The sequence below is a fragment of the Colwellia sp. MB3u-8 genome (genome assembly GCF_014076985.1).
GTDB lineage: Bacteria > Pseudomonadota > Gammaproteobacteria > Enterobacterales > Alteromonadaceae > Cognaticolwellia.
This window is the reverse complement of the sequence record NZ_JACGVA010000059.1, coordinates 346,029-403,699: the sequence shown is the minus strand read 5'-3', so window position 1 is coordinate 403,699 and position 57,671 is coordinate 346,029. Positions and strand designations below refer to the sequence as shown.

Sequence of the window (57,671 nt, the reverse complement as noted above, 5' to 3'; positions counted from 1 at the left end):
TCGATTGGGAAATTTGTAAAAGTTCATCGATTTCGAGCTTAACCGTTCTCGCTTTATTTAAAATGAGTTGGCCATAACTGGTAATTAACACTTGCTTATTGTTGCGCTCAAAAATGCTGGTACCTAATTGCTTTTCAAGTTCAATAATAGCGGTACTTAATGCGGATTGTGAAACATTGCAAGCATCTGCTGCCTTCTTAAAATGTAAGGTTTTTTCAACAGCAAGCGCATAATGTAATTGTTTTAATGAGATCATAGTTTTCCATGCTAGTTACCTGCGAGAGCGCTAGGTTAAGGTTAATAGTTATTATTGAACATAAAGCCTAGTTTAATCAGTTTTTTATTACCTTGTTAAGCTTAATTTTTATTCCCGCGAATATTTACAACAAAAAAGCAATACAAGCCACTGATTTAAAATCAGTAAATTTTACATTCAAAAAATAGAACACTATCTTCCAATCAATCAATTATCAAAACCAACTATTCAGTTCTATACTCAAAAAATATTGATTTACACAAAAAATCAACAGTCAGAAAACACAGAGGAACTAAAATGCTTAAAAAAACATTATCATTAGCTGCTGCTATTTCAGTGGCACTTACAACAATAACCTTATCAACATCAGCACTGAGTGCTGATGCCGCTAAAACCAACCAATTTTGGTGGCCAGAGCAGCTAAATTTAAGCCCACTACGTCAACACGGTGCTGAATCGAATCCTTATGGCGAGGAATTTAATTATGCTAAAGAGTTTGCCACTGTAGATATAAACAAATTAAAACAAGATATTGAAACAACATTAACTGACTCAAAAACTTGGTGGCCTGCAGATTGGGGACACTATGGTCCATTGATGATTAGAATGGCATGGCACAGCGCCGGCGTTTATCGTGTACATGATGGTCGAGGCGGGGCTTCAGGTGGACAACAACGTTTTGACCCCTTAAATAGTTGGCCTGATAATGTCAACTTAGATAAAGCTCGACGCTTATTATGGCCAGTAAAGCAAAAATATGGCCGTAAAGTTTCATGGGCTGACTTAATGGTGCTTTCTGGCAATGTGGCATTAGAATCAATGGGCTTTAAAACCTTTGGTTTTGCCGGTGGCAGAAGTGACGATTGGGAGCCTGATTTAGTTTACTGGGGTCCAGAAACTGTCATGCTTGATGACAAGCGACGCGACAGTAAAGGTAAATTAAAAGGCCCACTTGCCGCAGTAGAAATGGGCTTGATTTATGTTAATCCTGTTGGGCCACATGGCAACCCAGACCCGCTATTAGCAGCCAACGATATTAGAATGTCGTTTGGTCGTATGGCGATGAATGATGAAGAAATAGTCGCGCTAAGTGCTGGTGGTCATACCTTAGGTAAAGCTCACGGTGCGAAAAAACCTGATAAGTGTGTTGGTGCAGAACCTGCAGCCGCTGCTATCGAAGAGCAAGGTTTAGGCTGGAAAAACAAATGTGGTACAGGTGTTGGCGCTGATGCAACTGGCAGTGGTTTAGAAGGTGCTTGGACAGTTACACCAACAAAATGGTCTTCTAACTACTTAGATAACTTAATGAATTTTACCTGGGTAAAAACTACCAGCCCAGCGGGTGCCATTCAGTGGACCCCTAGCGATCCAGCTGCGGCTAATTTAGTGCCTGATGCACACATAGCTAATAAACGTAATGCACCCATTATGTTCACCACTGATTTAGCTCTGAAAAAAGATCCAGAATTTCTTAAAATTGTTGAGCGCTTTAGAGCTAACCCAGAAGAATTCGATAAAGCATTTGCCAGAGCTTGGTTTAAACTAACTCACCGTGATATGGGACCACGTGCTAGATATGTCGGCTCAGAAATACCGAGTGAAATATTATCATGGCAAGACCCGATCCCTGCGGTTGAACATCCTTTAGTTTCAACCGCTGAGATCAGTGAACTAAAACAACAACTACTTGATTCGGGCCTAACCACCTCAACATTAGTCAGAACAGCATGGGCGTCAGCGGCCAGTCATCGTGTTACTGATATGCGTGGCGGAGCTAACGGAGCACGAATTCAACTTGAGCCACAGAAAAATTGGCCCGTAAACAACCCGGTTGAATTAAGTAAAGTGTTAGCTAAACTTAAGTCAATTCAAAGTGATTTTAATCAGCGTTCGCCAAGCAGCAAAGTCTCGTTGGCTGACTTAATTGTTTTAGGTGGTGCAGCGGCAATTGAACAAGCAGCAAAAGCAGCAGGACATAATATTGTTGTGCCTTTTAATGCCGGTCGTACTGATACGACTCAAGCCCAAACTGATGTGAAGTCATTTAATTATTTAAAACCCAATGCTGACGGATTCCGTAATTATTACGATGAAGAAAGTTATATGTCACCAACTGCCATGCTAGTCGACAAAGCAAATTTACTGAGCTTAAATGTACCCGAAATGACGGTATTAGTCGGTGGTATGCGCGTACTTAATGCCAATTTTGATGGCTCAGATTTAGGTGTACTAACCAAAAAACCTGGGTTATTAACGAATGACTTTTTTGTCAACTTACTTGACATGTCAACCGTATGGCGCAAAGACAACAATCAAGCTGGGGTATATCAAGGTTATGATCGCATGTCAGATGAACTAAAATGGCAAGCAACGCCTGTTGATTTAATCTTTGGCTCTAGCTCTGAATTACGCGCTATTGCGGAAGTTTATGCTTCTGACGATGCTGAAAATAAGTTTGTTACTGACTTTGTTAATGCTTGGGTTAAGGTCATGCAGCTTGATCGCTTCGACCTAAAGTAGGCCTGAAATAGGCCTAAAGTAAGCTTACTATAAGACTAATGTAAGCTAGTCAGGATATTCTAGCGAGTATTACCCAAGGGTAATACTCGCTTTTTTCTTTAACCTTACGTATTACCAGTACAACGGATTAACTCTATAATACTGATTAAGCTGTTGATAAAGCTTAGGATGCTGTTGGCTAAATTGCTTAGGCTGCTCAAAAAAAACTTCGCTGGCAACAGCGAAAAATTCTGCAGGATTTGTTGCACCATAATAATCAAACAGTGATGGTGCACCTGTATTTGCTTGTTTTTTTAAAATTTCAAACTGTGATGAAAAAATTTCTGACCAACTCTGATAACTTTGTCCTGCCGCTAATATAGGGGCACCATTGGCTCGGCCATTTTCTTGATCAAGTTGGTGAGCAAATTCATGGATCACAACATTATGGCCATCATCAGGAATTTTTGCGCCTACTAAGGTATCTTGCCACGACAATACCACTTTACCAAAATCCCAAGACTCGCCAGCCAAGACCATTTTTTGGGTAAACTGTACACCGTCACCAGTACGGGTTTGCTGCTGTTTCACAAAAGCGCTTGGGTAGACTAATATCGACTGTAGCTTTGGATAATAATTAGTTTTTCGATTGAGTAATAACAAGCATGCTTGTGCTGCTATAGTAATTTTTATTTCATCGGTAATCACTACCCCGTTACAACCGACAAACTCTTTTTCTGCCAAAAAAACCTGAATATGTTGTTTTAATTGCAACTGCAAATCTGCTGGCATTTGCCTAAAGTACGGCATTCTTTGCTGAATTATTTTTCGCCATTGTTTCTTAAAGGGTTTAGCTTTTATCAATCGACGTTTATATGCCAACCAATAAGGCTTTCCAGCCAAATAAGCCATAAGTAATAAAGCAATGAACACAGGTAAAAAGTAAGAGAACATAATAAATCATACGTAATAAGCTTTGTTATTAAGTGCGGACAAGTTATGCAAATATCAAATTATTTTCCTGATAAAAAATAAATAAATAAATTTAAACAAAATTTGAACTTACATGTAAACAACCACTCTTACTATGTGAGAGACTTACTTCCCTGAGTGTTTTATGTTTTTATAATGCGTTTACTTTTTTAGGTAAACGCTTTTTTTTGTCTGAAATTTAGTCAAAACTTAACCGCTATAACCACGACTAAATAATTATAGCCTTTGACTACGCATGATTTTCGAGCTGTTCTATCAACAGATTGGCTGTAAGCTCTAAAATACGATAACTTTTACTAACACACAGTCAGTTTATTTCTACAAGTTAGCGCTACCAAACAATCACTTTGCTACGAAAGCTGATAGTAGATAACAACAACCTAGGCCGAAAGAAATTCACCTATGTTGGAGGTCAAAGAGTAGAATCGCCCACTCGCTAGTTGCGATGAGATTAAAATTAAACTAGTATACCGACTTGATATATATTGAATTTTACCTTTTACCTTTTACCCTACGGTGACAATTTGAGTAAAGAAAAAGATCCGACATCCACTTTTAATGACATCAAAAGTGAAGTATTAGACAGTATAGATTCCTTTATTTATACAAAAGACTTGTCTGGAAAATATACTTACGCAAACCAAGCTATTTTAGACTTATTTGAAAAAAAATTGACTGATGTTATTGGCTATGATGATAGTCATTTTTTTGATTTAGCCATTTCTAGACAATTAAAAATAAATGATGACTTAGTGATGAATAAAGCCATTAGAGTAGAAAGTGAAGAAAAAAATTTCATTAAAGCTAAAAATGAAACTCGTATTTATAAAGTAGTTAAAAAACCACTGTATAAAAGTGACGGTAGTGTCGATGGTATGAGTGGGATATCTACTGACATCACCGCGGAAAAAAAGTTACAAGAGCAAGTCAGTAACCAAAGTTATTTACTTGCTACCATGTTAAATAATATCGATGCTCATATTTATATAAAAGATTGCGAACGGACCTTTTTATACGTAAATAATCGTGTTGCTGAATTATTTGGTGATAAAGCAGAGAACATCATTGGTAAAAAAGATACTGAGATTTTACCAAAAGACATTGCCGAACACTTTTATCAATCAGACAAGCAGGTTTTTGAAAAAAATCAAAAACAAGTAATAGAAGAAACTACTCATAGCAAAGATGGCAACACATCTCATTACATCAGCACTAAAATCCCCTTTAATCAGCCGAATAAGCTACCTGCGTTAATTGGCTTCTCCAGTGACGTAACTGAATTATATAAACTAAAAGAAGAATTTAAAAAACTTGCTAATACTGACCCATTAACTAATTTATATAATCGTCGTTTATTTACAGAGCAAGCGGAAAAAGAATATCACCGCGCAAAACGCTACTCATTATCTTTAACAGTCATGACCATTGATATTGACCACTTCAAAAATATAAATGATAAATTTGGTCATCCTGCTGGGGATCAAGTATTAATCGAGGTAGCGAAGCAGCTTAAAGCTAACCTAAGACAAATCGACATTTTAGCCCGTATTGGCGGTGATGAGTTTTTTATTCTTTTACCTGAAACATCTGCAACGGCGGGCATGAAACTAGCAGAACGTTTAAGATCAGAGCAAAGTAATTTGAAAATCATTGGTGACTGGCAAGGCGAAATAAAGCTTTCAGTCAGTGTTGGTGTTTCAAGTTTTCTCTCTGACGACGAGTCATTTGATACTATATTTTCTCGCGCTGACAAAGCCTTATATCAAGCAAAAAACTATAGTCGAAATAAGGTGATGTACTTATAAAAAGTGCCAATATTTTATTAATCAAACTTTAATATTTTAAAAAAACATGCATTTTATGGCACTTATTACAGTCATTATGCGCAGATATACTCCTCCTTTGTAGCTGTAAAATAAACATCAATCACAAAAAAGCCAATACCTATAGTTAGGTATTAGCTGTTAAATTTTATAAAATCAAATAAAACAATTCGCTAAAAAACTAGCAGATATTGGCTAGGGTTATTCGCTTGCCGCTTGATTTTTTCGTGCTTGATGAAGTTTTTTATAGCTGTCGATTAATCTCAAATGCTTGTCTAATCCGTCTAAGTTCATACCGGTTTTAGTCAGTCCAAAAAACTTCACTTCGCCCATCACTGAATCGATGACATTATTCATGGTATTTTCACCAAACATTCTATTGAGGTTGCCAATAAAATTTTCAAGTTCCATGTCTTCGTCTAAGGTAATTTCAAGTACCGCCTGCATCGCTTGATAAAACAAGCCACGTTCAACCGTATTGTCATTAAACTGTAAAAACGCTTCAACCAACTCCTGCGCGTCTTCCAATGCGCCTAAGGCCAAATAAATCAGTATTTTCAGTTCTAAAATTGTTAACTGACCCCAAACCGTATTTTCATCAAATTCAATACCGATTAAGGTTCTAATATCGCTATAATTATCTAGCTGGCTATCTTCTAAACGTGTGACTAAACTTTCTAGCGCGTCGTCATCTAAGCGATGAATATTAAGAATATCTTCGCGGTAACTCAGTGCTTTATTGGTATTATCCCAAACCAAGTCTTCTACTGGATAAATTTCTGAATAATCAGGGACTAAAATACGACATGCCGTAGCGCCGAGTTGATCGAATACCGCAACATAAGCTTCTTTACCTAAGTCTTGTAAAATAGAAAACAAACGGCTGTTTTCTTCCTCACTAGTACCAGAAAAATCCCATTCGCAAAATTCATAGTCATGTTTATCACTAAAGAAACGCCACGAAATTACGCCGGTTGAATCAATAAAGTGTTCGACAAAGTTTTCTGGCTCAGATACCGCAAGACTATTAAAGGTTGGCCTTGGCACATCGTTTAAACCTTCAAAACTACGACCTTGCAATAACTCAGTTAAGCTGCGCTCTAACGCTACTTCAAAACTTGGATGTGCACCAAAAGAAGCAAATACACCACCGGTTTTTGGGTTCATTAAAGTCACACACATAACAGGAAATTGACCTCCTAACGAGGCGTCTTTAATCACCACAGGAAAGCCTTGAGCTTCAAGTGCGTCAATACCCGCAAGAATGCTCGGATACTGTTCAAGCACGCTTTTAGGCACATCAGGTAAAACAATTTCTTGTTCTATTATTTGTCTTTTTACTGCCCGTTCAAAAATTTCAGACAAACACTGTACTTGCGCTTCCGCTAAGTTATTACCCGCACTCATGCCATTGCTTAAGAATAAGTTCTCAATCAAATTTGATGGGAAATATACTGTTTCGCCATCCGATTGACGTACATAAGGAATCGTACAAATACCACGTTCAAGGTTGCCTGAATTGGTATCAATAAGATTTGAGCCACCTAGTTCGTCGTCAGGATTATAAATATCAAGACAGTAATCATCTAAAATACCGCTAGGTAAATCATCACTTTCATTTAATTTAAACCACTTTTCATTGGGATAATGTACAAAGTCACTATTGGCAATGTCTTGACCCAAATACTGATCGTTATAAAAGAAGTTACAATTAAGGCGCTCAATAAACTCACCCAAGGCTGAACAAAGTGCACTTTCTTTCGTTGCGCCTTTACCATTGGTAAAACACATCGGCGATGCCGCATCACGAATATGCAGTGACCAAACATTAGGCACAATATTGCGCCATGAGGCAATTTCTATCTTCATGCCAAGACCTGCCAATATCGCGGTCATGTTGGTTATAGTTTCTTCAAGGGGTAAGTCTTTACCTAAAATAAAGGTACTGGCTTGTTCTGCCGAATCCCCCATTAACATGGCCTGCGCGTCGTCCTCAAGACTGTCAACGAGTTCCACAACAAATTCTGGCCCCGTTTGTACTACTTTTTTAACCGTACAGCGATCAATTGAACGAATAATGCCTAAGCGATGTTTTTCAGAAATACTTTCAGGAAGTTCAACTTGAATTTTGAATATTTGCTTATAGCGATCTTCAGGGTCAACAATATTATTTTGTGACAGACGAATATTTTCGGTTGGAATATCGCGAGAGTTACAATACACCCTAACAAAATAAGCCGCACACATAGCAGAAGAAGCCAAGAAGTAATCAAATGGTCCTGGCGCAGCGCCATCACCTTTATAGCGAATAGGTTGATCCGCGACGACGCTAAAGTCATCAAACTTAGCTTCTACTTTTAGGTTATCGAGAAAGTTAACTTTAATTTCCATTGAATGGGGTCCCACAATTGATTGCTGTCATAGCCAAGATTTCAGCTTGAAATGTTGCCAAAGAGTATATTGTTCTTAATGAAGTGAATTATCGTTTTTTTTGCCCAAATAGTCTTGGGTTAATTGCATAAAGTGACAAATTAACTACTTTAGGCTGACAATGAGGTCACGGAAAGAGTGAATAAGCTAAGGTCAAGGTTAGCGCGATGAAGTTTTTACTTTATCTTTAAAAACCAAGCGACAAAAAGGCCGGTTAAAATACCGACCTTACGCAAGAAAATAGCATTTTCGCGTCTATGGACAGTGAATAGTAACCTGCTCTTGCCCTGCTAACTGCGGCTCAAAGCGAATATTGCTTATCGATAGTTTAACAGCCGCTGTACTATAAAGTGCAAACGGTGAAACAATTCCATTCATTTTCACACCTTGTTCAGCAAAGCACTTTAAGCTAATGGCTATATCTTGCCATTGCCCTTGTGGCAAAGCTTGCAGCTGTTTTTGAATATCAATAGCGGCTCGGCAACTTCCCTTTGCATCCCCTATCGACTCACAATGCAGTTCAACATTAACCGGTTTATCGATATCGCCTTCACTTTTTACTGTCATCACTAACACTGAGTTTTGCTCAAGTTCAAAAGCAAGGTCTTCTCTAAAGCTGCTTGAAAATATAACGCCGGCTTTAGCATTACCATTCGTTTCAAGACGAAAAGCATCTTCTTGCACAACTTTATCGACCGTTCGATATACTACACCCGGTAAAGTGGCACTATTAGAGAGTAACTCTGTCGATTGCTGCTCCGAGGTTAAAAACATTCGCCACGGCTTTGCAACTTTACCGGAAAATATAGCGGTATTTTTAACGATACCTTCATCCGTACTTGCTTGTTCAGATAGGTTATCAGATAACAACATTTCGTCTGCTTTGCTTTGATAGGTTAAGCCATAACCATAAGGCAGTAATGGCTCATAAACTTCATCAAATCGGTTAACGATTTGTGTCGAGCTTTTTGGCCACGAAAATGAAAGCTTACCTTTAAAGTCGTGTTGTATTTTATTGTTTACATCGCTTAACAATACATCTGCAACCGCTTTACCTTCTGAACCCGGCAACCAAGCAGCGACAAATGCGTCACTGGCATTAAGCTCCGCATTTACCCAGAGTGGTCTGCCCGTTATAAAAACACTCACCACAGGAATACCTTGGCTTTTAAGTTTTTTTAATAAAGCTAAATCAGTTTGCATGCCGCGTTGGTAAGCTAAATTATCTTTATCACCATGACCTTCTGCATAAGGTTCTTCACCAAAAACCACAATAGCAACATCTGGCTGTTGTGAAAACTGACCATTTTCACTCAAGGTAATAGTCCCACCTGCAGCATTAACTTGCGCAGCTAAGCCATCAAAAATTGATGAGCCACCAGGAAAGTCTTCATTACTGTTATTAGTCCCCTGCCACGTAATGCTCCAACCACCTGATTGCTTACCGATGTTATGTGCGGCGTCACCTGCCACCAAAATATTTTGCTTTGGCGAAAGAGGTAATATATTAGCCTTGTTTTTCAATAAAACTAATGACTCTCTTACCGCTTGTTGAGCCACTTTACGATGCGCTTCACTGCCAATTAATTCAGTTTTTCCAGAAAATAGTCGATTAGCTGGGCTAGGTTTATTAAATAAGCCAGCACGTAACTTAACCCGTAAAATACGGCTAACGGCATCGTCAATTCTAGCTGGTGGAATAATACCTTGTTTGACTTGCGCTATGGTATTTTCCATTAACGGCTTCCAAGCATCGGTTGGCACCATAAAAATATCTAAGCCCGCATTCGCCGCTTGTGGACAATTTTCATTACTACAGCCAACAATTTGCCCATGGCCGTTCCAGTCACCCACAACAAAGCCGTCAAAGCCCATTTTATTTTTCAAAACGTCAGTTAACAAATAACGATTACCGTGAATTTTATCTCCATGCCAGCTATTAAATGATGCCATAACAGATTGTGCACCCGCCGTTAAACCACCAACATAGCCTTGGGCATGCAGATCATATAAGTCTTGCTCTGATGCGAGGTTATCACCTTGGTCATCACCGGCAATTGTACCGCCATCGCCAATAAAATGTTTTACGGTACTGATCACCCGATCATCGCCTAAAAAGTCATTACCAGCGTGGCCTTGTAAACCTTTAACCACTGAAGCTGCATATAACCTGACAATTTCAGGGTCTTCAGAATAGCCTTCATACGTTCTGCCCCATCGGTCATCTCTGACGGTTGCCACTGTCGGTGCAAAAACCCAATCAATGCCGGTCACCATCACTTCTGTGGCGGTAATTTTTGCTATTTTCTCAACTAACTCAGGATTATTCGCCGCACCTAAGCCAATATTATGTGGAAACAAGGTCGCACCAATAACATTGTTATGACCATGAACCGCATCAGTACCCCACATAGTGGGAATAGTTGAGCCATCTAAAGAGTCATCAATAGAGGCTTGATACATAGCTTCGGCTAATGCTATCCAATCTTGCGGAGTTGCATGCTTATTATTGTCTGGAAAAGCGCCACCACCATTAAGGTATGAACCAAAGCCATATTTGCGCATATCTTCCGGCGTAATATCGCGAATTTCAGGCTGGATCATTTGCGCTACTTTTTGCGCTAATGTCATATTAGACAATAAACGCTGCACTTGACGCTCAAGTGCAGCATCTGCTTTTACTTCTGAGGCAATAGTCGGCCAAATTGACAGGTTTTTCTTAACCAACACTGATTTTTCAACAGCGATCTGTTCCGAGACTATTTCAGTGGTATCTAAATCAGATTCAACCTTAGCACCAGAATTACAAGCCGCTAATCCCAATGCAGAAATAGTGGATACAAAGAGGTAAGTAAATTTATTCATTACGCTTGTTCCTTTAAAATAACAGCCGTTGGTTTCGAGCCAATTAAACCGTAAGAAACAATATAGATGTAACAAAATATGGGTAAAACAAAGGATAATTGCACACCAACAATGTCAGCAAGAACACCTTGTAGTAATGGCACAATAGCACCACCTACAATCGCTAAGCACAAAATACCTGCACCTTGGCTGGTATGTTTACCCAAGCTATTTAGCGCTAAGCTGAAAATAGTAGGAAACATAATCGAGTTACATAGTCCGACTAGCAGGATTGCCCACATCGCTAAACTACCACTGGTTAACATAGCAATAGTCACTAAAATCACAGCGAAGAAAGCATTAAAGGCAAGTGTTTTACCTGCATCAATTCTTTGCATTACCGCAGCACCAATAAAGCGTCCAACCATGGCTCCGCCCCAGTAATAAGTCAGGTATTTAGCCGCTTGAGACTCTTCTAAACCGCCAATATTGGCTTCGCCAAAAAAGTTAATTAAAAAACTACCAATTGACACTTCAGCGCCTACATAAACAAATATGCCCAAAGCGCCTAAAACTAAATGACGATATTGCCAAGCTGAGCCTGTCACAACTTCGTCTTCTTCGGTCTCTGCACTGGCGATATGAGGTAACTTCAGCCAAGCAAAAATAGCCGCTAATACCAGTAAAGCAGCGGTAAGTATTAAATAAGGTACTTTTACAGAGTCTGCAGAAGGTGCTGCAGCCATCGAATTAGCGGCTTCATTTAGAATAAACAAACCACCTAAATATGGTGCAACCGTTGTGCCTAAAGAATTAAACGCTTGGGTCATGGTCAATCTTGAAGAAGCTGACTCTGTTGGTCCAAGTAAAGTAACATAAGGATTCGCGGAAACTTGTAAAATCGTGATGCCACTGGCTAATACGAACAATGCTGATAAAAACATCGCATAACTATGCATTGATGCTGCAGGGTAAAACATTAAGCACCCTAACGCGGCGACAAGTAAGCCTGCAACAATACCTTTTTGATAACCCACTTTTTTCACTAACTGTCCAGCAGGTAACGAAACGATAAAGTAGGCACCGAAAAAACAAAACTGTACCAACATCGACTGAGTATAAGTTAAATCAAAGATGGCTTTTAAATGTGGAATAAGAATGTCGTTTAAGCAGGTAATAAAGCCCCACATAAAAAACAAAGAGGTTAATGAGATCAGCGCGAAGCGATTTTGGTTAGGTGCACCAATATCAGCGGTGCTATGTTGTTTGTCTAATACGACCGAAGTACTAGCCATAAGATAAATTCCTAAATTGAGAAGAACACGATGTGGGCTGCGCCAAAGTTATGCGCTAAAAAGCGGCTTAAGCAACACCAACATGGAAGTAAGAAAGAAGTGCGCTTAGGTCTTATATAAGCGCGGCTTACAACCGTCTATTAATTAAAACTATAAGGCGCAACTAGCGTGTAATGAGGGCGATATTGTTGAGTAAATATACTCTTAGTAACAACATAGCCCGCATCACTATACGCATAGAAAACTGGGTACCTTAAATGAATAGCTCGAATTTAAATGGCGGTTAATTATCCATGGTGTATCTAAAGCCAACGGTATATCTTGGGCCGTATTGAGCGGCACTCAAGAATTGGCTTTGGAAACGACTAAATGTACGCTCAGTTTCGTTGGTTAAGTTAACGCCTTCGAAGAACACAGTCATACTTTCGTTTACTTCGTAGTTAACACTTAGATCCCACTGAAGATACTCTTCGGCATATTGTGGTGGAGCACCTTGGGCATCAGGTAAGCCTTGACCAATTAAATACTCATCACGCCATGCACCAGTAATTTTGACAGACAAACCATCTTTCTCGTAAAACCCTTGCAAGTTAGCAGAATTACTTAATCCTGGAAGTACGGGTTGAGAAGCCAATTGGTAGTTATCGTATTCAACGTCACCGTCAACAAAAGTGGCATTAAAGCCAGCACCAAAGCCAGTTTCACCAAATAAATGCTGAATAGACAATTCGATACCGTTAACCTTACGTGAACCAACATTTTCTGGTGAACTTATAGTCCATTCAATTAGTGGGTCAGTTGCAGCATCAGGTAATATGCGATTGTTCTCACCGATACCAACACCATTAGCAACAATCTCATTGTATATAGCTGAATCAGTAGCTTGTTCACCACGCCCTGTTATAGCTGATACAGCACTATTCCAGCGTTGACCTAGGTATACATCATGTAAGCCATTAAAGGTTGTTTTAACTTCAGCGTTGTCAATCCAGTCATCAACATCTTTCCAAAACAGGCCTATAGCAGCATAACTTGCTTCGTCATAGTAGTACTCAAGGGTTAAGTCTATGTTAGTCGATTTAAATGGCTGTAAGTTTGGATTACCGCGACTACCACTTCTTGAATTCAGTTTTGGCGATGACGTTAAGCTCAGGTTACCGAGCATATCACCAAGTGTAGGTCTGGTGATGGTTTGTCCCCATGACGCCCTAGCAACTAAATCATCACTCAGGTCGACTTTTATATCTAACATAGGAAGTAATAAGTCGTATTTACCTTCAAAGTCAACTTCCACCAACTCACCACCACTGGCAAACTGAGTGATCCATTCTGAACCACCGGCCCAATATACTTGCTCAGCAACTCGACTTTTGGCCGGGCTAACAATGTCAGTTTCTTCATAACGAACGCCAAGGTTTACTTGAACGTCATAGCTACTCACTTCAAAATCCCAAGCGGTTGAAAGGTATAAACTGATGGTTTCTTCTTCTACTTTGTTAACTGGAAAACCATCAAAACTACCTATTTCGTATACGTCACTGCCAACCACATCTGCGGTCAAAAATGCACTTTGCCTAGCAAAAGCTTCATCAAGGTCAAATGTATAGGCATAACCTGGCGCAACACCGTTAGAACCAAAAGAAAATTCATCAAGGAAATTACTCAGGTCAACTCTTTCAAACATGCTATCTGGGAATATTTCAGCAAAGGTGCCATTATTGAATCCAGGCGCATTAGCATTGTTAGAGCCTCCAGAGCCACTCAACGTCTGTTTAGTGTAAGCTACACCAAATCTTAGCGTTTCTAGGCCAAAATTGGTGTCTATTAACAACTTACCATCTAATTGAACTTGTGATACTTCCGACTCTCCTGGTGTTCTACTAAATATACTGAAATTAGAACCAATTTGATTTGGGTTAATCTCTTGAGAGCCATTGTTCCAGTTAATATTAAAACCTGGTACATCACCTTCACGGAAAAAGTATTCTTTAGAAGCAAGGTCAGCCGATCCTAAAATTATTCTTGCATTAGCATTAAGACCTGAGTCTTTGCCATTGTCTGTGGTAGTTTTAGAATTGTGAGCATCAAAAGTAAAGCTCAAGTCATTGGTTGCATACCATTCAACGTTAATCCCCGTAGCTTTTGAATCGACTTCACTGGTTTCGCGAAACGAAGTAAAAGAGGCATCATCACCTGCAGAGTTGTAATAAATAGCCGTACCATTTTCATCTAGTTCATAGGCATTAGCATTGCCACCAAATGAGCCATTCCAAATTCCCCAAGAAAGCGAATTGTTGCCTGTTACCGCATTTGAAACTGTGTGATCAAGGGTAAAAATTAAATCATTCGTAGGAGCAAATTGAAAAGTTACCTGAGCATTAGTACGTTCGCGTTGTACATCATCTTTTCCAAAACTAACTTCTTGTGGAAAGAAAGAAGCAGATACATATTCGCCATTTTCTCCCTCGTTTGGATCAAAAAACTGTCTGGCAACATTTCCTTCGGCATCGACAGGACGGTTGTCAATAATATTTTCATCATCGACGGTTAAGCTTGGGTTGACTAACCAAGAACGTACATTAGCGGCTTGTCGTTGAAAGTCTCTGCGATGATAAGAGAAGTTTGCCGATAGACCAAATCGTTCATCATCAAAGGTATTACTATAAATACCGGCAATTTCTGGTGTGACATCATCACCTTCTTTTACCGATGTGTCGTGGATTCCTTTGGCCATAAAAGAGAATTTTTGACCTGGATTTTGTAATGGCTTCGCCGTGACAATATTTACCGTCGCACCCAACCCACCTGTTGGCGCTTCTGCACGAGCGGTTTTCATGATCTCTAGCGAGCTTACTCCCTCAGATGATAGATTTTCAAAGTTAAATGAACGCGTAAAACCTGTCCCTGCCATTTGACGACCATTTAAGGTTACTAAGTTAAAGTTTGGCCCAAAACCACGCACGGTAATTTGGCTACCTTCACCGTTAGCACGACTAACCGAAACACCGGTAATACGTTGTAAAGATTCTGCTAAGTTAGTATCAGGGAACTTACCCATTTCTTCTGAAGAAATCGCATCTACGACCCCTGACATATCACGTTTAATATTCATCGAGCGAACTAAACTCCCGCGAATACCTGATACCGTAATAACTTCTACATTAGCTTCTTTTTCTGCTAATGCGTCTTTGTCTGCTTCTTCAGCAAACGCGTGTTGGCTAAAGCCAGAACTGATAATCGCTGATATACACACAGCTAAGTGTTTTTTAGAAAATGTTAAATGTTTCATATTAACCCTACTTAGTTAAAATTAGTCTCAGCTGGCGACATTAAGTCGCACGAGCTTTTTAATTACGTGTTTATGGTGCAGTTATCGCGACATTATCTAGTCGATATACTGCTCCATCACCCGTTCCCCAAGCAGGGAAAACCATAATTACATCAATTTCACTGGTATCTAAACCTGCATCAAATAAGTCTACAAGATTAAAAGTATAGGTTTGCCATTGACCCACAACCGGCGCAGCTCCTTCTAAACTATCTGTTAAGTTCATTTCAACGGCAGAGGTTGTAGCTCCAGCTTCAATTTTAAACTTCCATACCGCTGACGCGTCATTAGGAGCACTAACCATTTTCATATCAAACTTAACAACACCATTTTGTTGTATACCGCTAGCATCATAGAAAACACCTTCATTGGCTAAAAATCCCATAACAGTTGGTGTGGCACCGATAGCAAATTCTGCAACCATACCCTGGTCAGCATCATCATTTTCTTCCGTTGGCGTTGAACCCGCACAACAATCCCAAATAGGCCAATCAGGGTTTTGAGCATTGTCATACAAGGTTAGTCCTTGTGGTGCAGGAACACTGGTAGGATCATAGATCATGACGTTATCTAAGCGATACACTGCGCCTTCACCTGTGCCCCATTCTGGGAACACCATGAGCACGTCAATCGCACTTAAATCTAAACCGCCATCAAATAGGCTTTGTAGTGAATAAGTATAGGTTTGCCATTGACCAACCACTGGAGCTTGCCCTTCATTGCTTGCGCTTAAATCAAACTCAACAGCAGAGGTAGTATCACCGGCTTCGACTTTAAATTTCCACACAGCACTTGCATCATTTGGTGCAGTAAGTACTTTCATTTCAAATTGCACAACGCCATTACTTAGTAAACTTGAAGCATCTAAATAAACATCGTCGTCAGCAAGTAAGCCCATAACGGTAGGAGCAGCGCCAATAACAAATTCAGCGGTCATACCATGTTCGGTATCGTCATTTTCAAGGGTTGGTGTCGAACCACCACAACAATCCCAAATGCTCCATTGCTCTTTAGCAGCGTCAGCAAATAATACGTGGCCATTAAAACCTGTTGAAGCACTCGGATCATAAATTTTGGCATTATCAACACGGTATACCGCACCTTCACCAGTGCTCCAAGCAGGGAATATCATAATGACATCGATAGCACTAACATCTAAATCAGCATTAGCTAAATCAGCTATGTTAAAGGTATAAGTTTGCCATTGACCAGCAACAGGAGTTACCCCTTCAACGCTGCTCGATAAAGGTAATTCAACCGCTGAAGTATTGTTATCAGATTCAACTTTGAATATCCAAGAAGCACTTGCATCGTTTGGCATAGCCACAACTTTCATATCGAATTGAATAACACCATTAGAAATAATGGCAGACGCGTCAAATGGCGCCGGAGTTTCAGTGTTGTCTATGCGAGAAATAAAGCCCATTACCGTTGGTTCAGCACCGATTGAAAATTCAGCTACGTTACCGTGAGCGTCATCATCTAATTCAACTGTTGGGATAGAACCACCACAACAATCCCACATTGGCCAGCTTGGGTTTTCGTTATCAGTAAAAATAACAAGCTCAGGAGAAGCACCCACATCACCTTCAATTTTCATATTTGTAATTAAATACTCAGCACCTTCACCAGTTTGCCAAGCAGGGAAAACCATCAAAACATCAATCGCACTCAGGTCTAAGCCTTTTTCTTGCAGCGTAGCTAATGAGAAAGTATAAGTTTGCCATTGGCCAACAATTGGGTCTAAACCTTCAATACTGGTATTAAGCGCAACATCACCTGTGTTTGGTCCGCCGTCACCAGTTTCTGCTTTAAATAACCATGTAGTAGCAGATGTAGGAGCAGTCACGACTTTCATTTCAAATGACAATTTGCCGTTTAAGTCGAGTAGAGGAGATGCATCGAATGGGGCTGAAACACCGGTAAAGTCAGTAGGGAAATGTCCATCTCTGGTTGAAAATCCTAACACTGTACCGTTATTGTCATTGATATTAAATTGAACTACGTCGCCTTTGTCTGCATCAGCAATAATTGCAGGTGTTGTACCGCCACAACAATCCCATGCGGTCCAGTTAGCCTCTAAAGAGCCATCAAAAATAGCGATATTTTTAGCAACACCGTCACTTGGTGGTAATGGCACTGGTGCTTTACCTTCAACAAGAGCATCTTCCTTGTTATCGTATCCTGGTCTCACGGTTTCACAACCTTTACCAGTTTCAAGGTCAGACTGACATTGATAAACTCTTACATAATCGACTACATATTTGTTTTCAGCATGAAAAGCGCTTGTATCAATACCTGTATCGTTGACGCTTTCAGGCCAGCTACCACCAACGGCAAAATTAAGAATTAAATAAAATTCTTTATCAAATGGTGCAGTGTCCCAATGGGTTTTAAGTTCACCAGAGACTTGGTCGAAGTATTCGGTGAACCAACCTCTGTGCGCTAGGCCAACCGCTTCATCTTTACTGTTGTAACGCACTTTTGATTGGCGCTGTGTCGCATATAAGTAACCATCCATATACCAACGAATTTCACCTTCTTGCCACTCTATGGCATAAGTATGAAAGTCATCTGCTGGGTTTACACCATCAGCTAAGCTATAGGCTTTACCTGAAGATGAATTGTCTGGCCAGCTCTTACCATAATGAACAGTACCGTAAATATGATTTTCTGTGGTGCCATCTTCTCTAGCAGCACCTAAATTAACCGATTCAAAAATATCAATTTCACCCGAACGTGGCCATTCGCCATATTCTTCATCACTAGGCATCATCCAAAAGGCAGGCCAACTACCTTGCCCTGAAGGAACTTTCGCTCGCATTTCAACTCGACCATATTTAAAGTCTGTTTTATAACGAGTGCTCATTCGCGCTGAAGTATAAGGTAGTGCAGCGCCATCTTCGGCAGGCAAAGCAACAAGGTTTAACATGCCATCTTGTATGAATGAATTGTCTGCGCTATCGGTGTAACATTGCTTTTCTTGGTTACCACCACCGGCACAGTTAACTTCATGTGTCCAGTTTTGCGCATTGATAGTTTCGCTATCAAATTCGTCACTCCAAATCAAAGCCCAATCACTGACGGGTTGTTGTGGATCAACTTTATTTATTTCAGTTTTAGTTTCAGCACTACTACCACCACACCCTATTAAGGTGATGGTTGAAAGTAAAGCAAGCAAATGTGTAATGTTTTTTGCAGCTTTTCTCATAATTTAATTTCCAATTACCCAACTATTTTTGTTGTACTAAGCAAACTCGCATGGTTCTAATTATGTTATTTAATGCGAATTAATTAGCAGCATAGCTCGGCAGTCATAATTGCTATTTACCACACAACTAAGACTACCCCCTGTAATCATACTGATTCAAATTACAAATAGTTACAAACAAAATGCGCTATGGTGGTTATAGCGTGCGGCATGGAAAGATCTAGACGCAAACAAGGGGTAAGGCGTTACAAAAATACGACAAATGGTTAAATTTGTTTGGCTTCTACAATTTTTTTTATGGTTGAACTGTAATTACGACTGACCTTTAATTGTACGTCATCACCTAACTCAAGAATACTTTCACTGTTGCGTAATGGTTTAATACTTTTAATGCAATTAACGTTAACTAATGTAGATTTGTGTATGCGAGTAAATATTTTAGGGTCGAGCTGACTGACCAGTTTTTTCATGGTTATTCGCACTATATGAGTCTCACTGGGTGTGTGAACACACATATAATCACCTGCCGCGTCAATCCAGCGAATATCTTTTATCGGTAAAAATATTTTTTCTTGATCGTTATTTTTAATCACTAATTCCTGATTAAAAAGTGTTGGTAGAGGTAAGTCAGTTGCTAGCCAATTTTCTAGCTCAGTGACCGCAATACCTGAAGTTTCTCCCAAGGCACGTAAAAGTTTGAATTTTTCTTTACTTGAGTCTACCGGTTTGACCCGTTGCATTATGCGCTCTACCGTTTTTTGTAAGCGCCCTAAGTTAGCTGGTTTTAACACATAATCAATAGCATTAAGTTCAAAGGCTTCTAAAGCATATTCACCATAAGCACTAACAAAAACAACCATAGGCAACACATCGGCCTGTAATGCTTGTACCACTTCAATACCATTTAGCCCTGGTAAGCGTAAGTCTAAAAACAGCACGTCTGGCGATAAGGTTTGACACAAGTGAATGGCTTGGTCGCCATCGCTAGCTTCTGCGATAACTTCAATTTCTGGTAATTTTTCCAACCTTAGTCGTAAACCTTCCAAGGCAAGAGGCTCATCGTCAACAATAATTGCAGTTAGCGGTAAATTGATCATATGTTAAACCTTTTTCTCAAAAGGAATAGAAATAGAAACCATGGTACCGCCCTCTTCAGTATCTGTAATATTGACTTCATAATCACCGTTAAACATAGCACTTAATCTTGCTTTGGTATTACTTAAACCAATACCAAAACCATCGCTGACTTTACCTTGACTTTCTTGGCCGTTGTCGACAACTTGTATCAATAAACGATCAGTCGATTTTTTAGCACTGATTCTAATTTTACCACCCGATTTTCTTAATTCAATCGCATACTTAATGGCATTTTCCACTAAAGGTTGTAACAACATACAAGGTACTTGGCAAGCCAATGCTGTTTTGCAAACATCTATTTCTACGTTTAGGCGATCGGCAAACCTGACCTTTTCAATGGATAGATAAAGCTCAATGAGTTCAAGCTCTTTTTGTAAACTTGTTTTACTTTTGTCATTTTTATCTAATGAATAGCGGAAAAACTCACACAATTTATCAAGCATTTCATTAGCGGTTTCATTCTCGTTTTTATAAATTAGAGTTGATATGGCGTTCATGGTATTGAACATAAAATGTGGATTAAGTTGATAACGCAACATTTGTAACTGAGCGTCTTTAGTCGCTGTTTGCGCGCGCAGCAGCATTTCATGCTCACCTTGCAACTTAGTGTTATACAGCATAATAAAATAGATGGAGGTCCAGACAAACATAGTGGTTAATGAAAACATTAACCAACCACCAAACTCTAATGTATTCCACGCCTCATTCCATTGTTGCTGATAAACCACCATTTTATAAAAACTTAGCTTAATAACATTAAATAACAACCCTAATGAGGCGGCCGAAAGAAAGCTTAAAAATAAGGTTTTTCTAAGTGGTAAATGAACAATTTTACGGATTAACTGCCACTGTAAATAAGATAAAATAAAACCACTGAGGGTTTCTAGCACCAAATTTATCATCTGCCCTGAAAAATTAAAATCTTGTAGCGCCATTTGTGGGCGAATAATAGCTAAAAATACCACCACAGCGTAGCCTAACCAGCCCGTAATTTGTAAGGTCCAAAATTGGTGACTTTGCTTAGAAAAAGCCTGTGGCCCTAATCCCAGTGTACTTTCTTCATGATTTACTGCTGTTATTTCCATTCTAATTAAGTCACTTAATTGGCCACTCTATACAGCAACGATATAACAAATTCCATCAAACGAGCAACAATTGCGACAAAGCGAGTCAAATTTGCGACAACACAGCAAAATACAATAATAAGATAGCCTTATTTATAAAAACATTAACCGCTTAAAAAGCGCAGAAATTTTTTATACCTTGCATTTAAATAGACGATCGGTCTAATATAGGTTTATGAACAAAAATGATGCAGTAACTAAGCGTGGCAGACCGGCAAAATCAGGTCGAGATAGCAGTCAAACAAAACAAGCGCTAGTACAAAGTGGCGTTGAATATTTTACTGAATTTGGTTTTGCCTCTTCTGGTATAGATCAAATTTTAAAGAAAGTGTCGGTACCCAAAGGTTCTTTTTATCATTACTTTGCAAGTAAGGAAGCTTTTGGTATAGCGGTTATTGAAGAATATAGTCACTATTTTGCTAAAAAATTAGATTTACACCTGCTCAATGAAACCAATAAACCGCTAGTCCGTATTGTCAATTTTGCTAACGACGCTAAAGAAGGCATGGCAAGATATAATTTTAAACGCGGTTGTTTAATTGGTAATCTCGAACAAGAAGTTGGCCTATTACCAGAAAGTCACCGGCTACAACTATTAAATACTTTTGAAGTTTGGCAACAGAAAATGACCTGTTGTCTACAATTAGCACAACAAGAAAATACCATTCCAGCGTCACTTGATTGCACAGCCTTAGCGAGTTTTTTTTGGATGGGATGGGAGGGCTCTATCGCTAAAAGTAAATTGACCAAAAACTTAACGCCCATCGATACTTTTATCGATGTATTTTTGCAGTTAATTGCAAAGTGATTTTTTAACTATATATAGACCCCCTGGTCTATTTTGGAGAAAGTAATGTTTAACAGTTTAGTGATCAATAAAGATGATAGCCAAGGCTACCACGCCGACATTAAAGCACTAAGTGAAGCAGACCTAACTGATGGCGATGTGCTCATTAAGGTGCTTTACAGCACAATTAATTATAAAGATGCCTTAGCCATTTCAGGCAAAGCCCCAGTAATAAGACGTTTCCCTATGATACCTGGTATCGATTTAGTGGGTGTGGTTGAGCAATGTGATAATGACAAATTTAACGTTGGCGATCATGTGCTACTTAATGGCTATGGTGTTGGTGAAAAGTACTTGGGCGGTTTATCGCAAAAAGCCCGTATTAATAGTGAATTTCTCATTCCATTACCTAAAGGCATACCGCCATTTAATGCCATGGCAATAGGTACAGCAGGTTACACCGCAATGCTATGTGTCATCGCGTTAGAAAAACAAGGTATTACACCAAAAAGCGGTAATATTTTAGTGACTGGCGCAACCGGTGGCGTTGGCAGTTTTGCCATTCGCATTTTAGCAGAACTTGGCTACACAGTAACCGCATCAACAGGAAGTGATAAACAAGCGGCGTATTTAAAAGAGTTAGGTGCGGATGAAATTATTGACCGTACAGAGTTATCTGCCCCAGGTAAGCCACTAATGAAAGAGCGTTGGGCTGCAGCTATTGATTCTGTAGGCAGTACAACACTGGCCAATGTTTGTGCCAGCATCAACTACGGTGGTTGTGTCGCCGCCTGTGGTTTAGCACAAGGTATGGATTTTCCATCAACGGTAGCACCTTTTATCTTAAGAGGTGTCTCTTTACTCGGTATCGACAGTGTTATGCGCCCAGAGCAAGACAGATTAGACGCCTGGCATCGACTTGAGCAAACGCAGTTGGCTGATAAAATATCACAAATTTCAACCACAGTTGGCTTACATGACGCTATTGCTGTGGCCAACAAGTTACTTGATGGTGAAGTTACCGGTCGGGTTGTTGTTGATGTAAACGCTTAAATGACTAAGCGCTAGAGATGAATAATCATCTCTAGCGCATTTCATCGAAAAATTTTTTAATGATTTTTTTATCAGTTTTTTGATCAATTGTCGATAATCACTAAGCCGTATTAATTATTAGCCTGATGTTAGGTCACTTTACTTAGACCGACTTAGGCTTAGTTCAACTTGAGCTTAACGTCCCTTTACTCAGCTAAACGACACTAGACTAGATATTAATGGCTCTAATAAGAAAGTAGCTTGGCCAAATTTCTCGCACTTGCCGCTCCCAATTTGGATCCACTTTGCCATTAGGTAATTCTAGCAGCCAAAATTTTGCCCACCTTTGAACATTTTTACCTGATTTACTGAGCTTTAGTGGCGAAAATCGGCGCTTATATTGTTTGCCTTGATATTCAAAAACCGCATTGCTTCTAGCTCTTTTATGCAAAAGGTCTAACTCTGCAGTAATAAGTTCGACCTCTGACAAGGGTAAGATCTGTTGATTTTTTAAGCAAGCCAATATCTCAGCTTTTTTTATGCTCACCTGCATATAAACATCGATATGTGGGGTGTACACCATTCCGGTTAAACCATAAATAGAGGCTAATTCTCTATCGGCTAATGCCTTCAAAGGCAATAACTCTTGGTTAATATCACTTAGTTCACTCATTACATGCAGCTTTTTCTTCAATTTTGGCAATTACAATTCCCCGTAACCTTATATTACATGACTTTATTTTTTACATTATCTTGGCGGATCAATATTATTAGCGATACTGGTATTTAATCTAAACCATCCTGCAATAGCATAACGATCGCGTAAAGCAGGTAACACTTCATGAGGAAACTCTTCACTTAAAAATACAACAATAGTGCCAGCATTTGGTATTACCGTTATTTTATTGCCGGCAATAACACCAGAGTCAAGGTCTTGCTCAGGGTAAATGATCAATTCACCGCCATCTTCAAGCGACCAATGCTGATTAAGATACACCACCACAGACAACACACGATTATCTTCGCCTTTAAAAGCATCTTTGTGTAGCTTGTAAAAGTCGCCTTTACCGTAATGGGAAAAATGACTTTCAAAAGAAAACAAACCTAAAAATAAATGCTTGTTTAAATAATTTTGCAGTGACCCTGCCCAATTAATCCAAGCACCACTAGCTTCGGTATTACCCGTTATCCAACAAACTTCATCCGTGCGAATAGCATCATTAATAACATGATCTTTAGCTCGGCCAATACCCGCGCGTTTAAAATTTTCATCCGCTAATTCATCGATCTGTTGCAATAGCAAGGTGGTCAAATTTTTAGGTAAGGCATCAAGGCTTATACTGTAACCTTTATCGACAAGATTATTCGCGATTGATTCAAATAGTGACAAGTCATCATCGAGTAAACTCGATTGAACTAAGCTCAACGACATTCTGTCATTGGAGGGCAAACTAACATTATGCTGTTATTCTAATAAAATGAAATATGCCTCATAATAACACTATGCGTTTGCATTAGCGTAGGCTTTCATGGTCACAAGACAATTAAAAAAAATTGGATAGGCAATAACGTTAAGCTGCTAGGTAACTTGTTGAGGTAGTTTTTAAGAACTTGATTCGACTAGTAGCAATAATAACGCTGACCGCGGGCTAACAAAAATTCATTGATTAATTGCCCCGTATTAAAACTAAAAAGCAAGGTACATTCGCTGTACCTTGCTTTCTTCAACTGGCTGTTAATGCAGTCTTTTAACTTACACTCGCTAAGTTTTTATTACTAAGCGATTTTTTTCACTTGCACTTGGCTATCAAGATATTCGTCTAACGAGCCTTGAAAATCAATTAACTTTTTATCTTTAATATCAATAATTCGTGTAGCTAAGCTTGAAACAAATTCGCGGTCATGGCTGACAAAAATCAAGGTACCTTCGAAATCTTTCAAGGCATTATTTAACGCGTCAATCGCTTCAATATCCATGTGGTTCGTTGGCTCATCCATGATCAATACATTGATATCAGCCATCATTAACATGCCGAATAACAAGCGGTTCTTTTCACCACCTGAACAATTACGGGCTTTTTTATTGGCATCGTCGTCAGTAAATAGCATACGACCTAACATGCCACGAACACTTAAATCGTTGTGACAAGGTCTACGCCATTGTGACATCCATTCCATTAGCGTTAAGTCGTTATCGAAAAATGAACCACTGTCTTGTGGGCAATAACCCACTGATGCATTTTCAGACCACTTAACCACACCTTCAACGTGCTCTAACTCGCTCATTAGACAGCGTAACAAGGTAGTTTTACCTGCGCCGTTTTCACCAATAATAGCTAACTTAGCGCCGGCTTCTAGTAATAAGTCACCTTTTTCAAATAATACCTCGCCATCAAAACCGTGGCTTAAGTTTTCAAGCTCTAAGGCTTGACGGTGCATTTTTTTACCTGGAGCAAAAGCAATCTTAGGCGTGATACGACTTGATGATTTAACATCATCCAGTTTAATTTTGTCCATTTTCTTTGCACGAGAACTGGCTTGTTTCGCTTTTGAAGCATTAGCACCAAAACGGTTAACAAAGTCTTGTAGTTCAGCGATTTCAGCCACTTTTTTGTCATTACCCGCTAATAACTGTTCACGTAATAAGCCAGATTGTGCCAAATAAAACTCGTAGTTACCTGGATAGACACGAAGTTCGCCATAGTCAATATCAGCCATATGCGTACAAACAGAGTTAAGAAAATGTCTATCATGCGAAATAATAATCATGGTGCATTTACGCTTGTTCAACTCACCTTCTAACCAACTAATAGTATGAATATCCAAGTTGTTGGTCGGCTCATCAAGTAATAAAATGTCTGGGTTAGCAAATAGGGCTTGTGCAAGTAGCACACGTAATTTCCAACCTGGCGCAACTTGCTGCATTGAACCGTAATGAAAAGACTCATCAATACCGGCTTCTAATAAGATTTCACCGGCGCGACTTTCTGCCGTGTAGCCATCCATTTCTGCAAATTGGCTTTCTAAGTCACCAACACGCATACCATCGTCTTCGCTCATCTCAGCTTGTGCGTAAATAGCATCTCTTTCTTGCTTAACTTTCCATAACGGCATATCACCCATGATCACAGTATCGATAACATTATGTTTTTCAAAAGCAAACTGATCTTGGCCCAAGGTACTGACTTTATTACCTGTACTTACCGATACGTTACCTGAGCTAGGCACTAAGTCGCCACTAAGTATCTTCATAAATGTAGACTTGCCACAGCCATTTGCGCCGATCAGACCGTAGCGGTGACCGTTGCCAAATTTAGCCGAAATGTTTTCAAATAACGGCTCTGCGCCAAATTGCATTGTAATGTTCGATGTAGTGATCAAAAGATATTCCTATTTTCCGTTAACTAAGCTCATTAACTAGTAAGTGCTAACAGATGGTTTTAAAGTGATAGTTAATACTGTAATTTTGGATAACCAAGCTAGATGTATCAATAGACAAATGCTTAGCCACCATAATAAAGCCGCGCATTATACAGGATTAATGCTCAGACCCCCATCGAAATCTCACTTTTAAGTGATTATTTTATAAACAATGCGTGATCCTTTAGTTTTATAGCGATTGGCTCAGTGTGATCTTAGTTTGGTAAAAGTTAACAACATAAAACATCTGCCATATAAGTAGCTTAAAATCTACGTTTGAATGTTATAAATTTACGCTGATAAATAGCAACAAAGTCCTTAAGCAATAGTTTGTCGTTTTCACTTTAACCAACCAATTAACAGAGTATTAGCTTTCTTACTCAGCTAGGCTATTACTTTGTTAATTGGTTGGTTAGTTGGTTGAAATGTATTAAGAACTGATAACCTGAGATAAATTTTTAGCAAAAAATTATGCCTACAATCAGGTCTAAAAATTCTCGCTTAAAAGCAGCACTAAACAATACAGCGTACCGCTTATATATTTGCTAGCCGTGTCATATAACTGACATTCGTACATTTCATTTGTTATTATAATGAGGCCATCAGATTGGCTTAGTTAAAATTAATTCTGGGTTATTTTAACCTTGGATTGATACTAAGTGACTTTATCTACTAAAATTATTTACCAAAGCTAACTTACAAAATTATCTGCAAATGCCATCTATGCAGGAGGTCAGTGTGAATTATAAAGATTATTATAAAATTATGGGCGTTGATAAAACAGCGTCCCAAGACGAAATTAAAACATCATATCGCAAATTAGCGCGCAAATTTCATCCTGATGTCAGTAAAGAAAAAAATGCTGAGACTCGTTTTAAAGACATCAATGAAGCTTATGAAGTATTACGCGATAAAGAAAAACGCGCCGCGTATGATCAACTGGGCAGTAATTGGAAGGCTGGCCAATCAGGCTTTGCACCACCACCTAGTTGGCAAGATCAATATCATCAGGGCCAGGGCAATACTGGCGAACAAGGTGATTTTAGCGACTTTTTTGAATCCTTATTTGGTGGCGGCTTTGGTGCGGGTCAACGTGGCTCGCGTGGCCGTCAATCTATGCAAGGCCAAGATAGCAATGCAAAAATATTGATTGATTTGCAAGATGCTTACACCGGCGCAACCCGAAATTTCACACTACAAGATCAAGTTGTTAATCAACATGGAAGGATGCAAAACAAAGATCGAACCTTAAAAGTTAGCATTCCAAAAGGCATCAAACCGGGTCAAAAAATTCGTTTGCAAAAGCAAGGTCAAGCAGGTGCTGGCGGTGCAAGAAATGGTGATTTGTATCTTGAAATCGGCTTTAATCCAAACCCTTTATATGTGGTTGAAGGCGCTGATATAACCACTGAGCTTACTATTAGCCCATGGCAGGCAGCTTTAGGTGAAAAAGTGAAAGTGCCAACACCTAGCGGCCCTATTGATTTAACCTTACCTAAACTGATCAGTAGCGGCAGTAAAATGCGCTTAAAAGGTCGTGGCTTACCTAGTAAAATTGCTGGAGACTTTTTTGTGAAGCTAAAAATTGTTTTTCCAAAAAGCTTGTCAGCAGAAGAAGAAACGCTTTATCAATCTTTAAAAGCGCTAGCGACTAATGACAATGAGAAGGTTAAACAAAATGTGGATGCTTAATTAGCCTACTGAGTGGGTTGATTAATTATCGCCTCACTTTTAAGGACTAACATGAAAAAAACAGGGTGATAAAATTTATAAATAGAATGACCTGGTCTAATTAATACGACTACCCCCGGTTAAGGCATAATTGACTTAACTGGGGATACAAATGAACATGATGTGGTTTCATAGATTCGACTACCCCAATTAAGAGATAATGAACGTAACTAGAGATCGAAAATGACAAAACGTAAACAATATTCAAAATAATTTAAATTAGATGCCATTGCTTTGGTCAATGAGCAAGGTTACAACCAAGCAGAAGTAGCAAGAAATTTAGGACTTAATCCTAATATGCTTGGTCGCTGGCTCAAAGAACCAGAAAGTGATGACGGTCAAACTGTCCGTGGTAATAGCAAGTTAACCCCTGAACAGTTAGAACTTCGTCAATGACGAGAAAAAATAAGCGCCTTAAAATGGCGCGCGATATATTAAAAAATCGACGGTGCATTCAAAGGGTCAGTGCATCAAAAGTGAACGTTGAAAGTGAAAACTGTTTTTTCAGCTGAGTAAGAGTTAAGCCTGATAAGCTAAGGCTAATGCGTTTAAATCGATAAATATTAGTTGAGTAGGTTGTTATCAATAGTGATGACTTTACCCCGTACTGTCATTGTTGATTTGTTACTTGTCTGGGAAACTCCTGATCCACGCGAAGATTTCATTGTCTTATTATTTCATGCCTATGCCCTTGGCTCAGGTAACACTGACATTATGGGAAGTCACAACAAATTAACGCAATATTTCAACATTTTATATAGTTTTCCATTATTGAAATTGTAGGTTTACAGTCTTTTTTTGGTGTTCTCATGACACTACCTGAGTAAGCTACATAGGCATGTATTATTTTAAAATTTAGCTAAGTCTCTTACTAAGCTACTGACTAAAGCATACTGATGTTGTTCTGCTGTAGCGCTGATATAAAGCTTAACTTTATTCATCTGCTCTAAAATAATCAACATCAGAATAGCAGGGTATTTTTATGTTATTTAATTAATTCAATCTGTTACTAACAAGTATTCAAACCTGAAGCAATACTTTTCAACGAATCAGTTCGTCGACTTATGCCTAAGATTGAGGAGAAATTTATTTTTCTTGTACCATTTTTTCTGCTTTGGGTTTTTCTGTGCTGAGTTTTTCTGTGCTAAGCTTTTCTGTACTAAGTTTTTCACCCGGTTTTACGTTTTTTTTGGCCATGGCTAGCTCAGTGACATTTTCGCTCATATGATTGATGTTACCTTCGATGACAGCGCCAGCTTCTATACTGATAACTTCATGTTGAATATTACCGCGCACTTCTGCCGTTTTCTCTAGTATCACTTTTTGCGCCTTGATAGATCCGGTAACACTACCCTTAATAATGGCTTCTTCAGCAAAAATAGCGCCTTCAACTAGGCCATGAATACCCACCGTTAAATGCCTCACATGTATCTCGCCTTCGATTCTACCGTCAAGTTGGATCACTCCTTCGCTAGATACGTTACCGACAATATTAACGTCAGGGCTAATAATCGAGGGGATTTTGTTACTACTTTTACTGAGTTTATTTTCTACCGCTACGTCTTTACCTTTGTTTTTAGAGAACATTTTTCAAAGCCTTAATGAGTGAAAGAGGGTTGATCTGTTTTTTATTAAAAAGAACTTCATAATGCAAATGGGTGCTGGTGCTGCGCCCACTACTGCCCATTAAACCTATAACATCATCCTTGCTGATTTTTTGCCCTTTCTTTACTTTTATTTTATGTAGATGACCAAAGCGGGTCATAAAACCATTGTGGTGATCAATTTCGATAAAACGGCCATAACTACCGTTTCTTCCTGCCCGACGCACAGTGCCGTCAGCCGCAGCAAATATTTCAGTTTTTATCCAACCTGCCATATCAATGCCTTTATGCATTGCAGGGTGTTTAAGCATAGGGTCTTTGCGAATACCAAAAAGACTGGAAATATAATAATCTTTTGCCGGAAAAATTACCGGTATATTACTCAGTGCCGCTTCTAGCTCGGTTAAACTGAGTAATTTCTCTATCAAGTTTTTATTGTCAATATCAAGTTCTTCGGCTAACACTTGGTTGAGTGGACCGCCCTGCCCCAAAGCAGGAGCTGACCATTGCTTAAGCACAGCTGCACTAGACACGCCCGCCAGTGTCATTGCTTGCTCAAGTACCTGCTTGCGTTTGTTTATTTGCTGTTCTAATTGGTGATAACTAAATTGCTGCTTTTGCTTCAATTGGGCAAGGTCAGTCTGGCTTTGCTGCATAACCGACCATATGGGATCATCAGTTTTACTTGTGGTCTCTGAGCTAAGGTCAATATCAGCAGGAGTTGCATCACTAGTTTGCCCAATAATTTCATGCTTGGTATCAACTATAGCTGCAGGTAATGAGTCCAATACATTTTGCAGTAATTCTTGTTGCTCTTGTACTTGTAATAACTGCTGCTGCAACTGGCTCTGTTTGTCTTGGTATTTCAACACTAACAGGTCCAAAGATGTTTGTGACTGGTACAATTGATCTTGGCTTTGTGACACTTGATCGTTCAATGAAAAATATTCTAAGCTACTAAACGACAGCCAAGCAAAGGTTAAAACAATCAATAGAACAAGGCTAAGTTGCACTTTAGACGAGGCTTTAATGTATCTTATTTCACCATTTTGACGAACAATAAACTGCCGCTTTGGAAACAAGTATTGATAGATTCGATTTATAGTTTTTATAATTTTTCTCAGTGCTTGTTATATTCTTTGCTAGCTGAAATAGTAAAACTCGAAAAAAGCGAGATAATGACTAAGGTATTGAGAACAGCGGCATGAAAAAATTTTGCCACATTACTTACACAACAGTACTAATACAAGAGTTGTCAAAAAGTCATTTATCCTCAGCTGCGCCTAGACGCTATAATAATTCCTTTTAATTAGTGGCATGTCGAAAAATGATATATCGCGAGGCGTTTTCGAAGCGTCTAGTCCCTGCTTACGTGTAAACTATTGACTATCTTTGTTAACTCTACTAACCAATGTGATCGCTAGGTCAAACATTTGTTCAGTTATACGTATTTAGTTCTATGTTTAGTTCTATATTTAGTCATACATTAAACCATACACTTAGTTACATGTATAACTATAAAAGTTACATGATTAAATCGCTTTTTCTCTTCAGTATCAAAAATTTTTAACCTTAGGGTTATCACCCTGCCATATTCTTTTGCACTTAAGGCTTAATCCAAGCGACCTAGTTAATCAAAAATATTCACTGCTTGGAGTGTATCAGTAAATTAACACTGTTTCTTAAAAATAAAAAAGAGCTTGATAAAGCGAATAAACACACTTGCCAATAAGGAAAAACTACAGTATAACAATTAGTTAAATAAAAATTGAGTGTACAGTCTTTAACGATATTTCTATAGTTCAACACTCAACTGAGCTATTTACAACAGGTCATAGTGCTTGTCGTCATCAACAGTAAAATAAAAACTTAGCATCAGTGGTAAAAGCGGACCGTGGCTAATGACAAGTAATGGCTATTTATATCTTCCAACTCGCATCAGGATTCCAACTTTCCTCGGGCTTCCAATTAGCGACCCAGGCTGGAACATCACGGGTTAGCATAGGTTTGGCAATACTATTACCTTGTGCTATTTCACAACCTAATTGTAATAGAGCCATGCCCTGTTCAATCGTTTCGACACCTTTTGCAACCACACCACGTTTGAATGGTTTAGCTAGGGCTATTATGCCTTCAACAATGGCCAAATCATCGGCATCATCCAACATGTTTCGCACAAATCTCGGGTCTATATTAATGACGTTGGCTGGTAATCGTCTAAGGTAAGTGAGGGACGAATAGCCTGTGCCAAAATCATCTAAGGCAAATTTTACGCCCAAGGCCATACAGGCTTGCATGATTGTTGATACATGATGAATATCATCTAAAGCATTTTTTTCCAATATCTCTAGCTCTAAATAGCTTGGTTCAACATCGGGGTGGGCTGCTAACAGTGCCGTTAGCCTCTCAGTAAAGTCAGGTTGGCGTAATTGTGCTGCTGCAATGTTTACGCTTGTGCTGATAGGGAGATTAAGCCCTGTTTTTTGCCACTGGCTAATTTGTCTTAGTGCGGTACCAATAACCCATTCAACAAACTCGATACTCAGGGCGTTATTTTCCATGGCAGGCAAAAAATCAGTCGGGTTTAATAGCCCTCTGGTCGGATGTTGCCAGCGCATAAGCGCCTCAACCCCTATTACCGCGCCTGTTTTCATATTTACCTTAGGCTGATAGTAGAGCACAAATTGATGATTATTTAATGCACTTTGAATCGTCTCTAGGCTTTCTCTTTGCACTTTCACAGCCTTATCTTGAGCCATATCGAGTAAGTGATAACAATTTTTACCTGATTTTTTAGCCACGTACATAGCTTGATCAGCATAGCGCATGAGCTGGTCGGCATCGACACCATCGTTAGGGTAAAAACTGACGCCAATACTGGCTGATATATTTAAGACTAACTGACCAATTAAAACAGGCTCAGACACTACCAATAACAAACGTTCTAATACAGGTTTACAATCTTCAACTCTGACTAGATCCGCTAATACGGCGACAAATTCATCACCGCCAATACGAGCTAAGGTATCACATTCACGTAATACCTCTTTCATACGAAGTGAGAGTGCTGTCAATAGTTGATCACCTATATCATGTCCATAAGTGTCGTTAACGGCTTTAAAACCGTCTAAATCTATAAATGCGACAGCGAGTGACAGCTGATGACGGTCGCACTGCAACATAGCTTGAGATAATCGGTCGGCAAGTAGCGTTCGGTTGGGTAGCTGCGTAAGGACATCGTAATGGGCAATATGCTCTAATTGGCTCTGGTATTCTTTCATCGGGGTGATATCTGTAAATAAGGTAACATAGTGACTTACTTGACCAGCAATATCTTTGACCGAACTAATGTTGATCATTTCAGGATAAACTTCACCATTTTTACGACAGCTCCATATATCACCAGACCAAAAGCCTTCATTTAATACGGTTTGCCACATATCGGCGTAGAACTCCGGTGATTGTCGTCCGGTTTCAAGCATACGTAAGTTCTGTCCAATAGCTTCTTCACGGCTATAACCCGTTATCGTCGTGAAAGTAGCATTGACATCAATGATAGTGCCTGTGGCATCTGTGATGGCAATACCTTCACGGGCATGGGTGAATACACTGGCGGTAATAGCTAACTCATCGGCTAGCTTGTCTTTCTCTTGGTTGGCAAGCATTAACTCATTTGCTCGCCTATCTTTTTCCTTATTTTGAAAAGCAAGTTCTTGGTTGGCAAGCACTAACTCATCGGCGCGCTTATCTTTCTCTTGATTAGCAATAGCTAACTCATCAGCGCGCTTATCTTTCTCTTGATTAGCAATAGCTAACTCATCAGCGCGCTTATCTTTCTCTTGATTAGCAATAGCTAGCTCATTTGCTCGCTTATCTTTCTCTTTATTGGCAAGAACTAACTCATCCGCGCGCTTATCTTTCTCTTGGTTGGCAAGAACTAACTCATCCGCGCGCTTATCTTTATCTAGGTTTTGAAAGGCAAGTTCTTTATTGGCAAGGACTAACTCATCCGCGCGTTTATCTTTCTCTTTATTGGCAAGGACTAACTCATCGGCACGCTTATCTTTATCTAGGTTTTGAAAGGCAAGTTCTTTATTGGCAAGGACTAACTCATCCGCGCGTTTATCTTTCTCTTTATTAGCAAGGACTAACTCATCGGCGCGCTTATCTTTCTCTTTATTGGCAAGGACTAACTCATCGGCGCGCTTATCTTTCTCTTTATTGGCAAGAATTAACTCATCCGCGCGCTTATCTTTCTCTTTATTGGCAAGAATTAACTCATCCGCGCGCTTATCTTTCTCTTTATTGGCAAGAATTAACTCATCCGCGCGCTTATCTTTCTCTTTATTCGCAAGAATTAACTCATCCGCGCGCTTATCTTTCTCTTTATTCGCAAGAATTAACTCATCCGCGCGCTTATCTTTATTTTTTATCCAACCAAACATTTTTAACTCCTTAATATCAACAAATATGTGCTACAGCTTGTGTAACCATTGAAGTAAATATTAATTTTAGGATCTCGGCCTACTGGTTTTTATAAGCAACTTGAACACTTTGTTCATCATTTTGAGTCTAGTCAATGACAATTTTTTCTATGAGTCTACTTTAAGTTAATTGAGAATCAACTTATATATCAGTGCATGACTGTTCAAAGTAACCATTGTTATCCATCTAGTTATTCTTTTAGTTATTCGTCTAGTGTTATCAAGAACATTCACCTTAATAAAGATCACAAACTTTAATCTACTAAAAATTAGCCTAGACTTAGCATAGGAAAAATCATAACAATAACCAGTTAAAAACCTCCCGTTCCATATTAACGTGATAATGGCTTGGTTAAGTCATTAGCTGTTATCGCGATTAGCGTTTAGCGTTTAATAGACGGCGCATTAGTTAAATCTTGGCTGTATTTAGCCGCTTTTTCTAATGCTTCTAAATCTTTAACAATCAGTTGATTACGTTTTTTATCAATGGTACCGGCTTTTTTCCAGTGTTGTAATTGTTTATTGATTACTTGCCTGACTGAGCCAGTCATTCGCGCCAAGGTTTCGTCGTTTAAGCCATTAACTAAATGGTGCTGATGTTCTTCTGTTTTAGCGCCGGTATAAAACTTAATTTTATTAATGTGTTCTAAAATAATACGGCTTAAACGCGTAGTAACATCGTGTAAAACTAGGCTACTAGCTTGCTGCTCTTTTTCACGCATTTTTTTCGCTAAATAAGGCATAAACTGTTGGTTAAATTCAGGATAAGTCCACAGCCAATGTCGCATTGTTGTCAGTTTTACTGACAGTAATTTTACTGTCGTTAAAGGTGAAACCATAACCTCATGCGGTTGATCATCTAATAACACCATTAAATCAAAGCAATCGCCGGCATAAAGCATATCTAACGTAGCTTCTCGGCCGGTTTCAGGGTTACTTTGTTTAATTTCTAAACTGCCATCAATCACCACAAAAAAGCGCTGGGTTAATAAGTCTGAATTAAAGTAATCGCCTTTGCGCCATTCATCAAGCTGAAATTCTTGTTGAAAGTCTTCAATTAACTTTATAGGTAAGTCGGCAAAAATATTAGCTTGCCTGACGAGTACCGGACTGGCTTTTTGAGGTAAATGAGTGACATTTTTATACATAAATAAATAGCTTTAGTTGTTGCAATAGCAAGTGTTTTTATTCTAACGAGTTATCACTATATAGCAAAAGCTAATATTGCTTGGCAAACATTTTATCTTCGCTATTTACCGGGTTAATTTGCTGATTTTTATCTTTAAAAAAAGTAAAAGAATAAAAGAATAAAAAAACATCGCTACTGTCATATTTGTGACAGAAGCATTTTATTAGCTTGCGTAATATAGCGCCACTAACCAAACACCTTGCGTTAATCCTTTAGAGTCATTGGGTTTATTCAAGCTTGTTTATACGGTCAAACTGCTTACTGGTCATAGCCATAAAGCATCAGACCTTTTTTATTAAGTGCTTTTAAAAAGAATAGGTGATTATTATGTCTAAGACTATTGGTATTGATTTAGGTACAACAAACTCATGTGTCGCCGTTATGGAAGGCGGCGTAGCAAAAATAATTGAAAATGCAGAAGGTAGCCGTACCACACCATCAATTGTTGCTTATGCCAACAATGAAACATTAGCCGGCCAACCCGCAAAAAGACAAGCGGTGACAAACTCAAGCAATACATTATTTGCAATTAAGCGCTTAATTGGTCGTAAGTTTGATGATAAAGAGGTGCAAAAAGATATTAAATTAGCGCCTTATAAAATTATAAAAGCAAGTAACGGTGATGCTTGGGTTGAAGTTAATGGTAAAGCCTTATCGCCACAAGAAGTGTCAGCACAAATTTTACGTAAATTGAAAAAAGATGCTGAAACTTATTTAGGTGAAGCAGTCACAGACGCGGTTATTACTGTGCCGGCCTACTTTAATGATTCACAACGCCAAGCAACTAAAGACGCAGGTAAAATTGCAGGGCTTAATGTTAAGCGTATTATTAACGAACCTACCGCCGCTGCATTAGCTTACGGTGTAGACAAAAACAGTAAAGCTGACCAAAAAGTGGCGGTTTACGATTTAGGTGGTGGTACTTTTGATGTCTCTATTATTGAAATATCTAATGTTGACGGTGAAAAACAATTTGAAGTATTAGCCACTAATGGCGATACCTTTCTAGGCGGCGAAGATTTTGATTTACGCTTAATCAATTACCTTGCTGATGAGTTTAAAAAAGAAAGCGGTATTGATATTAAACAAGACCCTTTAGCGTTACAGCGTATTAAAGAAGCGGCGGAAAAAGCAAAAATTGAATTGTCGTCCGCATTACAAACTGACATAAATTTACCTTACGTTACCGCTGATGCTAGCGGCCCTAAACACTTAAAAATACAAGTGACTCGAGCTAAACTAGAGTCATTAGTTGATGAGTTAGTAAAAAGCACCATAGCCCCATGTGCACAAGCATTGAAGGATGCAGGTTTAAGCAAAGCGGATATTAGCCAAGTCATTTTGGTCGGTGGTCAATCACGCATGCCAAAAGTACAAGCAGCAGTGAAAGACTTTTTTGGTAAAGAGCCACGTAAAGATGTTAATCCAGATGAAGCCGTTGCCATGGGTGCTGCCATACAAGCGGGTGTGTTGTCAGGCACAGTGGGTGATGTGTTGTTACTTGATGTTACGCCATTGTCACTGGGTATTGAAACCTTAGGCGGGGTAATGACCAAGCTTATTGAGAAAAATACCACCATACCAACACGGGCTTCTGAAACCTTTGCAACGGCAGAAGATAATCAAGCCGCCGTAACGGTACATGTGTTACAGGGCCAACGTGAAATGGCAACAGACAACAAATCGTTAGGTCAATTTAACTTAACCGATATTAATCCTGGTCCACGCGGTTCAGTGCAAGTTGAAGTTACCTTTGATATTGATGCGGACGGTATTTTAAATGTCACCGCAAAAGACAAAGCAACCGGTAAGGAGCAAAGCATTAAAATTACCGCATCAAGTGGCTTAACAGAAGATGAAGTTAATCGCATGGTAAACGATGCACTGAGTCACGCCACTGAAGATAAGCAAAAGCGTGAGTTAGTTGAGCAACGTAACCAAGCGGATCAATTAATTCATACGGTGCAAACATCAATGGCAAGTTTGAGTGATGATCAGCAAACTGAGCTTAAAACGTTAATTGAGCAACTAAAAATGGCCGTTAATGGTGATGACAAAGCCGCGATTGAAATGCGACAAAAGACCTTGCAAGAAGCCTACAGTAAAATTATGCAAGCACAAAAGGCGCAAGAAGCACAACATCAAGGTGAAGCGGCCAACGATGAAGCTAAAAGTGAAGATGTTATTGATGCTGACTTTGAAGATGTAAGCAATGGTTAATCGCTAAAGGCTAATTCATTATCCGCTACAGGTTAATTCACTCACTAGCTAAAGTCTAAAAACAAACCCCTAATATTTATTATTAGGGGTTTTTTATTGCCCGCTATACTGTCGATTCTATTGCCGACTCTATTGCCGACTCTATTACCGATGCTTTTGCCGATAAAATAGATGACCAAGCTGACTAATTCCCTGAACATTTTACCTGCTAAAACAAGCGACTACTGGGGTGTTTATGTCTGTATTTCACCTGGATATAAAGCAGATCCGCTTATTAATAAAACGGCTATAAGCCACTTTCATGCGATGATTATTTTTTTCTTTTTGCCTTTCGATTAAAATTCAAACGCCATCAAGGTCTGCGTCGAGTGAAGTTACGTGAAGTGAATTAACCTCTGAAATGAAACAATAGCTATTATTAGGCTTGCAAAGCACAAAGTGCTAGAAAATAATAGCGCATACAGTTTTAAACAAAGTTGGTTATCTTGAATAAATTTGATATTAAAAGTTATTGTCATACAAAATTAATGATCGAGAGTTGGCCTATTGGACAATCTAAAACTTGGTGTGTAATGGGCACTAATGATTCAGGAAAACAACAGCTGGCTCAATTATTATCGGGTGAATTAACGCCACATTCTGTCGAGGTAATCTTGTTACCTGCACCAAATGAAATCGCTATTATTTCTTTTGAGCAACAACAAAAGATTTATGAACACGAGTTAAAAATCGATACCAGCGACTTTAAAGATCAGCAGGATATTGGCACACCTGTACAAGATTTTTTACCTCAAGATAAACTAAACCATCCACTAATCAAGCAAGTAGGCTTAGCGCATTTATTAACCTCAGGTTACCGGCAATTAAGCTCAGGCGAAGGGCGTAAACTGCTGTTACTTTCAGCGCTGTTAGATGAAAAAAAGCTGATTATTTGTGAAGACCCTTTTGACAGTTTAGATCAAGAAAGTAGCGAAACCTTATCGATATTGTTTAAAAATATTATCCAAAATAGTGATATAACCGTCATTATTTTATTAGGAAATCGTCGCGACATTCCCAAATGGTGTGAGCAATTAGCGATAATTAAACAGGGTGACCTTAGTGTTATTGGCGCTCAGCATTGCGCTGATACACAAGCTAAGCTCGATGATTTTTTTAAAAATGATGATGAGAAAATAACCCTGCCCGAACAGTTTTATAACACAGCGTTAAATCCGCATGATTATTTGATCAAATTAGTTAATGGCACAGTGCGCTATCAAAATAAAACCGTTTTTCAGGGGCTAAATTTAACCGTTAAACCACAACAACATACCTTAATTACCGGTCCAAATGGTAGCGGTAAATCAACGTTATTGCACTTAATAACCGGCGATTGTACACAATGCTATAGTAATGATTTAACCCTATTTGGCCATCAACGAGGTAGTGGAGAAAGCATTTGGCAACTAAAAAAAGATATGGGTATAGTCACGCCTGAATTACATCGTCAATATCGAGTCAACTCAAATCTACTGACAGTGGTACTGTCCGGATTTTTTGATTCTATCGGCTTGTACCAACAGCCTGAAAAATTTCAAACAACATACGCTCAGCAATGGCTAAAAAAGGTTGGCTTAAATAATAAAGAAAAAATATTATTTAACGAGTTAAGTTTTGGTGAACAAAGATTAGCCCTTATTGTTAGAGCCTTAATTAAGGCGCCATTGTTATTGATCCTTGATGAAATAACACAAGGTTTAGATGAGTTTAATCGCCATCGCATATTGAAAATTATTAAAATGATCATGAAAGAGAGTAACTCCACCCTACTCTTTGTCACGCATAGAAAAGACGAATTGCTCGACACATTTACACAACACATTAAACTCTAAATGCTAAATGCTAAACTTTTGGGCTTTATCACTTTTATAAAGCCCAAACAGCCGTGTGTAGATAGAATAGCGTGACGACTTTTACTTTTGCTTTCGCTGTTAACTTGTTGAGACACAAAAGTACCCATCACTTTATTCAACGCTACTTTTCTCCCGCTGGCATCAAAGGCGCAGGAAAATTTTAGCCCAGTCAGTTCTAGTGATAGCCATTGGATTAAGTGTGCTACTTTTTTGTCTGGAAAAATGGCTAAATACTAGAGATAAAATGTAGTCTGTAGTTATTCATCTTATAAATTATATAAGGTCGTATTTTTTCATTTTAACCCTTAAAAATGAGCCAATAATTAATCAACTGGCTATTACATAGTCCAAACCACCTTAAGTAAAAATAACAACATCTAGGCCAATTCAGCAAAAAATTATCATTAGACCCCTAAGCTTTAACGCTACTTATACCATATATTTTATAGCCATCATTACTCAGCTATAGCACAGTAAAAACACCAAAAACCGCACATTTCAGTACCTGCCGCTATTTTTATTATTGCAAGCAAGTTTGATAACTTCATCAAAAACCGTTAGTATAGATATTAATTGAACGTTCAATCAATAAAAAATAAAGAAGCCTATGCCTAAAGTTGGAGTGAAACCCTTACGTAAACAACAACTCATTAATGCCACAATAGAATCGATTGGCGAGTATGGTTTACAAAATACCACCATCATTACCATTAGTCGTATTGCCGGCCTATCTTCCGGCATTATCAGTCATTATTTTGGTGGCAAACAGGGCCTAATTGAAGCCACCATAATGCACCTTTTAGAACAGTTAAGGTTAGCCTTGGTTGAGCGCATTCCTAGGCAACAACTTGATGCAACCGAGCGACTTAAAATGGTGATAGAGGCCAACTTCACCTCATTTCAACGCTCTACTCCCACGATAAAAACGTGGCTGAGCTTTTGGGCCGAGTCAATGCATGATCCAAAGCTTAAAAGATTACAAAATATCAATAGTAAGCGCTTATATAGCAATCTGCTGTTTTCATATCGTCAATTACTAGCAGAAGATGTAGCAAAAATAGCGGCGATGAAAACCGCAGCAATGATTGATGGCTTATGGCTGCGCTGTGCATTAAGTCCGAGGCCTGATGCAGAATTTATCCAAGCTGAACAATTATGTAAAAACTTTATCAATGAACAAATTAACCAATATGGAGATATGACTTGTCAGTAATACGTTATAAAAATTATGTCGATGGTACTTATATAGATAATGCCAGTGGTGAAACATTTGATGTGATTAACCCGGCAACGGGCAAAGTTATTTATCAAGTTGAAGTTGCCGACGAACAGGTTAAAGAAAAAGCGATAGCCAGTGCAAAACTGGGTTTTGCGACTTGGTCTGCCATGAGTGCTACGCAACGTAGCCGAATTTTACTTAAAGCCGTAGCCTTATTACACGAGCGTAATGACGAATTAGCCAAAGTTGAAGTACTTGATACTGGCAAGCCATGGCAAGAAGCATCAGAAGTTGATGTCTTGTCTGGCGCTGACTCTATCGAGTTTTTTGCTGGGCTAGCGCCTGGCATAGAAGGAACCCAACAAGCTGTTGATGGTGACTTTTACTATACACGCCGTGAACCATTAGGTATTTGCGCCGGTATTGGTGCTTGGAACTACCCATTACAAATTGCTTGCTGGAAAGCAGCGCCCGCATTAGCTTGCGGTAATGTGATGATTTTTAAACCTTCGGAAGAAACCCCGTTGGGCGCATTAAAGCTGGCAGAAATATTTACCGAAGCAGGATTACCCAACGGCGTATTTAACGTGGTTCAAGGCGCCGGAGAAGTAGGCGCTTGGTTAACCCATCATCCAGAGATTGCTAAAGTTTCTTTTACTGGTGAAGTCGGTACAGGTAAAAAAGTGATGGCCGCTGCTGCGAGTACACTAAAAGATGTCACTATGGAGTTAGGGGGTAAATCACCTCTGATCATTTTTGATGATGCTGACATCGACAATGCTGTTTCTGCTGCTATGTTAGGTAATTTTTATACCCAAGGCGAAGTGTGCACAAACGGAACGCGCGTATTCGTACAAGAATCTCTGTATCCAGTTTTTATAGAAAAGCTACTCGAACGCACTAAAAATAATATTGTTATTGGCGACCCGATGGACCCTGAGACTAACTTTGGTGCCCTAATTTCAGCTAAACATATGAAATTAGTACAAGCGTACATCGATATTGGTATTAAAGAAGGGGCAACACTTGTGCATGGTGGCACATCACTTAAGCCAGATAATGCACCTGATGGCTATTTTGTTGCACCGACTATTTTTGGTGATTGTACCGACGAGATGACCATTTGCCGTGAAGAAATTTTTGGCCCTGTTATGAGCGTATTACCCTTTACCGATGAAGACGAAGTGATCCGCCGAGCCAATGCCACAGAATTTGGCTTAGCCGCGGGCGTATTTACCCAAGATATTACGCGTGCGCATCGAGTCGTTCATCAAATAGAAGCCGGTATTTGTTGGGTAAACAGCTTTGGCGCCTCACCTGCACAGATGCCGGTTGGTGGTTACAAAAGTTCAGGTGTCGGTCGAGAAAATGGCCTTTCTACGCTGAATTATTTCACCCAAATTAAAGCGGTGTATATCGGATTACAGCCACTCGATAGTCCTTTTTAACGCACAGAACAACACGAATATTGTTCGATAGTTAAATCGTATAAAGGTCTTCATGCAGTAAATTATTAAAAAGGTTTAAAATGAAAAGCGAAAAATTTGATTACATTATTGTCGGTGCAGGTTCTGCTGGCTGCGTCTTAGCAAATCGTCTCAGTGAAGACAGTGATAACAATGTCTTGCTCATTGAGACCGGCGGCAGCGATAAAAGTATTTTTATTCAAATGCCCACCGCATTGTCTATTCCGATGAATTCAAAAAAATACGCTTGGCAATTTGAAAGCCAGCCAGAGCCGTTTCTTGATGATCGACGTATGCATTGCCCTAGAGGTAAAGTTTTAGGCGGTTCGTCTTCAATCAACGGCATGGTTTACGTCCGTGGACACGCCAAAGATTTTGATGAATGGCAACAACATGGCGCACATGAGTGGGATTACGCTCATTGTTTACCTTATTTCAAAAAGTCAGAAGACTGGGCATTTAGTGCCAATGAATATCGTGCTAAAGATGGCCCGCTAGGTGTAAACAACGGCAATGAAATGAAAAACCCGCTCTACAGAGCTTTTATTGATGCCGGAGTAGAAGCCGGATACTTTGAAACTCAAGATTATAATGCCGGTCAACAAGAGGGTTTTGGCCCGATGCACATGACGGTTAAAAACGGCGTGCGTGCATCAACGGCAAACGCTTATTTACGACCAGCCATGGTGCGTAACAACTTAACGGTTATTACCCATGCACTAGTACATAAAGTGCTACTTGTGGGTAAAAAAGCCGTTGGTGTTAGGTACGAGCACAAAGGTAAAGTGGTTGATATTTCAGCACATAAAGAAGTTATTTTATCGGCTGGTTCCATTGGTTCACCCCACATTTTACAACTGTCGGGTATCGGCCCTAAAGCCGCGCTTGAAGCCGCTAATATTGAAGTAAAACACGATTTACCGGGTGTTGGCGAAAACTTGCAAGATCACCTAGAGTTTTATTTTCAATTTAAGTGCAAACAGCCTATTACCCTTAATGGCAAGTTAGATTGGTGGAGTAAACTGCTGATCGGTACGCGCTGGATATTAAGTAAAAAAGGCTTAGGTTCAACCAACCATTTTGAGTCTTGTGGTTTTATTCGCTCTAAAGCCAGTGTTGAATGGCCGGATTTACAATATCATTTTTTACCTGCAGCCATGCGTTATGACGGTAAAGAAGCTTTTGCAGGTCACGGATTTCAAGTGCATGTGGGCCATAATAAGCCTAAAAGTCGTGGGCAAATCAAGGCGATATCAAACGATCCTAAGGTACACCCAGAAATTCGTTTTAATTACCTTGAACACGAAGCAGACCGTGAAGGATTTCGTGCCTGTGTTCGCCTAACCCGTGAAATTATCAACCAGCAAGCGCTTGATAACTATCGCGGCGAAGAAATTCAGCCGGGCCTTAATGTGCAAACTGATGAAGAAATTGACAGTTTTGTGCGCCAGTCGGTTGAAAGTGCCTACCACCCTTCTTGCTCATGCAAAATGGGTACAGATGCAATGGCTGTGGTTGACCCACAAACGCGCGTACATGGTATTGAAGGATTGAGAGTGGTTGATTCGTCAATATTCCCAACAATTCCTAACGGTAATCTTAATTCACCCACCATTATGGTTGCTGAACGTGCCGCCGATATGATTCGCTCTCGAACACTGTTAGCGCCATCTAACGCCGCAGTTACCATAGCGGGTAACTGGCAAGAGCAACAACGTTCAACTGCAGCAAAACGCACTACCAACTAAAGTGTAATCATCAGTGTTCTAAGCAAAATTAATTATCATCGCCATGAGATATACCTAGGTATATCTCATGGCAAGATAATGGATCTTTCAAACCTAAAAGTTTGATATTGAACACTATAACTAGAAGAAAAAATGGGAGTTAATTATCTTAATATTGATTAAAAACATCATAAGGACACTATCATGACCACATGGTTATCAGCCGGAATGTTATTTACCTTTTCCGCAATTGCATTTATATTATATCGATGGGGCAATATTCGCTGTGTTGGTGTAACGCCCGTTAAAACCTTCACCTTTATTGCCATTTTATTTACCTCAGGACTCGATGTGGGACTTATTATGTTCCCATTAACTGAATTTGCGGGTTACGCCGATTTAGCCACCAGTCCTGAATATGGTTTCACCAATCCTTTAGCTATTGAGTTTGGTTTTTGGGCCTTTCTTATTTGGAGCTTTTACTTTCTTACCTGTTTTTACTTTTGTGTTATTGAGCCGCGCGTACGATTTTTTGAAATTCCGCTGGTTAAATTCATTAATAACGTTGTAATTATCGGCACCTGTGCATTTACCGCTTATTTATTACTGACTAACTTACCTTGGTATATGCCAGAACTTGGTGATGGTGAGTCTGTGGTTGGCAGTTTTTACTTAATTGTATTACTGGTGATCACCTTTGCGGTGTATTCAAGTACCAACATACGTTATGTGCGCATTTTGAGCCTATCGACCACTTGGCTTTTTATCGCGTTGATTGCCGTGATGTGGGGCGGCGCATTCTTTGGTGAAAACTCTAGCATTGGCGAATTTGCTAATACCTTTTCCATGTTGGGCGGCTACTTTGGCAGCATCCACGAATTTGTGCTGCCAATGAATGCTTATCATGAGTTCTACCTTTACTGGTGGTTTGCATGGAGTATTATGATTGGCCAATTTACCGCCCGTTTTGTCAGTGGTTTACGCACTTATCAAGTACTACTGGCGATGTTGATCTTTCCGTCTATTCCGATCGCCGTATGGTTTAGCGTCTTGTATTACTACAGCATGAACGGCATAGATACTTCTGGCTTTTATAATCTTGCCATGGCATTTGTCGGTATTACTTTTGTCATTAACTCTCTCGATTCATTGATCCGCTTATACACAGACAATTTGAAGATAGGCGTAACGCGTATAGGTAGAGTTAAATACTTCTTTGGTAATATTATTGCCTTGAGTTTACTGACCTTGCTATTCAAATTAGATTTCTTGCAAATCCAATGGGTAGGCGCTGTAGTTATCGGACTATTCTTCACTTGCTTTGGTTATATTCTGTTAAGAAAATTTGACGAAGTAGCGGCAATAGATAGTTCACCAGAAGAAAATAAAATCGACTTTACCAAACTAGAACAAGTAACCTAATTAAATGAGTATACAAATAATGAATAAAAGTATTATTGCCTTAGCAACAAGTTTTTTACTAGCCACTTCTTCAGCAGCATTAGCTGATGTATCGGCAACAGTTAATTTAACGTCTGACTATACCTTTAATGGTGTGAGCCAAACAGGCAATGATCCTGCGTTACAAGCAAGTTTAGATTACGCAGGCGCTGACGGTTTTTATACTGGCGCTTGGGCATCAACAGTAGATTTTGGCAGCGCTGAGGACACCAATGCTGAGTTGGATTTTTACGTAGGAAATTACTTCCAACTTGACGAAAAAATAGGCCTTGATGCCGGTATTGCTTACTATACCTACCACGGTGATTCTGCTTCAGATACTTATAATTATCCAGAGGCTTATGCCAAGTTTAACTACAATTCATCGCTAGGTAATACCGAATTAAACTTTTGGTACAGCTGGGACTATTTTGGTCTTGATGCTGGACATTATATCACCATGGTTGCTCATACCTTTGAAGTAGCTCCAGGTCATAATGTTAGAGCCAGCTTCGATCGTTCAACGTCAAGCGATGTTAATGAATGGTCTTGGAATGGTAATGAATCGTACAATCATGCTCGTCTTGAATATATGACCAGTTATGAAGGCTTTGATTTTAACCTGGCACTTGAAGATACCAATATGGATATGGATAGTGCAGATTCACGCATTGTTTTATCTGTGTCTCGTACTTTCGGTTTATAGTAGAGAAGTTTACAAAACTTAGCTTGATCATTTTAGCGAACAAAGATTAATTTTATAATAGCTGTTCGCTAATTAAAAAGCCCTTACCTGTGATAGGTAAAGGCTTTTTTTATGCACTTATTTTGCTGTTCATACTAAAGCGCCGCTTTGGTTAATTGGCTAATTGGTTAACGGTTTAAAGTGCAGTAAGGAATTTAGCTGAAATTTTCACTGATCACTTGAGCTGCAAACTTTGGCTAAGACTTTGGCTAAGAAAAAGTAACCTTCAGTCTTATGTCTCGAAAAAGTGTAACTAGCGCTTCCTGACTTGGCACTATCCCTGTATTATCTCGAGCATTAAATTTATAGTCCAAATATTGAAATAAATCAGTTTGATTGGAACCTCTTATGACCAAAAAAAACAAACCCAATAGTACCCAAATGCTCAAAAGAGCCCACACCAATATGCCGTTAGGTGTTGCCGATAGCTACCGTTATTGGGGAGAAGAAAATACCGTATTTTTGAGTAGCATGAAAGGCTGCACAGTGACCGATTGCGACGAGCAAACCTTTGTTGATTTTCGTTTAGCCTACGGCCCTATTATTTTAGGCTATCGTGATGAACGTGTTGATAACGCCGTTATTAATGCCATTACTGAGGTTGGTACTATTTCTGGCTTTTCAACCGGGCTTGACTCTGACGTGGTTGAGTTAGTGAAATCACTTTGTCCTAACATAGACAAAATGCGTTTTGCCAATTCAGGTACTGAAGCAGTTATTGGTGCTGTGCGCACCGCTAGGGGTTATACCCAGCGCAATAAAATTGTCGTGGTTGAAGGCGGTTTTCATGGGCTACATGATGAAGTTATGTGGAAATCTGACGTGGATAACTGGGATGCTGACGATATAAACTCGCCTGAAATTATTCCTTTTGGCGCCGGCATTCCACAAAGCACCCGCGAACATCAAGTGAGTGTGCCGCTCAACGATTTTAATGCCCTTGACGCTGTATTTGCCGAACATGGTGATGACATAGCCGCCATTTTAATTGAACCTATTATGGGCAATTGTGGCTCTATTGCATCAACGCAAGGGTACATGCAAAAACTACGTGATATCTGTGACGCCAACGGCGCTTTACTGATTATGGACGAAGTAAAAACGGGTTTTCGTGTCGCTAAAGGTGGCGTTCAAGCCTTATATAATATCCACGCCGATATTACCACTTACGCTAAAGCCATGGGCAATGGTTATCCTGTCGCTGCTTTTGGTGGCAAAACCGAGGTAATGGGCGCTATTTCTTTTGACAAAAATGGGGTAACTCATGGCGGAACTTATACCGCTAACATGGTGGCATTAAGTGCGGCAAAAGCAACATTAACGATACTCAAAGAAACCGATGCGCTTGAAACTATTGACCATGTAGGGCAAAAAATTCAAACCTTACTTTCTCGTGTTTTTAGCAAGTTTGATATTGAACATTGTTTTGCCGGCCCAAATGCTATGTTTGGTGTCCATTTTGGCGCCAAAGTACCGCAAAACTATCGTGACTGGAAAAAAACTAACAGCGATTTATATACGCAATTCGCGCTTAATTTAATCGACAATGGTGTGATGTTAGAGCCTGATTCACGCGAACCTTGGTTTATTTGTGAAGCTCACCAAACAATAGACTTTGTTTGGTTAGAACAAGTAGCAGAGCAATCTATGCAAGCCGCTATTAACGCGCAGTAAATGCCTTTTAACGACCTAGCAAAAAAGCGCTAAGGTAGATAATGGCCCTGTAATAAAGCACAAGAAGTAAATCCTTGCTCAACTGTATTTAAGCTAATTAATTTACCTTAAATACAGTTAATACCAATTTCATTAATTAGGTGGTCTACTTTATACGCAGGAAAAATGGCCAAATATAAGGAATTTATTTAATAACTAGTTGTTCTAATTATTAAATAAATAACGCAGTAGTGGGTTATTTTAACCAGTAAAAATGATCAGTTAATTAGTGAGATTGGTATAACTTAACCTCTTAATACTTGAGGTTAATAAGCACTAGGCTTATTCTGCTAGTGCTATAGCGGCCATTTTCATCACACTTTCAAGCGATTGTGCACCGGCAATAAATAAACCATTATGACAAAACATAGCGTCATCAATACCGCTGACGTCTTGTAGTGCTTGATCCGCTAAACCCGCCCATGCTTTAGGCAATGGCTTGCGATCTTCAAATGAGCCTAGCTCAACCGGTACCGTTTGAATTCTAAAGGGTCCAGAGCCCGACGGATAAATCACATACAAGGCTTCTTTAGATAGCGTGTGAACAGTTGTTTTCCAAGGCGTGTATTTTTCTAATACGATAACCCTTGGGTCTGCTGCCTTCTCAACAGCTTTCGCCACAATTGATTTAGCATTAATGCCGCCGCTTGCAGAAGCAATAAAACGGGCTAAAACTCGCGAGGCAAACTCTACCGCTTCATCAAAACAAAGATCAAAATGACTTTCTTCTTGCCACGTTGGGTTAAACATTGAAATAGTTTGGCTCAGGCTAATACCGGTTGCAACCCCTTGAACATGGCCACAATCAATCGCGTCTATGGTTGATACCAAACCTGTATCAAGCGACTTAGCAACATCTGCATCGCCTTGGCATATTTCTAGACCATATTTTTGCCAAATCAAACCAAATGAAGAATAAGGAATACCATTTTCACGTTCACCTGCGCCGCCACGTTGATGATGATCAAAGCGGCCTGCATCTGGATTATATTCACCACCTACATCAATCACAATGTCAGCCTTGGCAATAACGGCTAAATCTCGTGTGCGTATAAGAGTAAAAGCAGGAAGAATGCTTTTAAGTGCAGCGATACTGAAAACATCATCCGCATGAAAATTACCGTTATGAGTTACTATTGTTTTATCATTCATTGTTTGTTTCATGCCGTTTTAGAAGAAATAGGAAGTTGCTGAGCGTTAACGCTTACTTTTTTGCAAGTCGCTAAAAAGTAAGGGCCGAATTCTATCTGAATACCACTGATAACAACAGCTAACTTTCACGCCATTAGTAGTGCATGACGGCGAGTAAATTAAAAGTTACCCGTTAAGCTCTGACCTTAAGTGCCTACTGAACTCACACTGCACTCGCACTGAACTCGCACTGAATTAGCACTGAATTAGCACTGAACAGCTAAGGGTATTTTTTAAAATATCAGCCGTTCGACTTTAAGTTAAGGGTATTAATAAATAACCTGGGATCGTCAATTTTATCCAGCATTAAGCTATCAGGCAAACAATCGTCATCAACATAATCTGCAAAATCTCCTGCTGAATCAAACACTAAAATATCTAACGCTAATCGCTCTAATCCGTATAAACCACGGTGGATCATATCAGCCGAAAAAACTAACAAATCACCCGCCGCTAGCTTAATTTTTTCACCACTAGCAAGGTCGTCACTACTAACACTGCCTTTTTCTTCTTGGCGGACATTAAATTCTTCATCATTATCCCAGCGCTTATGAGTACCCGGCACGAGTTCCATGCCAAGTTCATCAAATAATGGCACACGAAGATGTAATACTTGTGTCTGCTCTATAGCAAGCTTTTGCCCTGCAACATCATGATCATATTGACAATCTCGATGCCAAAAATCTTTTTGCTTGGGATTAACTGGATTAAAAAATAATTGCGTATTCATAAAGGCAGGATTATTCGCGACAATCGCCTCGACAACCTTCATGATTTTTTTTGAACTGATAAAATTAAACAGCTGCACCCTATCATCAAAGGCTAAATACTCACTGCCAGTAATTAACGAAGAGTTGAAAGCCTCCTCCTGATAAAATTTTGCATTGTCTTGTTGCCATAACTGATGAAACTTTAATACCACGGCTCTAAGCTCTGCAATTTCAGCCACCGTGAAATAATTTCTAATAACAAAATAACCTTGCTGATCATAATTGCGCTGCAATTGACTCCTATTTTCTACCATGAACTGACATTGCCTTTAGATTAAGATTAGAACTGTATTTCCCAGCCTGATATACCACAAGGCTATATCAAGCTATATCAGATAATTTGTGGCTAACATTACTAGCCTTATGCAGGGAGAAATGACTCAGGGTGAAATTATACCAATTCTATTAAATTAATGCCCTATTCTGTCAATAATATAAAGCACCCTTCTTAACTCACTTAGCTTGCCCATTTGAGCTTTATTTTATTGTTTGGCGTCAGAGTGCCGCAACTAACAAAGGCCGTTAAACGCCCTTTATTTTAGCCTAGTTATTTGGGCTCACCGGCGTGCTTAAGTGAATTTCTTTACTTTTATTTTTATTTTTTCAATCTAACGATGGTATTATATTTTTCAGTTTCGTTTTCAACTTTACTTTGAGCTAAGGCAGCTTCATTCATGAACTCATCAAACCCTTTTGTTAAACAAAGTGTTAATTTTTTTAGTTATCAAAAATTAATCATCATCTGTCTACTTTTCCCTATGCTAGCCAATGCCACGATTGCCGATGAAAATTTTCTCCAGTGTAAAGTTAATTTAGCGCAACGTGCTGAAAAAGCAGGATTTTCTACTTATATTACTGAAACGGTTATTGATAATATCTCCCCCATTAAGCGCGTTATTGCGTTAGATAAAAAACAACCTGAGTTTACACAAACCTTTGAGCAATATATTAAGGCCAGAGTGAGTGCTTATCATCTTAGTGTCGGTAAAGAAAAGTTAAAAAATAACAAAGCGTTATTTGATCAGTTAGAAAAAGAATACGGTATTCCTCGCCAATATTTAGTGTCTTTTTGGGGCTTAGAAACTGTTTTTGGCAAGCACAAAGGTAAAATGTCGGTATTGAATGCCTTGGCAACCTTAGCTTGTGATCAACGCCGTAGTGAGTTTTTCACCCTAGAATTATTAAACTTATTCACCTTAATAGAGCGTAAGCAGGTCTCTGTTGAGCAACTAAAAGGCTCTTGGGCCGGTGCTATGGGTCATATGCAGTTTATGCCAACCGCATTGTTAAAATATGCGGTGGATGGTGACAATGACGGCAAAGTAGATATTTGGCAAAGTGAGGTTGACGCTTTAACCACAGCGGCTAATTACTTAAATAAAATAGGTTGGCAATCGAAAGAGCGTTGGGGCAGAGAAGTTAAATTACCGAAAAACTTTGCCTTTGATAAAGTCGCTTTTGATCAATATTACCCGCTTAATTATTTTCAGCAGTTAGGTGTTCAACAAACTAACCAGCAAGCCTTACCCGCTTATGATATTCAGGCTGAGCTTTATCTGCCCTCAGGCCATAAAGGGCCGGCATTTTTACTCTACCCTAATTTCAATGTCATTATGACGTGGAATCTTTCAAAAAGTTATGCGTTATCCGTTGGCATATTAGCTAATAAATTAGTTGGCGCTAAAGGCATAGAATTTTTTAACAAAGCACAAACGCAGATCAAACCCTTTAGTGTTGTCCAAATGAAAAACCTCCAAAGCCAACTCAATAGCTTAGGGTTTAAAACAGGTAAACCAGATGGTATTTGGGGGCCTAAAAGTAGAGATGCCATTCGCTCATTTCAACTACAACATCAACTGATTGCTGATGGATATCCAAATCAGGAGCTTTTTTCAACTATTGAGTTAGTGATCAGTAAAACTGAGCCGGTAACGCCAAGTATTAATCAAGAGAGTTAATTCGTGTCATAAACACACATCAGAAAAATAAGGCTTGCGATTGCCTTTGTATATCGCAAGCTCTGGCCAAACGAGCTTGCCGACTTAGTTGTTGGCTTAACGCAAGCACTAGCCAAACTTATATTAAGCAGTAAAATTCGATTAAAATGCCCATTGGCTTCTCAGCTGAATTATATCAGGATGAACAGATTCAAGAGGGCCGCCATTGACCTGTAAAACATTAATATAGTTAGCTGAAAATCTTATGGTCGAAGTGGCAAACCAATTAACACCTAAAGTTAAACTCTTGGCTGCACCACCCATAATATTTTGGTCATTTAAATTAATAGTACTGTAACGTAAGCCAAGTTCCCAAGCACCTATACCACCATTACCCACACTAGAGTTAGGTGTTATCTTGCCAAACTTACCTTGTCTATATTGACGTGATTCACCGGTTAATAGATAGCCGGTTTGAATATACCAACTATTAAAAGCCAAACTGGGAGCACTATAGCGGCTAACCGATGCAGTGACATATTCTGATTGAACAGAGAGTGGCCCTGATACCATCGCAACTTCCAAGCCATATTTTGAATGAAAATCTACCTTGGCTATATTGCCAGTATCGACGATATTAATACCCGACACATTACTTTCAGGCTGTTGCTTAAAACGCAATATAGCGACCTCGCCTGCATCACGATAATTTGCTGATACTGCCAAATGCAGTAAGGAACCTTTACTATTAATCGGTGCATAGGTAACTCGGCTACCCAATCCCCAGCCTTCGTCCTTTTCTTTGCCTACTGTTTGTACGGCTTCTCCAAATAATCCAGCGGATGCTGTCCAATTTTTTCTATTGGTAAATACCATAGCTCCTATATGACGCCCAGTGTTAAGACCGTTGGTTAGTGAGCGCTCCATAAATAAGTTATAGTTTGCATTCATTTGAAATTGTAGACTGAAGGGGTCTTTCATATTACCGACTCTGACTGACATTGCATCTAGGCCTTGATATTCAACAAATGCATCAGCAATACCTTTAATTTCACCCGTTGCAAAGTCATATTCAAACTTATAAGCCCAGTCATGATACATCTTTCCTTGCAATGACATACGAGCCCGCCTGATTTTAGTACCATCACCCATGGTGTTATTGTCATTTTTATAAGCGGTGGCATCGGCCATAACACGTGCACCAATTTTTGTTGTAAAAGCACCATCAGGTGTTTTAACGCTTACAGCGCCCTTTACTGACACCTCAACATCAGACGATTTTTTCGCTTGTAGCCGTTGTTTATCTAAGCTTATGACTTGTTGGTTATTTTTTATCTTACGCTCTCCTAGCTCAGCTTGTAAGCGAGCGTACTGAGCATCACTGATAGTGCCATTTTGATGCAGCATATCTATCAGTGTTTCAATTTCTGAACTGGCCTGAGCCGCTGGCCCAGTTAATAGGAACAACATACTAATAAGTCTTAATATATTTAGTTTCATCATAAGACCTTATCTAGCTTAGCGTGATTCATGATTATATTAGGCAGCCAAAGCGTTACAATTGTGCCTTGTCCAATGGTACTTGTTATTTCAAATCGTCCTTTGTGCATATTTATCAGGTCTTTAACTAAGCTTATGCCCAATCCTGTGCCCGGTATATTTCCAGAGGTATCAACTCTGTAGAACCGCTCACCTACATGGGATAATTGTTCTGCTGTCATTCCTATGCCGTTATCTTCAATTATCACCCCAAATTCTGATGTTTCTTCTGTTACTTTCATTGTGGTGGAAACTTTCACTACCGAGCTGTTTGGAGAATATCGGTATGAATTATTCAATATGTTAGAGATAATCTGACGTATTTTAGATGAGTCAAATGCAACAAGGGGCCAGTATTTGGGCTGCTGTAAGTCGATAGTATGAAAGTTATCACTGCCAGAAAATTCGTCACAGAGTTCAGTTAGCGTGATCTTTAAGGTGTCTTGCACCATATCAAGCATACCCGGCGTTTTATTTTCTATACTGGCAACATCGATTAAATCATCCACTATCTGTTTGAGACGCTTTGATTGTTTATTGATACTTCCGGCCATTTCTTTGGTTTTTTCTGGGCCATAATTGCAAATAGTTAACAGTTCACTAAAACCCATGACACTGGCTAAAGGAGTGCGAAGTTCATGGGCCGCAGACGTTAAAAACTCACTTTTCATTTTATCTACTATGGTTTCATGCGTAATATCAACAAAAAATAATATCTCTGAAGAGTCGACATCAGTTTTATCTATTTTTTGTCGAGAGACACGTAATATTTTTTCTACCGGTAATTTTAAATACAAAATATTTTCAGTGTATAACTCGTCTAATAGTTTCATATCTTTATGCTGTTCATGGTCCATTGATTTAGCTATTACGCCCTTAAAACATTCCCAGTCATGATCATTTAAACACTCTGTTACTAACGAAAACATGGAGTAGAAGGCTGGATTCACATATGAAATAGACAGATCTTTAGCAAGAATTAAAAAACCATTGGGACTTAAGTTAAATACCGCTTCTAGTTCAACTTTGAGCTGATTTATAGTCGTTAGATCCCGTATTACACCAACAATATAGTCTTGATTATTGAACTCCATGCCACTTGAATGAATTTCTAAGGGGATTTTTTTCCCCTTAGAGGTAACGCCATTAACACGCTGTACATGTCTAACTGTCGATGATTCTATGTCACATAAATGCAGTTCAGGAATAAAATCGAACATACTCTGGCCAATAATATCTTGTTCTTGATAACCAAAAAGAACATAAGTCGTTCTATTCATAGAGTGAACTACACCGTCTAAACTGATCATGAAAATAGCATCTGTCGCGGTATTCATGATGGCATCCATGCGAGCATTATCAGATTTCAACGTCTGAGTGACTGCTGAAATTTTAGTCGACATCAAATTAAAAGCCCGCGATGCATCTGTTAGCTCATCATTACCTGCAAGAGGAATTTGCAAACCTGTTTCACCTTGAGACATCTTGACCGCCGCCTCTTGTAATAATATAAGGCGTTTGGTTAGTGTTATGCCAAGCAGCAATGAAAACAGCCCGACAAATATCAGTTCTATTAGCGCTATGGTCGTTAAGCTCTGTGTTGCTGCTTTAATTATGGCCTTCTGCTCTGCTAAAGAAAGTCCAACTTCCACACGGCCAAATCGATAACCTTCAACAAATATCTCTGAAAAGGCATCAAAACTTTGGTCTATTTCACTTTCAGCGATAGAGTTATCAGCCTTGAATTTACGGTCTAAAAAAGCTTGCTCACCTCGCTCGGCTAATACTCCATCTAAACCTCGTATCTTAATATAAAGAATATTTGAGGTTATCATTGCTGAGTCTACAATGGATTCTAGTGTGGCAATATCTTCAGAAACAACCGCGTCTACTGATGCTGTCGCTAATAATGTAGAAATGTTGTTTGCACGTTCTTTGATGTTAAATTCAATGGTTTCATATAAAATTGAGCGACTTTGTAATACCAATATCAATAGAAAAAACGTTTCGATAAGTGCGATACCCATAATGGTTTTTGTTTTGAATGATAATTTAAACATGGTATGAGTTTCTTTTATTGTTTTATTATCTTGATGTTGAGTGCCCTAACATCATCCCAATCACTATCAGTACTTTTAACAATACCGGTATTAAAACCTAACTTGCTAAGTATATTTTTGCCTTCTTCTTGCTCATTTAACGACACTAAAGCGTTTTGAATCTTGACTGCAGTTTCAGGACTTATTGTTGAGCTTACAGCGAAAGCATGCGGTGTATAGCCCTCTGAGCGCCATATTATCTTTAATTTATTTGACAGCGCTTTAGGCAAAGTAGATAAGGTGCGAACAATACCGCCCCCGGCCACAAATAAACCTTTAGCAACAGCGGCATAGACAGAGTCATGAGAAGACACATACCTTGGCGTGAAAGCTACATTACGCAGGGTTAAGTTGGCTTGTGGCAGCACGGTTGCGGCGAATGCAGCAGGAGCAGGAAAGGCAATTTCTGCTTTCTCTAACATAGCTAGATTTGATATTTCACTGTCACTGGCTACAACAATAATGCCCTGAATACGCTTATCTTTTTGTCTTGCAATCGCTCGCAAACCTATAGATTTGCTGAATAGCGTATAGTGATATGGATTTAAGTAAACAATGTCATACCTGCCCGCCGCTACGCGTTTTTCAAATTCTGGAATAGTAGGTGCGGTGGCAAAACGAATATTTTCACCTGTTTTTGTGGACAAAAACATTGCCAATGGCACCCATACTTTAGCCAAACTTGAAGCCGATTGTTGCGGTACTACGCCTAAGCTGAATACTTTTTCCGCTTGGGCCATAGGGGTAGCAAAAACGATTGTTAATAATATTATGATCTTTTTCATATCAAAAAACCTTGATTTTTAAAGGATGAGTATCTTTTAGGATAGTGGCATAACGCTTTAAGTTTATGACTTGTCTCTGTTCATCAGTAAAGCCATATCGCGAGCATATAGTTGTGATTGGCGTATATCGAAATCATTACTCGACGATTTCTCACCACCGGTCGGCAATTCAATATGAAATTGTACGGCATTTTTTATATTGACATTTTTTATATTGCCGCCATGATTTTTAATAATGGTTTTAGCTAAGCTTAATCCAATACCTAGACCTTGATTGCTAGATTCCTCTTTATCACCGCCACCTATGAAAGGTTCAAATAATGTGTTTTTTACTTTTGGGGAAATTCCTCGTCCAAAATCACGAATAGTTATATGGGCAAAATGACTAGTTTGCTTAAGCTGCAAATGAATTTCACTGCCCTTATGACTATGTTCAATACTGTTTTGCACACATTCTGTAATGGCACGTTTTAGCCAGCCAAAACTACCGTATAAATTACCAATAATCTCGCCTTTTTGCTTGAGTCTAATAACAATATTTTTACTGGCGCTCATTTCGCTAAGTGAGTTAATGGCGCTACGAGTCACTTCAACCAGGCTTATACGTTCTTTGTTACGCATGGGGTCATCACCATAAGTTTCGGACAACTCAAGCAGCTTTTCCATTTTGGTTGTGACTTCTTTAGCACTGTTAATGGTTAATTCAATCAGAGCATCAAGATTTTTTTCCTTGATTTCGTCTGTATTAAGCCGCTCAGAAAGAAAAAATGCTCCCTCTGTAAAGGCTTGCATAGGGGTACGTAATTCATGATCAATCAGTTTAAACATGTTATCTTGTAGTCCCTTATACTTTACTCTTTCAAGCTCCTTTCTAATATATAGACAAAACATATTTTCATCATGAAAGATAAACGTATGGTTGTTGTTTTCAACCTGCCCAATGCCATTTAACTTTATGTCTTTTACTTGCTCTATTTCACTCGTGTGCATTTCAGCTACGGCTTCCATAACACTGTTATCGGCTATTTGATTACCAACCACAACACCTTCAAAACCTAATTTTTTTAAATTACTAAAAAATACCTTACCTGTTATATCAAACATCACAATGCCATCGCTAAGTTGGGATAAAAGTTTAACAAATAATTTATTCATAGTGATTAGCTACTTAACAGTGTTTTACATTGCTGACTGATGATTTTTTCAATTTCATCAAATGGAATGGGTTTAGTAAAAATAGGTATCCCTGCCGGTAAGCCACCTTTTTGAGTAATCTCTGCTTTTGATAATCCTGATACCGCCATAACCACCATGTCGTTAAATTCTTCCATTTTCGCTAGGCTTTTTAACATATGAATACCATTTACATTGGGCATTTGAATATCGGTAATAATAATATCAGGCTTCCATGCGCCTATTTGTATTAAGCCCTGAAAACCATCGATAGCTGTTTGTAAAATAATAGGTAAATTCCAACCTTCAATAGTCATTTTATACAACATAATTAAATCAGGCTCATCTTCTATCACTAAAACACGAACTAACTTGTGATCGACAGCAGGGTTAGTCTCTTGCTTAAGTTCAGCCTTAAGCGCTTCAATATCCTCTAGATTAAAGCGCCTGTGCCCACCTACTGTCTTCCAAGCCTTTAATATCCCTGAGTCTGACCAAAGCTGAATCGTACGTGTTGTTACCTCTAACAAACTAGCGGCTTGCTTTGAGGTACAGTGTTTCAATT

37 protein-coding genes and 2 pseudogenes (2 of these 39 cut by a window edge) are annotated in these 57,671 nt (G+C 39.1%); 16 read left to right on the top strand and 23 right to left on the bottom strand.

All coding sequences use genetic code 11. The features are described 5' to 3' along the window. Positions 1-256, bottom strand: partial view of a hydrogen peroxide-inducible genes activator gene (locus tag H4J54_RS08395; RefSeq protein ID WP_182190425.1) — the start only. The gene continues 644 nt to the left of window position 1, outside the view; the window shows 256 of its 900 coding nt (coding positions 1-256); it begins with the start codon at positions 254-256; its stop codon lies beyond the left edge, outside the window. A gap of 297 nt (positions 257-553) precedes the next feature. Between H4J54_RS08395 and katG the strand changes: the two genes are divergently transcribed. After that, positions 554-2,776, top strand: coding sequence for a catalase/peroxidase HPI (katG, locus tag H4J54_RS08390; RefSeq protein WP_182190424.1), 2,223 nt, complete (start codon positions 554-556; stop codon positions 2,774-2,776). Between the two features lie 111 nt (positions 2,777-2,887). Here katG and H4J54_RS08385 read toward each other — a convergent pair whose 3' ends face one another. Beyond that, positions 2,888-3,709, bottom strand: coding sequence for a M90 family metallopeptidase (locus tag H4J54_RS08385; RefSeq protein ID WP_182190423.1), 822 nt, complete (start codon positions 3,707-3,709; stop codon positions 2,888-2,890). Positions 3,710-4,272: 563 nt separating this feature from the next. On the opposite strand from H4J54_RS08385, the gene H4J54_RS08380 reads away from it, so the two are divergent. Further along, entirely contained in the window at positions 4,273-5,553 is a 1,281-nt protein-coding gene (locus H4J54_RS08380) for a sensor domain-containing diguanylate cyclase (RefSeq protein WP_259366936.1), read from the top strand. Positions 5,554-5,772: 219 nt separating this feature from the next. On the opposite strand, the gene H4J54_RS08375 is transcribed toward H4J54_RS08380, so the two are convergent. The 7 genes and pseudogenes from H4J54_RS08375 to H4J54_RS08345 all read right to left on the bottom strand — a co-directional run bounded on the left by H4J54_RS08375 (position 5,773) and on the right by H4J54_RS08345 (position 20,901). Then, on the bottom strand, positions 5,773-7,962 hold the full coding sequence (locus H4J54_RS08375; RefSeq protein WP_182190422.1) for an OsmC domain/YcaO domain-containing protein: 2,190 nt from the start codon (positions 7,960-7,962) through the stop codon (positions 5,773-5,775). Between the two features lie 294 nt (positions 7,963-8,256). Beyond that, entirely contained in the window at positions 8,257-10,866 is a 2,610-nt protein-coding gene (locus tag H4J54_RS08370) for an exo 1,3/1,4-beta-D-glucan glucohydrolase (protein WP_182190421.1), read from the bottom strand. Next, positions 10,866-12,140, bottom strand: a complete 1,275-nt coding sequence (locus H4J54_RS08365; RefSeq protein WP_182190420.1) for a sugar MFS transporter — start codon at positions 12,138-12,140, stop codon at positions 10,866-10,868. Before H4J54_RS08365 ends, H4J54_RS08370 begins: the two co-directional genes overlap by 1 nt. A gap of 283 nt (positions 12,141-12,423) precedes the next feature. Next, positions 12,424-15,429, bottom strand: a complete 3,006-nt coding sequence (locus H4J54_RS08360) for a TonB-dependent receptor (RefSeq protein WP_182190419.1) — start codon at positions 15,427-15,429, stop codon at positions 12,424-12,426. A 586-nt stretch (positions 15,430-16,015) separates the two neighbouring features. Next, positions 16,016-18,679 (bottom strand): annotated as a pseudogene (locus tag H4J54_RS08355) (family 16 glycosylhydrolase); the annotation flags it as partial. 266 nt (positions 18,680-18,945) lie between these two features. After that, the gene (locus H4J54_RS08350) at positions 18,946-19,776 is read right to left on the bottom strand and encodes a LytTR family DNA-binding domain-containing protein (RefSeq protein WP_182190418.1); all 831 of its coding nucleotides are present in this window, start codon (positions 19,774-19,776) and stop codon (positions 18,946-18,948) included. Between the two features lie 3 nt (positions 19,777-19,779). Next, the gene (locus H4J54_RS08345) at positions 19,780-20,901 is read right to left on the bottom strand and encodes a sensor histidine kinase (RefSeq protein ID WP_182190417.1); all 1,122 of its coding nucleotides are present in this window, start codon (positions 20,899-20,901) and stop codon (positions 19,780-19,782) included. A gap of 214 nt (positions 20,902-21,115) precedes the next feature. Here H4J54_RS08345 and H4J54_RS08340 point away from each other — a divergent pair, with 214 nt between their 5' ends. After that, entirely contained in the window at positions 21,116-21,748 is a 633-nt protein-coding gene (locus tag H4J54_RS08340) for a TetR family transcriptional regulator C-terminal domain-containing protein (RefSeq protein WP_182190416.1), read from the top strand. 45 nt (positions 21,749-21,793) lie between these two features. Then, positions 21,794-22,780: an MDR family oxidoreductase gene (locus tag H4J54_RS08335; RefSeq protein WP_182190415.1), complete on the top strand. Its 987-nt coding sequence runs from the start codon at positions 21,794-21,796 to the stop codon at positions 22,778-22,780. 208 nt (positions 22,781-22,988) lie between these two features. Here H4J54_RS08335 and H4J54_RS08330 read toward each other — a convergent pair whose 3' ends face one another. The 3 genes from H4J54_RS08330 to H4J54_RS08320 form a co-directional block, all read right to left on the bottom strand. After that, entirely contained in the window at positions 22,989-23,432 is a 444-nt protein-coding gene (locus H4J54_RS08330) for a hypothetical protein (RefSeq protein ID WP_182190414.1), read from the bottom strand. Between the two features lie 75 nt (positions 23,433-23,507). Then, entirely contained in the window at positions 23,508-24,191 is a 684-nt protein-coding gene (locus tag H4J54_RS08325) for a 2OG-Fe(II) oxygenase (protein ID WP_182190413.1), read from the bottom strand. A 344-nt stretch (positions 24,192-24,535) separates the two neighbouring features. After that, a complete protein-coding gene (locus H4J54_RS08320; protein ID WP_182190412.1) occupies positions 24,536-26,140 on the bottom strand; it encodes an ABC-F family ATPase in 1,605 nt (534 codons plus the stop codon). A gap of 777 nt (positions 26,141-26,917) precedes the next feature. On the opposite strand from H4J54_RS08320, the gene H4J54_RS08315 reads away from it, so the two are divergent. The 3 genes and pseudogenes from H4J54_RS08315 to H4J54_RS08305 all read left to right on the top strand — a co-directional run bounded on the left by H4J54_RS08315 (position 26,918) and on the right by H4J54_RS08305 (position 28,693). Next, positions 26,918-27,871: a DnaJ C-terminal domain-containing protein gene (locus H4J54_RS08315; RefSeq protein WP_182190411.1), complete on the top strand. Its 954-nt coding sequence runs from the start codon at positions 26,918-26,920 to the stop codon at positions 27,869-27,871. Between the two features lie 267 nt (positions 27,872-28,138). Then, positions 28,139-28,350: pseudogene (locus tag H4J54_RS08310) on the top strand (transposase); the annotation flags it as partial. Positions 28,351-28,498: 148 nt separating this feature from the next. Beyond that, positions 28,499-28,693, top strand: a complete 195-nt coding sequence (locus H4J54_RS08305; RefSeq protein ID WP_182190409.1) for a hypothetical protein — start codon at positions 28,499-28,501, stop codon at positions 28,691-28,693. 303 nt (positions 28,694-28,996) lie between these two features. On the opposite strand, the gene H4J54_RS08300 is transcribed toward H4J54_RS08305, so the two are convergent. From H4J54_RS08300 to H4J54_RS08285, 4 genes are all read right to left on the bottom strand, one after another. Next, positions 28,997-29,497 carry a polymer-forming cytoskeletal protein gene (locus tag H4J54_RS08300; protein WP_182190408.1) on the bottom strand — a complete coding sequence of 167 codons (501 nt, stop codon included), beginning with the start codon at positions 29,495-29,497 and terminating at the stop codon, positions 28,997-28,999. Continuing rightward, positions 29,487-30,596, bottom strand: a complete 1,110-nt coding sequence (locus H4J54_RS08295) for a M23 family metallopeptidase (protein ID WP_182190407.1) — start codon at positions 30,594-30,596, stop codon at positions 29,487-29,489. The genes H4J54_RS08300 and H4J54_RS08295 overlap by 11 nt, the downstream gene beginning before the upstream one ends. 837 nt (positions 30,597-31,433) lie before the next feature. After that, positions 31,434-33,959, bottom strand: a complete 2,526-nt coding sequence (locus tag H4J54_RS08290; protein ID WP_220464119.1) for a bifunctional diguanylate cyclase/phosphodiesterase — start codon at positions 33,957-33,959, stop codon at positions 31,434-31,436. A gap of 422 nt (positions 33,960-34,381) precedes the next feature. Further along, positions 34,382-35,146: a Crp/Fnr family transcriptional regulator gene (locus H4J54_RS08285; RefSeq protein WP_182190406.1), complete on the bottom strand. Its 765-nt coding sequence runs from the start codon at positions 35,144-35,146 to the stop codon at positions 34,382-34,384. Between the two features lie 368 nt (positions 35,147-35,514). Between H4J54_RS08285 and dnaK the strand changes: the two genes are divergently transcribed. From dnaK to H4J54_RS08245, 8 genes are all read left to right on the top strand, one after another. Continuing rightward, positions 35,515-37,407 carry a molecular chaperone DnaK gene (gene dnaK / locus H4J54_RS08280; protein ID WP_182190405.1) on the top strand — a complete coding sequence of 631 codons (1,893 nt, stop codon included), beginning with the start codon at positions 35,515-35,517 and terminating at the stop codon, positions 37,405-37,407. Positions 37,408-37,892: 485 nt separating this feature from the next. After that, positions 37,893-39,281 (top strand): ATP-binding cassette domain-containing protein, encoded by a 1,389-nt coding sequence (locus H4J54_RS08275; protein WP_259366935.1) that lies wholly within the window; start codon positions 37,893-37,895, stop codon positions 39,279-39,281. A 628-nt stretch (positions 39,282-39,909) separates the two neighbouring features. Beyond that, the gene (gene betI, locus H4J54_RS08270) at positions 39,910-40,515 is read left to right on the top strand and encodes a transcriptional regulator BetI (RefSeq protein WP_182190404.1); all 606 of its coding nucleotides are present in this window, start codon (positions 39,910-39,912) and stop codon (positions 40,513-40,515) included. After that, complete coding sequence (gene betB / locus H4J54_RS08265; RefSeq protein WP_182190403.1) at positions 40,506-41,969, top strand: betaine-aldehyde dehydrogenase; 1,464 nt, start codon at positions 40,506-40,508, stop codon at positions 41,967-41,969. Before betI ends, betB begins: the two co-directional genes overlap by 10 nt. An 80-nt stretch (positions 41,970-42,049) precedes the next feature. Continuing rightward, positions 42,050-43,735, top strand: a complete 1,686-nt coding sequence (gene betA, locus H4J54_RS08260) for a choline dehydrogenase (RefSeq protein ID WP_182190402.1) — start codon at positions 42,050-42,052, stop codon at positions 43,733-43,735. Positions 43,736-43,918: 183 nt separating this feature from the next. Beyond that, complete coding sequence (locus H4J54_RS08255; protein WP_182190401.1) at positions 43,919-45,136, top strand: BCCT family transporter; 1,218 nt, start codon at positions 43,919-43,921, stop codon at positions 45,134-45,136. Between the two features lie 19 nt (positions 45,137-45,155). Next, on the top strand, positions 45,156-45,860 hold the full coding sequence (locus H4J54_RS08250; RefSeq protein ID WP_182190458.1) for a TorF family putative porin: 705 nt from the start codon (positions 45,156-45,158) through the stop codon (positions 45,858-45,860). Positions 45,861-46,247: 387 nt separating this feature from the next. Beyond that, the gene (locus H4J54_RS08245) at positions 46,248-47,573 is read left to right on the top strand and encodes an aspartate aminotransferase family protein (RefSeq protein ID WP_182190400.1); all 1,326 of its coding nucleotides are present in this window, start codon (positions 46,248-46,250) and stop codon (positions 47,571-47,573) included. 321 nt (positions 47,574-47,894) lie between these two features. Here H4J54_RS08245 and H4J54_RS08240 read toward each other — a convergent pair whose 3' ends face one another. Continuing rightward, complete coding sequence (locus H4J54_RS08240; protein WP_182190399.1) at positions 47,895-48,764, bottom strand: MYG1 family protein; 870 nt, start codon at positions 48,762-48,764, stop codon at positions 47,895-47,897. 280 nt (positions 48,765-49,044) lie between these two features. Beyond that, on the bottom strand, positions 49,045-49,827 hold the full coding sequence (locus tag H4J54_RS08235; RefSeq protein WP_182190398.1) for a phytanoyl-CoA dioxygenase family protein: 783 nt from the start codon (positions 49,825-49,827) through the stop codon (positions 49,045-49,047). Between the two features lie 420 nt (positions 49,828-50,247). Here H4J54_RS08235 and H4J54_RS08230 point away from each other — a divergent pair, with 420 nt between their 5' ends. Next, positions 50,248-51,531, top strand: coding sequence for a lytic murein transglycosylase (locus H4J54_RS08230; protein ID WP_182190397.1), 1,284 nt, complete (start codon positions 50,248-50,250; stop codon positions 51,529-51,531). A gap of 141 nt (positions 51,532-51,672) precedes the next feature. Here the strand turns inward: H4J54_RS08230 and H4J54_RS08225 are convergent, their stop codons facing one another. The 5 genes from H4J54_RS08225 to H4J54_RS08205 all read right to left on the bottom strand — a co-directional run. Then, positions 51,673-53,013, bottom strand: coding sequence for an OprO/OprP family phosphate-selective porin (locus tag H4J54_RS08225; RefSeq protein ID WP_182190396.1), 1,341 nt, complete (start codon positions 53,011-53,013; stop codon positions 51,673-51,675). Further along, positions 53,010-55,109, bottom strand: coding sequence for an ATP-binding protein (locus H4J54_RS08220; RefSeq protein ID WP_182190395.1), 2,100 nt, complete (start codon positions 55,107-55,109; stop codon positions 53,010-53,012). The genes H4J54_RS08225 and H4J54_RS08220 overlap by 4 nt, the downstream gene beginning before the upstream one ends. Before the next feature lie 14 nt (positions 55,110-55,123). Further along, the gene (locus H4J54_RS08215; protein ID WP_182190394.1) at positions 55,124-55,933 is read right to left on the bottom strand and encodes a phosphate/phosphite/phosphonate ABC transporter substrate-binding protein; all 810 of its coding nucleotides are present in this window, start codon (positions 55,931-55,933) and stop codon (positions 55,124-55,126) included. Between the two features lie 63 nt (positions 55,934-55,996). Further along, the gene (locus tag H4J54_RS08210; protein WP_182190393.1) at positions 55,997-57,088 is read right to left on the bottom strand and encodes a sensor histidine kinase KdpD; all 1,092 of its coding nucleotides are present in this window, start codon (positions 57,086-57,088) and stop codon (positions 55,997-55,999) included. Between the two features lie 5 nt (positions 57,089-57,093). Beyond that, positions 57,094-57,671, bottom strand: the 3' portion of a protein-coding gene (locus tag H4J54_RS08205; protein WP_182190392.1) for a response regulator. Its footprint extends 22 nt past the window's final position; 578 of the gene's 600 nt are visible here — the last part of the coding sequence; its start codon lies off the right edge, out of view; it ends in the stop codon at positions 57,094-57,096.

Coding starts and splice junctions, on each gene's coding strand:
- H4J54_RS08245 (WP_182190400.1), top strand. CDS start 46,248: ATGACCAAAAAAAACAAACCCAATAGTACCCAAATGCTCAAAAGAGCC.
- H4J54_RS08340 (WP_182190416.1), top strand. CDS start 21,116: ATGAACAAAAATGATGCAGTAACTAAGCGTGGCAGACCGGCAAAATCA.
- H4J54_RS08225 (WP_182190396.1), bottom strand. CDS start 53,013: ATGATGAAACTAAATATATTAAGACTTATTAGTATGTTGTTCCTATTA.
- H4J54_RS08285 (WP_182190406.1), bottom strand. CDS start 35,146: ATGTATAAAAATGTCACTCATTTACCTCAAAAAGCCAGTCCGGTACTC.
- katG (WP_182190424.1), top strand. CDS start 554: ATGCTTAAAAAAACATTATCATTAGCTGCTGCTATTTCAGTGGCACTT.
- betA (WP_182190402.1), top strand. CDS start 42,050: ATGAAAAGCGAAAAATTTGATTACATTATTGTCGGTGCAGGTTCTGCT.
- betI (WP_182190404.1), top strand. CDS start 39,910: ATGCCTAAAGTTGGAGTGAAACCCTTACGTAAACAACAACTCATTAAT.
- dnaK (WP_182190405.1), top strand. CDS start 35,515: ATGTCTAAGACTATTGGTATTGATTTAGGTACAACAAACTCATGTGTC.
- H4J54_RS08235 (WP_182190398.1), bottom strand. CDS start 49,827: ATGGTAGAAAATAGGAGTCAATTGCAGCGCAATTATGATCAGCAAGGT.
- H4J54_RS08255 (WP_182190401.1), top strand. CDS start 43,919: ATGACCACATGGTTATCAGCCGGAATGTTATTTACCTTTTCCGCAATT.
- H4J54_RS08330 (WP_182190414.1), bottom strand. CDS start 23,432: ATGAGTGAACTAAGTGATATTAACCAAGAGTTATTGCCTTTGAAGGCA.
- H4J54_RS08230 (WP_182190397.1), top strand. CDS start 50,248: ATGAACTCATCAAACCCTTTTGTTAAACAAAGTGTTAATTTTTTTAGT.
- H4J54_RS08250 (WP_182190458.1), top strand. CDS start 45,156: ATGAATAAAAGTATTATTGCCTTAGCAACAAGTTTTTTACTAGCCACT.
- H4J54_RS08385 (WP_182190423.1), bottom strand. CDS start 3,709: ATGTTCTCTTACTTTTTACCTGTGTTCATTGCTTTATTACTTATGGCT.
- H4J54_RS08360 (WP_182190419.1), bottom strand. CDS start 15,429: ATGAAACATTTAACATTTTCTAAAAAACACTTAGCTGTGTGTATATCA.
- H4J54_RS08240 (WP_182190399.1), bottom strand. CDS start 48,764: ATGAATGATAAAACAATAGTAACTCATAACGGTAATTTTCATGCGGAT.
- H4J54_RS08290 (WP_220464119.1), bottom strand. CDS start 33,959: ATGTTTGGTTGGATAAAAAATAAAGATAAGCGCGCGGATGAGTTAATT.
- H4J54_RS08365 (WP_182190420.1), bottom strand. CDS start 12,140: ATGGCTAGTACTTCGGTCGTATTAGACAAACAACATAGCACCGCTGAT.
- H4J54_RS08345 (WP_182190417.1), bottom strand. CDS start 20,901: ATGGAAATAACAGCAGTAAATCATGAAGAAAGTACACTGGGATTAGGG.
- H4J54_RS08220 (WP_182190395.1), bottom strand. CDS start 55,109: ATGTTTAAATTATCATTCAAAACAAAAACCATTATGGGTATCGCACTT.
- H4J54_RS08375 (WP_182190422.1), bottom strand. CDS start 7,962: ATGGAAATTAAAGTTAACTTTCTCGATAACCTAAAAGTAGAAGCTAAG.
- H4J54_RS08325 (WP_182190413.1), bottom strand. CDS start 24,191: ATGTCGTTGAGCTTAGTTCAATCGAGTTTACTCGATGATGACTTGTCA.
- H4J54_RS08350 (WP_182190418.1), bottom strand. CDS start 19,776: ATGATCAATTTACCGCTAACTGCAATTATTGTTGACGATGAGCCTCTT.
- H4J54_RS08300 (WP_182190408.1), bottom strand. CDS start 29,497: ATGTTCTCTAAAAACAAAGGTAAAGACGTAGCGGTAGAAAATAAACTC.
- H4J54_RS08335 (WP_182190415.1), top strand. CDS start 21,794: ATGTTTAACAGTTTAGTGATCAATAAAGATGATAGCCAAGGCTACCAC.
- H4J54_RS08370 (WP_182190421.1), bottom strand. CDS start 10,866: ATGAATAAATTTACTTACCTCTTTGTATCCACTATTTCTGCATTGGGA.
- H4J54_RS08215 (WP_182190394.1), bottom strand. CDS start 55,933: ATGAAAAAGATCATAATATTATTAACAATCGTTTTTGCTACCCCTATG.
- H4J54_RS08210 (WP_182190393.1), bottom strand. CDS start 57,088: ATGAATAAATTATTTGTTAAACTTTTATCCCAACTTAGCGATGGCATT.